The sequence below is a fragment of the Pseudomonas sp. JL3 genome (genome assembly GCF_031570575.1).
GTDB classification, from domain to species: domain Bacteria; phylum Pseudomonadota; class Gammaproteobacteria; order Pseudomonadales; family Pseudomonadaceae; genus Aquipseudomonas; species Aquipseudomonas cucumis.
The window spans coordinates 513981-569619 of record NZ_JAKWJK010000003.1 but is presented as its reverse complement, the minus strand read 5'-3'; the positions used below and the strand labels follow the sequence as shown (position 1 = coordinate 569619).

Genomic DNA, 55639 nt, shown 5'->3' with positions numbered 1-55639 from the left:
TCAATGCAAGGCGCTCGGCAACCAGTGCCTCGGCAAGTGTGCGGTTGCCAAGATGAATAGCGGCTTCGGTCAGCGTCCATGAGAAGACATCACGCTGCGCGTGACTACCGCCGAAGCGGTTGGCTTTGGCTCGTAGCGGCATCAACGACGCTATAGCCTGGGCATAATCCCCACGACCAAACGCCACCAACCCTTCGCACGCCGGCACACCAATCTCTCTACTCATCATGGCGTTGGTACCAGTGCCAGCAGCGGCCCGCTTCAGAGTATCCAGTTGCTGAGTTTGTGCACGGCTGTTTCCAGAACCCACGAATGACATCATCGCGTTCACGTCGTTAAAGGCGTAGAAGCCGTCTTCACAACGGGACTCCCATCTTTCGGCCAGTCCTTTCCACCGATCTCCAACGTCATGACCGAGCAGAGAGAGTCTCCAGAGCAGCGCTGATCCATCAAGTAGCTCAAGCGCTTGACCAAATCCACCCGCTGAAATGTCCTCATCAAAGAGACGAAGCGCGCCAGCCACGTCATTAGCCTCAAGGAGGAATAGCGCTTGGTGCCACCACAAATGGAAGGCAAACATGCTATTGGGAGCCCAGGCATTGGCGCTGGATGAAAGGTACTTGGCCCCCTCTTCGCTACGGCCCTGCATTTCCATGACATGGGTGACGGCATGCACTGCCCAACCATCCTGCGGGTTCAAGGCAACAGCCTCGCGCCCCTGCTCTTCGGCCTGCCGATAATCCCCTGCCTCTTCCAGGCCAAAGGCATACATCCCTTTCACAAAGCCAAAGCCAGGAATCTGGTTATCCCAGCGCGGCATCACACGAGCCACGCGATCACGTAGCATGTGCGAGTAACCTAGATAGAAGTCGCCCAAATGGGCGAATTGCAATGCCAGCAGATCGCGGGGGTGCTCCATCGAAACACGCCCCCAGGTTTCGATTGCCCGCTCCCAGTCGCCGTCGAACCAAGCGCGTACGGCATGGATATGCTGCCGCTCGCGATCATTCGCTTTCGGTGCCAACCGCTCTGCCGCGTCCAAACTTTTGAACAGCTCTGAGTCAAATGCTTTGTCGGTCGCAGTCGCAATCGCGCCAGCACGAAAGGCGTAGGCCAGCGCAAAATCCGGGTGCTCCGCGATAATTTTGTCAGCCGCAGCCAGAGGATCGGCCTGGTAGGCATGCAGCAAGTCGCAAGCTCTATCCAGAGCATCGATTGTCTCCTGCGAGCCATAGGAAACAGGATTGCCACGCTTGTCGTGTTTGCTCATGGTTTCCTCCTGACCACGCCCTAAGGGCTTAAATGATCGAGATATGAAGGTCGCTCTCGATTGTCTCCCCCGAATTTGGCTCAGAGACACTTTTCCGACGAAACGTGAATGGCTGCTTCTGGCCGATTTCTGCCTGTCGCTACCGGCAGCTATAGGTCGAAACGGGCCAATCCACGGTGGAGAAATCAAGCCAGGCTTCAGCGAAGCCTTCCGCCACGTTTGCATTTTTTGAGCGTAATTTCTGGGCAAGGTCTTCGGAAGTTTCCTTCAAGTTGTGGCGGTTTTCGTGAACTGGTGCGCAGTGAGTTCAATCGAGGCTTTAGTGGTCACTGAATATCAGTGAGGGGGTGTAGGAACCCTTTAAGCATCGGTATGCGTTAGCAATCGAAGTCAGATTTGCGGCCGTCTATGTGCGTCCGTAATATTTGTCGCGGCGGCTATGCGCGGGCACGCTTCGGCGTGGTCGAGTTTCCGATGCTCGGTATTCCTACCCCGCGTATAGCTGCCACCCAAGCCTGTAGGAAGGCTTTTGGCAGCTCCCATTTTCATCGGAAGGTCTCAAATGCCAACACTTCATCCTGATCCACCCTACGAAAAACCAATACCCCACCCCAAAAACCGCTTTATGGCGTTGACCAGCAACTGCACCGATATGCCCACCCTGTTTGTCGAGCGCCGCTGGATATTCTGACTGAAGCCGCCAGCTATCGAATTCGCGCCGTCACCCAAGTGCTTGAGAACCTGTCCATGCGCGGCTCGGTCGAGTGCGATTCGATAATTCTCAGCGATTTTGCCTTGCTCTGTGCCATTCCTCTGCGCGATGGCGTCCGATCAACTACCGCTGTCCTACGAGCAATTCGCTACTTGGCACCGCGAGACTATCAATCACATGCACGCTATACCCCGGCACATTCTTCGCGTGATGCTTGGCCTGCGAAGCCATTTCCGCCAACTGGCTCGCATCGAGTTGTCCACAAACCTGTGGATGCAAATGCACCACGCCGATGGACAGGGACAGCAGCGGAAACTCCTGTCTCACTCCCTGGCGATTGGGGGCGATGAAGCAGCCGGCTTCCAGGTGTTCGCTGCGGTAGAAGCGTCGGCATTGGCTGTGGAAGTCGTCCAGCAGTTGGTTCAGGCGTTTGCGCCACTCTTCCGGGCCGAGCACCAGCAGGAAGTCGTCGCCGCCGATATGGCCGACGAAGTCGCGGGATGGGTCGACGCGGTCGTTCAGGCATTGCGCCAAACACAGTAGGACTTCATCCCCGCGACCGTAGCCGTAGATGTCGTTGAAGGGTTTGAAGCTGTCGATGTCCACGTAGCAGATCACCGATTCCCGTTCCTGTTGCAGCAGCCGTGTCAGGCATTGCTGGATCGGCACGTTGCCCGGTAGCAGGGTCAGCGGGTTGGCGTAGCGGGCTTGCTGGATTTTCAGTTCGGTAATCAGTTTGAGCACGTCGATCACTCGGCCCAAGCCCAGATAGCCGCCGTTGAGGGTGATGATGAAGTCTTCTTCGATGCGTTGGCGGGCGCGGCTGGTGATCAGGCGGCTGACCTGTTGCAGCGATTGGCTCAGTTCCACGGCGAGGAAGTCGTCGCTCATCAAGCGGCTGATGGGTTTGCGGGCGAACAGGTCGGTGGCAAAGGGCTTGAGCAGTGCGTCCGAGAGCGAATGACGATGGACGATGCCGCACGGCTGGCCCTGCTTGTCGAGCACCGCCAGGGAGTTCAGGTTGGCCTGGCGGCGAAAGGCTTCCAGTACGGTGGCGGTCGGGGTGTCGCTGGTCACCGCCGGTTGATCGTTGAGCAGGGCGCCGAGGTCACTGGCTTCCTCGTTCAGCAACGCTGCGGTGGTGTTGGGTTTGGGCATCAAGGTTCGGGTATCGCGGGGCGGATGCTCCTGGGGCCGACAGAGCAGATAGCCTTGCACAAGATCGACGCCCATTTCGGTCAACACGGCGAGTTCTTCTGGCAATTCGATGCCTTCGGCGATCACTTTTGCCCGTGAAGCCTTGGCGATCTGCAGGATCGAGCCGACGAATTCACGCTTGAGCGCGTCCTGATGAATGCCGTCGATAAAGTGCCGATCGATCTTGACGTAATCGGGGCGCAATTCAGACCAGAGCCGCAAGCTCGAATAACCCGCACCCAGATCATCCAGTGCAATGGAAAAACCCATTGCCCGATAGTGATGCAGGGCGGTTTGCAGCAACTGGAAATCGTCGGTCGGGGTCTGTTCGGTGAGTTCGATCACCACTTGGCTCGGTGGTATGCCGAAATCCTGCAGCAGTTGCAAAGTGCGTCCGGGTTGGTGGGCGGCTTCGAGCAGGGATTCCGGGGATACGTTGAGGAAGAGTTTGCCGGGCAGTTGCTGTTCATTGAAACGTCGGCAAGCACTTTGGCGGCAAGCGATTTCCAGTTCGCTGAGGCGACCGGCCTGGCGAGCGACCGCGAACAGGGCGATGGGGGAGTGCAGCGGACTGTTGGAGGGGCCACGGCTGAGGGCTTCGTAGCCGATGATGCTTCGTTCAGAGAGGGAAATGATCGGCTGGAACAGGCTGTGCAAACCGCTTTGAGTCAGTATTGAACTCAAGGCACTCAGCTGTTCGGTCGTGGTCATGGCGTTCTCTGGCGATAAAAAAAGGACTGGGCGTGGTCTCGTTAAAGAGCACGCCCAGTCCTGTATTTCACGACAGAATGATGACTATTTGATGACGCTCCGGGGAGCGTCAGCATTAAATTGCCATCATCTTGATGGTAACAACTTAGTGCTTGGCAACCGCCGTGTTGAGTTTCAAGTAATCCAGCAAAATCCGCCCTGTCTCGCTCAGATAAGCATCGTCTTCTGGCTTGGTCTTGTCCTGCTCGGCCGCGATGGCATCTTCGTCTTCTTTCTTCAGCTCTTTGAGCGGCTCTTCGCCTTTGGCCTTGCGACGGATGTTTTCCATGGCCAGTTGCTTGGCTTCGATATCGGCGTGTTGTGCACGACGGTCGGCTTCATTGAGGCTGACGGTTTTTTCGCTCATCAACTTCTGCGCCAGGGCCAGTTTGTCGCGGATGAACACGAACTCCGCGTCTTTGGCCGTGCGCACGTCATGCTCGGACTTGAGCTGCGTGATGTACGGTTTGAACGGGTCAAGCGCAGGCTTGATGGCCGCACGAATGGTGTCCCATGGCATGGCTTCCGGCAGGGCGCTTTCGCCGATTTCCTTAGTGTCGATGATCGACGGGTAATCGATGTCCGGCAGCACGCCCTGATGCTGGGTGCTCTGGCCGGAAACCCGGTAGAACTTGGCCAGGGTCAGTTTCAGTTCGCCATGGTTCAGCGGCTGAATGGTCTGCACGGTGCCTTTACCGAAGGTCTGGCCGCCTATGATCAGTGCGCGATGGTAGTCCTGCATGGCGCCGGCGAAAATCTCCGAAGCCGAGGCGGACAAACGGTTGACCAGCAACGCCAACGGGCCTTTGTAGAATGCGCCCGGGTTTTCATCTTCCAGTACATCGACCCGGCCATCGGCGTTACGCACCAGTACGGTCGGACCTTTGTCGATAAACAGACTGGTCAGCTCGGTGGCTTCCTGCAGGGAACCGCCGCCGTTGTTGCGCAGGTCGATGACCACGCCGTCGACCTTGTCTTTTTGTAGCTCGGTCAGCAGCTTCTTGACGTCGCGGGTGGTGCTCTTGTAGTCCGGATCGCCGGCACGGAAAGCTTTGAAGTCCAGGTAGAAGGCCGGGATCTCGATGATGCCGAGCTTGTAGTCCTTGCCATCCTGCTTGAGGTTGAGGACCGACTTCTTCACCGCCTGGTCTTCAAGCTTCACCGCTTCGCGGGTGATCGGCACGATCTTGGTGGTCTGGTCGTTCGGTGCATTGCTGGCCGGAATCACTTCCAGGCGCACCACGGTGCCTTTCGGACCACGAATCAGCTTGACCACTTCGTCCAGGCGCCAGCCGACTACGTCGACCATTTCTTTGTTGCCCTGGGCCACGCCGATGATCTTGTCGGCCGGTGCAACCTGCTTGGTCTTGTCGGCCGGACCGGCAGGCACCAGACGAACGACTTTCACTTGATCGTTATCGCTCTGCAACACGGCGCCGATGCCCTCCAGGGACAGGCTCATGTTGATGTCGAAGTTTTCCGCGTTATCCGGCGACAGATAGTTGGTGTGCGGGTCGTAGGACATGGCGAAGGTGTTGATGTACGCCTGGAAGATGTCTTCCGCACGGGTCTGGTCCAGACGCGCCAGCTGATTCTTGTAACGCTTGGTCAGGGTTTCCTGAATCTGCTTGGACTCTTTGCCGGAGATCTTCATCCGCAGCACTTCGTCCTTGACGCGTTTGCGCCACAGGTCGTCCAGTTCTGCGTTGGTCTTGAGCCAAGGGGCATCCTTGCGATCGACCAGCAAGGTTTCCTTGGCGGTGAAGTCGATCTTGTCGACACCTTTGTTCAGCTCGGCAAGGGCAAAGTCCAGACGCGACTTGACGCGGTCCAGGTAGCGCTTGTAGATGGTGAACCCGGCGTTCAGGTCGCCGCTTTTGAGGAAGTCGTCAAACTGGGTTTTCCATTTGTCGAATTCGGCAATATCGCTGGCCATGAAGTAGCTGCGCGATGGATCCAGCAGCTTGATATAGCTGTCGTAGATGATCACGGAGCGTGCATCGTCGAGCGGTGGCTTGCTGTAATGGTGACGCTTGAGCAATTCGACGACGTTCAGACTGGCGATTACTTCGTCACGATCGGGCTGAAGCTTGTCCCAGCTGTTGGCTGCGAACGAATTGCTCGACATCGGCAAAAGACCGAGACCAAGGACAAGAGCGAGGGCGGTGCTGGGGAGCAGATGCTTCATGCTGATTCGACGCGGGGACAATTGATAACGCATATTAGGCCGTCTTTGAAGTCGCCGGATCCACAAGGACCGGTCGCATAATGCAAAAAGCCCGGCGCTACAGCTTCGGGCTCAGTCCAGACTCACTATGGAGGCACTGTGAAAGCATTGCAAGGCGTTGAGGGGCGAGTGGAGTGGGTTGAAGAGCCGAGTCCTACGTGCGATGTAGGACAAGTTCGCATCCGTGTGGCGGCAGCAGGACTCAATCGCGCCGATTTGTTACAGAAAGCAGGACTTTACCCGCCACCGCCGGGAGCCAGTCAAGTACTGGGTCTTGAGTGTTCGGGGGTGATCAGCGAGGTCGGCCCGGGCTCTTCCTGGCAGGTCGGTGATCGGGTTTGCGCCTTGCTGGCCGGGGGTGGGATGGCCGAGGAGGTAGTTGTCGACGGACGGCATGTGTTGCCGGTTCCCGAAGGTTTGTCCCTGGCCGAGGCGGCAGGGTTGCCGGAAGTGTATGCGACCGTTTGGCTGAATTTGTTTCAGCTGGCTGCGCTCAAACCGGGTGAGAAAGTTCTTCTGCACGCCGGGGCCAGTGGAATCGGTTCAGCTGCCATTCAGCTATGCAAGGCGTTTGGTAATCCGTGCTGGGTCAGCGTCGGTTCTGCCGAGCGTCTGGCCTACTGTGAAGCGTTGGGCGCGCAGGGTGGAGTGGTGCGCAACGACGATCTGGAAAGCTTGAACGATCTCGGGCCGTTCGACGTGATTCTCGACCCGGTGGGTGGCAATTACGCGGCGTTGAACCTCAAGCTGCTGGCTCGCGATGGGCGGTGGGTGCTGATCGGCTTGATGGGCGGTCGTGAGGCGCAGCTGGATCTGGCGCAGGTATTGGCCAAGCGTGTGCAACTGCTGGGTTCAACCTTGCGTAGTCGAGACGAGCAGTTCAAGGCCGATTTGTTCAGTGATCTCGGCCAGCATGTCTGGCCGCTGTTTGCCGAAGGGCGTTTGAGCCCGCAACTGGCCAGGACATTTGCGATCAAGGATGCCGAAGCCGCGTTTGCGGAACTGGCAACCAATAAGGTGTCCGGCAAACTGGTATTGGTGATCGACGAAAGCCTGGTTTAGGGATGATCGTTCCCACGCTCTGCGTGGGAATGCCTCAATGGACGCTCTGCGTCCGCTTCTGGGACGCGGAGCGTCCCGGGCTGCATTCCCACGCGGAGCGTGGGAACGATCAGTGGGGGCGGGGTTACTTCCAGATATGAATTGGCCAGCCGGCCTTTTCGGCGTGTTCGAGCAGCACCGGATCCGGGTTCACCACATGGGGGAAATCCACCTTCAGCAACAGCGGCAAATCGTTGCGTGAATCCGAGTAGAAACTCGCGCCTTCAAGATTTTCCTCTTCGGCATCCAGCCATTCCAGCAATCGGGTGATCTTGCCTTCGCGGTAGGTCAGGGTGCCAACCGTGTTGCCGCTGTAGACCCCGTGTGCCACTTCCAGCTCAATGGCGAGAATCTCGTCGATGCCCAGACGGTCAGCAATCGGCTTGACCAAATGCGTGCCCGAGGCCGAGATCACCAGAATCCGGTCGCCGGCCTTGCGGTGGGCGGCGATGGCTTTGGTGGCGTCGCTGAAGATGATCGGCTCGATGAAATCTTCCACCCAGGGCGCCACCAAATGCTCGAGTTCTTCCGGGGTACGACCGATCATCGGCTCGAGGCTGAAGGCCATGTAGTCTTCCATGGCCAGGTGGCCCCTGCCGTACGCATCCATTAATTCCTTGTCGCGACGCAGGAAGGATTCGCCATCGACCCAGCCGAGGCGGGCCATCTGCTCGCTCCACAGCGAGGCGCAGTCGCCGTGGATCAGGGTTTCGTCCAGATCAAAAATTGCCAGGGCCATCAGTGCAGTTCTCTCTTCAACATCAGCAAGGCCATCAGGCTACCTCACACAGGGCTGTCGGATCGATGGAAAGCGCCAGGCGCTGACCATCGGGATGCAGGTCGGCCGCCGAGCGGTTCAGTACATCCACCACCAATTCCACGCCCCGGGCCTCGACCCGGTAGCGAATCACGTTGCCCAACAGGCTGTGGCTGCGAACCTGCGCGTCGAGTTCGCCGTTGAGGCTCAGTTCAATGGCTTCCGGGCGAATGGCGAGGCGATGGGTGATCGGTCGCTGCAATAGTTTCGACGCGCTGTCGGCGTCCAGCAGGTTGTAGTTGCCAATGAAGCCTGCGGCAAAAACATCGACTGGCGCGGTGTAAAGGGTTTCGGCATCGCCGCTCTGTACGATCTTTCCCTCATTCATCAGGAATATTCGGTCAGACATGGTCAGGGCTTCTTCCTGATCGTGAGTGACGAAGATCGTGGTCAGGCCCAGTTCGCGCTGGATCTGTCGGATCTGTTCGCGCAGGTGCTTGCGAATTCGCGCATCCAATGCCGACAGCGGCTCATCCAGCAACAACAACCGAGGCCGGGTCACCAGCGAGCGAGCGAGGGCGACACGCTGGCACTGGCCACCGGACAGTTGATGCGGGTAACGGGCGGCGAAGTCTTTGAGCTCTACCAGTGCCAGCACTTCGGCGACGCGCTTGTGGCTGTCGTCGGCGTTGACCTTCTGCATGCGTAAACCAAAGGCGACGTTCTGCTCCACGGTCATGTTCGGGAACAGCGCATAACTCTGGAACACCATGCCGATCCCGCGTTTTTGCGGGCTCAGTGGAACGAGGTCCTGATCCTCCAGCAGAATCTTGCCGCCGTCCACCGAGGTCAGGCCGGCGATGCAACGCAGCAGGGTGGACTTGCCGCAACCGGATGGGCCGAGAAGGGTGACAAATTCACCTTTCTTGATTTCGCAGTTGATGTCGGTAAATACAGGTGTGCCCGCGTAGCTTTTTTGAAGATGTTGGACGCTGACATAGCTCATTCGCTTTTGTCCTTGTTCAAGATATTGGCCGCCCAGGTCAGAACCAGCACAAAGAAGAAGTAGGAGATCACCACCGCGCTGGTGAAGTGGCCGCTGCTGTTGCGCATGTTGTTGAGGTAGACCTGCAGGGTTTCATAGCGGGTGCCGACGAGGATGTTGGCGAACACGAACTCGCCGAACAGGAACGAGAACGACAGCAGCAACGCCACCATCAGACCCTTGCGCAGGTTTGGCAGCACCACCAGGAATGCAGCTTGCCAAGTGCTGGCACCGAGCAGTTGTGCGGCATCCATCAGGTCGCGCAGGTTGATGGCTTGCAGGTTGTTGGTGATCGCCCGGTACATGAACGGCAGCGCCACGGTGAAGTAGCAACCGATCAGAATCCACGGCGTCCCGACCATCGCGAACGGCCCGGAACCGTAGAGCTGCAACAGCCCCACCGACGACACCACCGGCGGCACCGCGAAGGGCAGCAGGATCAGGATATTCATCAACGCGTCGAGTTTCGGGAAGTGGTAATGCACCACGAACAACAGCGGCAGAATCAGCACCACCGACAGAATCAGCGAGCCGACACAGACCAGCAGTGACTGGCCGAACGCGTTGAGAAAGCGCGGATCGCTCCACAGCTGGATGTACCACTTGAAGGTAAAACCGCTGGGCATGATCGTCGCGGACCAACTACTGGAGATCGAGTAAATCAGTGTTCCGAGCAGCGGCAACAGCAGAATGGCAAACAGCAAATACACCACGACGCGGTGATAGACACCGACGGGGCCCAGTTCAGCGCGAGACATGGTAGCTCCTCTTCAACAGCAACTGATGCACGATGGTCACAACGGTCATCAACGCAACCAGCACCACAGCCAGGGCACTGGCCAGGTTCGGGTCGAGGGAAATGTCGCCGGAGACCATCGCCGCAATGCGGATCGGCAACACGTTGAAGTTGCCGGTGGTCAGGGCGTAGACCGTGGCATACGCGCCGAGGGCGTTGGCCAACAGGATGACGAATGTGCCCAGCAGCGCCGGGGTCAATACCGGCAAACCGATGTGCCGCCAAAATTGCCAGCCGTTGGCGCCGAGCAATTCGGCGGACTCACGCCAGTCTTCGCGCAAGGCGTCGAAAGCCGGGTAGAGCAGCAGCACGCCCAGGGGAATCTGGAAGTAGGTGTAGAGAATGATCAGCCCGGTTTTCGAGTACAGGTTGAAGTCCTGAATGATCCCGGCCTGTTTGAGCATGATGGTGAAGGTGCCGTTGAACCCCAGCAAAATGATGAACGCAAAGGCCAGGGGCACGCCGGCGAAGTTGCTGGTCATGTTGGCGAAGGCGTTGACGAAGTTGCGCAGTTTCGAATCGACCCGACGCAAGGAGTAGGCGCCGAGTACGGCGATGATGATGCCGAACACGCTGGACCAGAAACTGATCTCGAGGCTGTGCTGGATCGCCTGCAAATAGAATTTCGAATTGAAGATTTTGCTGAAGTTGGCCAGGCCCCAGCCAAACTCTTCCGATTGCAGGCTGTTGATCATCACCCAAAGCAGCGGGGCGATCTGGAACACGAAGAAGAAAATCGCGAAGGGCACCAGGCACAGAACGGCCAGCCATTTACCGCGGGTCATGGCGTTCACTTGAACAGCTCCCGGCACACAGGTTTGTCGTGGGGCACGCCCAGCAGTTCGCAGACGGTGCCGCAGATGTCGGTCTGTTTCGGTGCGGCGTTCTGGTTGAAGCTGAAGGCATCGCCGAGGACGAACAGCGGCACTTCGCGTTCTTCGGGCAGCAGGCCGTTGTGCGAGCGGTCGTTGTTCATGCCGTGGTCGGCTGTCACCAACACCTGATACCCGGCATCGAGCCAGCCTTGCAGGTAATCGGCGAGGATGATGTCGGCTGAGCGAGCGCTGTTGCGGTATTGCGGGGTGTCGAGGCCGTGCTTGTGCCCGGCGTCGTCGATGTTCATGGGGTGGACCAATAAAAAATTCGGCGCATGGCGCAGACGCAGGTTTTCCGCGTCGGCGAACAGGTGCGAGTCGGGGTAGTGGTCGTTCCAGTAGAAGTGACCCTGCTGGATCGGCAGTTTGGGGTCGTCGGTGTGACGATCCCGGGCGGCCACGAACGGCGAACGGTTATATAACTCGCTGACCCAGTGATAGGCCGCGGCGGCGGTTTTAAGGCCCGCATCGGTGGCGTAATGGTAGATGCTGCGCTGGTTGGACAGGCGCGAGACATTGTTGTGAACGATGCCGCTGTCGATCGGCGTAACGCCGGTCAGGATGCATTCATAAAGCGGTCGGGACAGGGCCGGCAGTTCGCACTCCAGTTTGTAGAGTGCCGCGCGTCCTGCGCCAACGTAAGCCTGCAGATGCCCCATGGCGTGGCGCGCGACTTCGTAATTGAGGCCGTCGAGCACGACAAGGATAACGTTGTGCTTCATAGGGCTGGGACTCCGCAAAACAGTGAATATCGTCAAACCTGTAGGAGCGAAGCTTGCTCGCGAAGGCGGACTGTCAGCCAACATCAATGTTGAATGTCAGTCCCTATTCGCGGGCAAGTCTCGCTCCTACAATGGATCTCCATCAGATCCCCGAATGGGGATCTACCGCCTTACGGCATATTGATAATGACTTCTTCCTGCCACTTCTGCGGCAGGGACTTGGAGGTCTTTTCCCATGCATCGGCGTCTTTGATCGGCGTGACCTTTTTGTACTGCTCGTTAGGCAGCAGTTTGGCCTTGACCTCTTCCGGCAGCTTCAGATGCTCGGCGCGGATTGGACGGGCGTTGCCTTTCGCCAGGTTGATTTGGCCGGCATCGCTGAAGATGTATTCACGGGTCAGCTTGGCGGCGTTCGGGTTCTTCGCGTATTTGTTGATGATGGTGGTGTAACCGGAAATCACCGAGCCGTCGGACGGAATCAGCACGACGTAGTCATCCGGATTCGCCATCTTGGCTTTGTAGCTCAAGCCGTTGAAGTCCCAGACCACGCCGACTTCGATTTCACCCTTTTCCATGGTGGCGATCGTCGGGTTGGCCATGGACAGGCGGCCTTGCTTGGCGATGTCAGCGAACAGCAACAGGGCTGGCTGAATGTTTTTCTCGTCACCACCGTTGGCGAGGGCGGCGGCCAGTACACCGTTGGCAGCCTGGGCCGCGGTGCTGACGTCACCGATAGAGACTTTGTACTTGCCAGTCTTGAGGTCGGCCCATTTGGTCGGTACTTCAGAACCGTGCAGCAGTTTTTTGTTGACGATAAACGCGATGGTGCCGGTGTAGGCCAGCGCCCAGTTACCGTCCTTGTCCTTGGCCCAATCCGGAATCTGTTCCCAGGTCGTTGGTTTATAAGGTTGCACCACGCCCTGCTTGACCGCGATCGGGCCGAAGGCGGCACCGACGTCGCCGATGTCGGCGCTGGCGTTGTCTTTTTCGGCGGCAAACTTGGCGATTTCCTGGGCCGAGCTCATGTCGGTGTCGATGTGTTTCAGGCCATATTTCTTGGCCAGGTCTTCCCAGGTGCCTTTCCAGTTGGCCCAGTCATCGGGCATGCCGACGCTGTTGACTGCGCCTTCCGCTCTCGCAGCGGCTTCCAGGGTTTTCAGATCATCCGCCGCCATGGCGGAGGTGCACAGGGCAATGGTCGAGCCTAACAGTGATGCCAGGAAAAACTGTTTCATCCGAAGCTCCTTTGGGCGTTTTCAACGCTGCGATTGCGGTTGTGTTGGTCTAGGTCAGCAATACCTGAGCCAATTTAGGCGTCCTCGATGACATTTTGATGTCGACGATCGGTAGGCCTGAATTTTCTGCGCTCCGATACGCGGGGTGCGAGATAAGCGTAGACCATGGCTAAAGGGCTGATATGAAAGGGACTTGGCCATAAAATTGCAGGTGTCTGGCGCAACCGTTCGGCGGCTTTGTCATCTGTCAGTCATGTGCAGTGCCTAGGCTTGCAGGCAGTTGAAGGAACCGATGAGAATCACGGTTCTGCCCTGAATCAGTGCTGGTCTAGTCCAGATAGGTAACGTTAATGCGCATCGAGACAACCAAAGCGGTGACAGCCATCGGGCAGGTTCTGCAAGAACAGCTCGACCATGGCCTGTTGGCGCCCGGGAGCAAGTTGCCGGCAGAGCGCAAGCTCAGTGAGTTGTTCGGTACCACGCGGATCACCGTGCGTGAGGCGTTATTGCAGCTGGAGGCCCAGGGCCAGATTTATCGCGAGGAGCGGCGCGGCTGGTTCGTGTCACCACCACGACTGGCTTATAACCTGATGCAGCGCAGCCACTTTCACGCGATGGTCAGTGCGCAGGGGCGGGTGCCGTCCACCGAGGTCATTTCGGCACGGTTGCAACCGGCGTCGGCGGCGGTGTGTGCCTGGTTGCAGTTGCCGGCGCTGTCGAGCGTGATCCAGATCTGCCGCTCGCGACGGATTGACGGGCGATTGGTGCTGTATGTGGAGCACTACCTGAACCCGCAGTTTTTCCCGGGGATTCTGGACTTCGATCTGAATCAGTCGATGACCGAACTGTATGCGCGGCATTACGACTTGCATTACGGGCGGGTGCGCTTCGAGATTGTGCCGACGGCGCTGTCGGTGGACGCGGCGGCGGCGTTACGGGTGTCGGTGGGCAGCCCGGGGTTGCGGATTGCCCGGGTCAACTACGATCAGCATCAGCGGCTGATCGATTGTGACCTGGAGTTTTGGCGCCATGATGCGATTCATGTCGGGGTGGATGTGGTCTGAACCTGCACACACGATATTTCTCACCTACGCAGATTGTTCGCCACCGGGTGTGATCACCTGAATGCTCATCCGCGGTGTCGCCAGATCCAGCCCGGCCTCATCCAGATGCCGCTTGAGCGACAGGTTGAACGCCCGGGAAACTTCCCACTGTTTGATCGGCGCGGTCTTGAAGCGTGCGCGAAGAATCGCGTTGCCGGATTCGAAACTTTCGACCCCTTGAATCTCCAGCGGCGACCAGATGTTGCGCCGTTGCAGCGGGTCGGTGCGCATTTTCTGGCCGACGTCGCGCATCAGTTTGATCGCCTCGTCGATGTCCATGTTGGAGGGCACCGCCACCCGGAAGATCGCGTAGCCGAATTCCCGGGAGTAGTTCTTGATGCTTTTGATTTCGCTGAACGGAATGGTGTGGACGATGCCGTCGATGTCCCGCAGGCGTACGGTGCGGATGGTCAAGCCTTCGACCGTGCCCAAGTGGCCGCCGACGTCCACGTAGTCGTCAATGGCCAGGGAGTCTTCGATGATGATGAACAGCCCGGTGATCAGGTCGGCCACCAGTGATTGCGCGCCGAAACCAATGGCCAGACCGATCACGCCGGCACCGGCCAGCAACGGCGTGACGTTCATGCCCATGTTCGCCAGGGCGACGATCAGCGCAATGATGAAAATCGCCACGAACAGCACGTTGCGGATCAGCGGCATCATCGTCTGCGCACGGGCATTGGCCAGGCCTTTGCGCGAGCGGGTCAGGGCGTGGTGCACGGCAGTGTCGCTGAGGATCCAGATCAGCCAGGCAAAAATCAGCGTGCCACCGAGGCTGAACAGTTTGACGCTGACTTCATGGCCTTCGCCTTCGGTGAAGCGGATCAGCGACATGCCCCAGACGCGCAGGCCGAGTTCGATGAATGCCAGCCACACCAGCAGATGGGCGAGGGTGTAGAAGAAGCTTTTCAGGCGATCCGAATACAGCGCATGGCGCTTCACGCTGCGTTGCGGTTTGAGTGAATGGCGGCGCACCAGACCATTGATGACCATGCACAACACCAGCAGCACGGTGCAGATCAGCGATTGACGCAAGGCTGTGCTGGTGTCGCCGGCGGAGACGAAGGTGGCGAACAGCGAGATGCCCACCAGCACCAGCGCTGGCAGATACCAGAAGGTGCCGAGGATTTCGATTGTGTCACTCAAGGCCCGGCGAGTCAGGCGCCGGGATAACGGTTGGTTGCGAATCAAGTGTGCAATAGGCCGACGGAAGCGCAGAACGAAGAAACCGGTGGAGATCGCCGCCAGCACATTGGCGAATGTCGCCGCAGTATGGGCCAGGTGGCTGCCGAGGCTGGCGATCAGGCGCGGGTCGTTCAGGGTTTCACCGAAGGCGGCGAAACTGCCGATCAGCCACAACGGGCGGAAGGCCTGATGCCGCAGGATGTACAGGGCGCGATGGCGATGCGGGCCATCCAGCACGGAAAACGCGATGACGCAGATCGCCGAGAAACAGGTGCCGACGACCAGCGCATAGGCCAGCACCATGGCCAGGCTTTTGCCCAATGACGAAGGCAGAGCGTAGGTCATGTAAACCGTCATGACCAAGGCAATCAACCATGGCCCGAGTTTGCGCAAGGCGAAGCGCAGCATGTCCAGCGCCTTGGGGTGTTGCGGCAGTTCTTCGGTCAGGCCGAAGCGCATGCGCACCCGGTGCCCAAGCCAGATCAGAGCGGCGGCCAGCAGGCTCCAGACCATCAGGATTACCGCGAAAGCGAAGATGATCGGCAGCCATTCATTGGCCGGCAGCATCAGCGCCACCAGTTCATCCTTGGCCAGATCGACCTCTTCGGACCAGCGATTGAGCGGACTGTCGGCACCGGAAAATTGCTTTTCGAAACCGGCCAGCGTGCCGCCGATCAGCCCGAGTACGCCTTCTTCAGTGGCCGGCTGAGCTTTTTGGGTGACGTCGCGAAGCTTTTTCAGGTCCGTCAGTAGCTGGGTCCGCTGCTGATCGTTTTCCAGAGACTTGATGACTTCGTCCAGCGACTGCCCCAGCGGCTCTTGTGCTTGCGGCTGGGTTTTCGCCGAGCCGAGTAGCCCCGGCAAACCGACCGCGTGGGCAGGTGCCATAGGCAGCAGTGTCATCAGGCAGACAAGGAACAAACACGGCAGGGCAAAAAGACGAGCGAACACGGTCAACCTCGGATGAACGAATCGGCCGAGTGTACGAGCCCGTCAAAATCAATGCGAGCCAGGCGCGAGGATTTATTCGTTGAGTTTGGCGAGGATCTTGTAGATCACGGTGGCGAGGATCATCAGCATGCCAACCCACATCGCGAACACACCAACGTTCTTGTCGCGAAAGTTGAAGCCGATGGCCAGCATGATCATCCCGGAAAGAATCGGGATCAGCATGGAGTGGAAGGATGACATCGAGATCATGGCGACAGCCTTGTCGTAGAGGGGTATTGCAAGTTTAGGCGGCTTTAGGAGGAGCGGAGGTGATGTGGGTCAGAAGTGAGTCAGAGGCAGCGCAATCCGTGTGGAGCGAGCAAGCCCGCTCCCACAGGGTGCGATTCGCTCGAACTACGGCAATTCACGGCAGGCGTAGAACGCGCTCAGCACTTTGACCAGGTGCGCCAGGTCATGGCTGCCGCACAGCTCGCGGATCGAGTGCATGGCGAACGTCGGCAAACCGATGTCCACGGTGCGCACGCCCAAGTGGCTGGCGGTGATCGGGCCGATGGTCGAACCGCAGCCCATGTCGCTGCGCACCACGAAGCTCTGCACCGGTACTTCTTCGGCCATGCACAAATGGCGGAAGAAGCCGGCGGTTTCGCTGTTGGTGGCGTAGCGCTGGTTGCTGTTGACCTTGATCACCGGGCCGGCGTTGAGTTTCGGGCCGTGGTTGGCATCGTGCTTGTCCGCATAGTTTGGATGCACGCCGTGGGCGTTGTCGGCCGAGACCAGCAGGGATTTCTGAATGGTCCGTACGAATTCATCGCCTTCGGGCAACAGACGACGCAGGGTTTGCTCGAGCATCGGACCGTCGGCACCACAGGCCGAGCAGGAACCGACTTCTTCGTGATCGTTGCAGACCAGCACGCAGGTTTCATCGGTTTCGGTCGTCAGCAATGCTTGCAGACCGGCGTAGCACGACAGCAAATTATCCAGGCGCGCACCCGCAATGAAATCACCGTGCAGGCCAATGACCGCAGCGCTTTGTGTGTCGTAGAAGCTCAGCTCGTAATCGAGCACCACGTCGGCGTTCAGGCCATGTTCGCGGGCCAGTTGATCGGTGAGCACGGCGCGGAAGTCCACGCGCTCGTCACCGGCGAATTGCGCGAGGATCGGCGGCAGTTCGGTCTGGGCGTTGATCGCCCAGCCCATGTTGGCTTCGCGGTTGAGGTGAATGGCCAGGTTCGGAATGATCGCGATCGGTGACTTGAAGTCGATCAACTGGCTCTCGACCTTGCCATCACGGCGGAAGGTTACGCGGCCGGCCAGGGACAAATCACGGTCAAACCACGGTGCCAGCAATGCACCACCATAGACTTCGACGCCCAATTGCCAGAAGCCCTGGCGTTGCAGTTCTGGTTGGGGTTTGACCCGCAGGCATGGGCTATCGGTGTGCGCGCCGACCAGACGAATGCCGCCGTGCAGGGGCGAATGACGGCCCATTTTGAACGCAACGATCGAAGAGTCGTTACGGGTGACGTAGTAACGACCGTTGGCTTCGGTGATCCATGGCTCGCGCTCGTCGAGGCGCATGAAACCGGCCGCTTCCAGACGCTGAACAAGACTGGCGGTGGCATGGAACGGGGTAGGGGAGGCCTTGAGGAAGTCGATCAGGCCTTGGTTCAACTCTTCGCGCATAAGAAACTCCAGACAGCAGTGGGCAGGAGTTTAACGTATTGGCTGAGGGCTTTGGGCCTGACGTTCGCAGGTTACGTCAGCGAGCGGCGGCTATCCGTTTTCTCAGGTACTTCATGATGATCTGTTCATCTTCAGGCTTTTCTGGCTTGGGCAGTTGTTGGGGCCAGTCAGTTTGATGAGTGCTCAGAAGCTGTTTCTGACGGGTGTGGTTCCAGCGAAGAATCTCCCGGGAGGCAGATTCCCACCACTCGTGTCGGCACACCGTGTAGTACGGATGATCGGGTGCTGCACTGCCATACAGCAGATCGCGACCGACTTTTCTCATGGCGCCGCTCTGTTTACGCAATTTCCATTTGATTTTCAGCCGTTGCCAGGCCGATGGAACGGGTTTGACTCGCGGCACATCGCGGCACAGTTCCACCAGATTCTGGCTGAACTGCTCGCCATGCTGGGAGAAGAAGTACGCCTGCATCGCATGGAAGAAGCGTTTTTCCGCGAAGTAGTGATAGACGTATTTTTTTGCTTCACGCACCGGTTTGTCGCGCATCGCGAACGACAGGGCGATTTGCTCGATGGTGTGAATGTCGAAGCTGCCGAGGGTCCATTCGTCGATCAACTGGATCGACGTTTCGAATAGCGGTGCATCGCGCTCGGTCACGCCGCAGAGCCCGCTGTTGTACAGCTTGAAACCGTTGTCTGGCGTAATGCCGTGAGGGCGTAGCTGTTCGCCGAGTTTCAGGTAGTCGTGGCGCTCACAGACATCCCGCCAGTTGTATTCGAGGCGATCCATCAAATAGTGCCCGGGCTCAATCTGATTGAAGATCAGGCTCGGGTCGCTGAGGAACAGGGTGTCGGTATCGACGAACAGGGTCTTTTCAGCAAGCGCAAGGCCAGCGGCCATGGCGCAGGCCTTGCGGCGATGGTGATAGCCGTTTCCACCCTGCCACAGGGTCAGGGTTTCCTCGGTCAGGAGCACGGTTTCAACCGGCCAGCCGGCGTAGTCCTGCGGGCGATCCGTCAGGACTCTGATGCACGGAGGCTCGCCTTTCTTGACGTGGGAAAGCGCAGTTAAAATGCTGAACTTGGCTTCGCGCCGATAAACGTCCTGATTGCCGTAGATCAGATAAAGCAGCTGATTTCTGGTTTTCTTGACGGGCGTGGCCAAGGAGTCAGTACAACTCATTCTGTTCAATCCTCGTTTTGAAGCGGTGACGCCATGTGGCCGATTTAGAACGGTGCCGGGCATTCGAAACGCAAGCGGTCGCCCGTTTGGGGGTGGGTAAAACTCAGCATACTCGCATGCAGGCACAAGCGCGGCCAGGCAGCCAAGGCTTGCGGGTGGGCGTAGAGCCCATCACCCAACAGCGGGTGACCTATCGACAGCATGTGCACGCGCAACTGGTGAGAACGGCCGGTGATCGGCGTCAGCTCCACGCGGCACCAGTCGCCACAACGCTCCAGCACACGCCAGAAGGTCAAGGCGTGTTTGCCAAATTCGTGGTCCACCACATGGCGTGGCTTGGTCGGCGGGTCGTAGCGCAACGGCAGGTCGATGCTGCCGCTGTCCAGTTCCGGTTGTCCCCAGCACAGGGCGGTGTAGGCCTTTTCGGTTTCGCGATCGTGAAATTGCCGAGACAGCTCGCGATGAGTGTCCGGGTCACGGGCCAACAGAATGATGCCGGAAGTTTCCCAGTCCAGCCGATGGACAATTCGCGCTTCCGGGTAGCCGTTTTCTTGCAGACGCGTAATCAGGCAGTCCTTGTTGTCATCGGCCCGGCCGGGCACGGAGAGCAACAGGGTCGGTTTGTCCACCACCAGTACGGCGGTGTCCTGATGGATGATGTGGATGTTGGACAACGGCATTAAAACAGCCTCGTAACAAACGCCAACGGCGGCTCAGGCCCCGCCCCCCTGTTGGAGCGAAGCTTGCTCGCGAATGCGTCACCTCGGTCTATCTGATTAAACCGAGTTGCCTGTGTTCGCGAGCAAGCTTCGCTCCTACGGAGTGCGTAAGAGCCTGAGCCGCCGTGGCTCCTGTCGGATCGACTCAGCGATCTGGCAGGGTGATATTGAGTTCCAGAATTGAGCAGCTGCCCTGGTTTTCCAGAGCGACGTGCACGTCATCGGACCCGATATTGACGTACTTGCGGATCACTTCCACCAGTTCCTTCTGCAAGGCTGGCAGGTAATCCGGCGTACTGCGCTGGCCGCGTTCATGCGCCACGATGATCTGTAGACGCTCTTTCGCTACCGAGGCGGTATTAGGCTTTTTGTTGGCACGAAAGAAGTCAAAAAGGTTCATTACCTACCTCCAAAAAGTCGCTCGAAGAATCCCTTCTTCTCGACATCGAGGAAACGATGGTCCACGGTTTTGCCCAGCAGACGATCGACGGCATCGCTGTACGCCTGACCGGCGTCGCTCTGGTCGTCGAGAATCACTGGCACGCCCTGGTTGGAGGCTTTGAGGACCGCCTGCGATTCCGGAATCACGCCCAGCAGAGTCACCGCCAGGATGTCCTTGACGTCTTCGACGCCGAGCATTTCGCCGTTGCTCACGCGTGTAGGGTTGTAGCGGGTCAGCAGCAGGTGTTCCTTGATCGGCTCTTCGCCGTTCTCGGCGCGACGGGACTTGCTGGCCAGCAGGCCCAGCATGCGGTCCGAGTCACGTACGGAGGAGACTTCCGGGTTGGTCACGACAATCGCTTCGTCAGCGAAGTACATGGCCAGGTGGGCGCCTTTCTCGATGCCCGCCGGGGAGTCGCAGACCACGAATTCGAAGTCTTCTTTCAGTGCCATCAGCACTTTTTCCACGCCTTCCAGGGTCAGCGCGTCTTTGTCGCGGGTCTGACTGGCGGCCAGTACGTAGAGATTTTCCAGACGCTTGTCTTTGATCAGCGCCTGTTGCAGGTTGGCTTCGCCATTTACCACGTTGACGAAGTCATACACCACGCGGCGCTCGCAACCCATGATCAGGTCGAGGTTACGCAGGCCGACGTCGAAGTCGACGATGACTGTTTTGTGACCGCGCAGAGCGAGGCCGGTACCGATAGCGGCGCTGGTGGTGGTCTTACCCACACCACCCTTGCCGGATGTAACCACGAGAATCTTGGCCAAGGTGTTTTACCCCTAAGGAAAAAGGACGTTTAGCCCCTGAAAAACATCTCTTGAAAAACTACTGCAGTCGGACAGCCTTGGCTGGAATCCGGTTCTGAGCGGCGCTTACCCCCGGTAAACACTGCTTTTGGCCTTTTTCCTACTTCGTTTGAGCCGTTTTCGCTACGTTTTAGAGATGCTTGGAAAATGCGGCAGTATCCGTTAAAGCCGAATGATGTTCAACACGTCGCCCGACAGGCTGACTTGTACGCCGGCGCCCCACAATGGATCGCGACGCAGATCCTCGGAAACCTTGTAGTGGCCAGCGATGGAGACCAGTTCAGCGGTCATCTGCTGACAGAAAATCCTGGCTTTCGTGTCACCTTTGACGCCGGCCAAGACACGACCGCGCATCGCGCCGTATACATGGATGTTCCCATCGGCGAGAAGTTCCGCCCCCGGGCTGACCGATGAAATCACCACCAAATCGCACCCCTGGGCATAAATCTGCTGGCCACCGCGAACGGGTGAAGTGATGATTTTGGTCGGTTTGATGGTCGGTTCCGGTGGTTTTTCCGGTTTTTTCGCAACTATGCTTTCGTGCGGGTCGAGTGGTCGCTCACGGGCACCTGACGGCGGCAGCACCGGTAGATCGACCGCGATGGCGGCGGCAATGTCTTCGATGCGGCTGGCACGAATCGCCAGAGTGCGCAGGCCATGCTGGCGGCAAATGCGCATCAGCCCCGGCAGATCTACCGAGCCTTCGCTGGGCGGAAGTTTGTCCAGGGCCAGGACCAGCGGCGCATTGCTGAAGAAGTTGGGTGCTTGGGCGACTTTGGCGGCCAGTTGCCGATCAAGGTTCTCAAGGTCGTTACGGGCCAGTTCCAGCACCGTAATGGCGAGCATGCTGCCCTTCAACTGGAACACGGGATCTTGGTCTAGCGGTTCGGTTTGGCTCATGGTCGGCATACAACGGCTTGTCACTAAAAGTGCCGAGACTTATAACGAGAACGCCCGCAGGCCGCAAGCCGGGTCGAACGATGTAGAATGCGCGGCCACTGTCTTGACGGAACCTTTAATGGATCGCCCGCGTTTTCAAACAGCATTTCTTTCTCCACGTTTCTGGCCGCTGTGGTGTGGCTTGGGGCTGTTGTGGCTGATTGTGCAGCTGCCGTATCCGGTGTTGCTGTCGGTCGGCCGCGTCTTGGGTGCATTGATGTATCGAGTGGCCGGCGACCGACGGCGCATTGCCAAGCGCAATCTTGAGCTGTGTTTCCCTGAGAAGTCCGCTGCCGAGCGCAAGCGTCTGCTAAAGGAAAACTTCGCCTCCACCGGCATCGCCTTCTTCGAGATGGCCATGAGCTGGTGGTGGTCGCGCAAGCGTCTGGCGAAACTGGCTCATGTCGAAGGCCTGGAGCATTTGAAGCAGGCCCAGACGGAGGGCAAGGGCGTGATTCTGATGGCCGTGCATTTCACCACGCTGGAAATCGGCGCGGCGCTGCTCGGTCAGCAGCACACCATCGATGGCATGTACCGCGAACACAAGAATCCGCTGTTCGACTACATCCAGCGTCGTGGCCGCGAGCGGCACAACCTCGACTCGCTGGCGGTGGAGCGTGACGACGTGCGTGGCATGCTCAAACTGCTGCGGGCAGGCCGAGCGATCTGGTACGCACCGGATCAGGACTACGGCGCCAAGCAAAGTATCTTCGTGCCGCTGTTCGGGATCCAGGCGGCGACCGTCACCGCTACGAGTAAATTCGCGCGACTGGGCAAGGCGCTGGTCGTGCCGTTCACTCAGCAACGCCTGGCCGACGGCAGCGGTTATCGGTTGGTGATTCATGCGCCGCTCGAGGGCTTTCCCGGCGAGACGGAAGAGGCTGACTGCATCCGGATCAACCAGTGGGTCGAAAGCGCGCTGCGCGAATGTCCGGAGCAATACCTCTGGGCACATCGCCGCTTCAAGAGCCGTCCACCGGGCGAACCGAAGCTGTACGCCAAAAGCAGTTGAGTCACCGATCCCTTTAAGCGCCATGGAGTGTTGCGATGAGTTCTGCTGAACCGGTTACAGGGTTGATACTTTCCGGCGGCGGGGCTCGGGCGGCTTATCAGGTGGGCGTGCTGGCGGCGATTGCCGAGCTGCTTCCGGTGGGAGCGGCTAATCCGTTCCCGGTGATCGTCGGCACCTCGGCCGGCGCGATCAACGCGGTCAGCCTGGCCAGTGGGGCGACGGACTTTCGTGGCGCGATTCAGCGCCTGACCGCTTTTTGGCAAGGTTTTCGCAGCCATCTGGTGTTGCGCAGCGACTGGCCGGGGGTGATCCATCAAGCCACTCGTTTTGTCAGTCATAATCTGATGGGCATTGGCGCTCCGGTACCAGTGGCCCTGCTCAACAGCTCGCCGTTGCGCGGTTTGCTCAACGACAAACTGCACATGCCCGGAATTGCCGAGGCCATTGCGCAAAAGCAATTGAAGGCGGTGGCGATCACGGCGTTTGGCTATGAGTCCGGTCAGGCCGTCACGTTTTATCAGGGCGGCGGCACCATTGAGTCCTGGTTGCGTCATCGGCGAATCGGCGTGCCGACCCAATTGACGGTCGAACACTTGCTCGCCAGTTCGGCGATTCCGTTGCTGTTTGCGCCGGTGAAAATCGGCGAAGAATATTTCGGCGATGGCGCGGTGCGTCAATCAGCACCGATCAGTCCAGCCCTGCACCTAGGTGCCAGCCGCGTGCTGGTGGTGGGTGTCAGCGGCAACCCGCGCGGGGTCGACCCGCAACAGCCGCTGCAACGCGCCTACACCGGTCAACAGCCGACCCTGGCGCAAATCGGTGGGCACATGCTCAACAGTACGTTCATTGACAGCCTGGAAAGCGACATCGAGTTGTTGCAGCGTCTGAATCAGTTCAGCCATCTGCTGCCCGACGGCGCGTCGAGCCGTGCATTGGGAGCCGCACCGGTGGAAGTGCTGGTGATTTCGCCGAGTCAGCCGATCGATGAAATTGCAGCGCGGCATCGCCAGGAATTACCGGCGGCCTTGCGTCTGTTTTTGCGCGGGCCGGGGGCGACCAAGACCAGCGGGGCGGGGGTGCTGAGTTATTTGCTGTTCGAGGCGGGGTATTGCAGCGAATTGATCGATCTGGGGCGGCGCGATGCGTTGGCCAAGCGGGAGGAGTTGTGCCGGTTTCTGGGGTTGGTGGAGCCTGCGGTTCCGGCTTGAATCGGCGGTGCGGCTATCGCGGGCAAGCCACGCTCCCACAGGTTTTGTGTCGTTCACCGATGATGTGAACGACACAAAACCTGTGGGAGCGTGGCTTGCCCGCGATGCTTTTTGCGATTAGAAGTGGAACTTCACCAGGAAGCTCGTGTTGCTCTGATCGGTCTTGAAGTACTGGCTGTCCTTGATCCCGTACTTGTCTGACCAGTAGTCGTACTCGACCCCGACGTACAACTGCTTCTCGCCGATGTTCAGCGCTTTACCCAAGTCGTATTTGATCTGGGGGTTGAAGTGCAGGTTGGCGTGGTAACTGCCTTTGCTGTTCTTGTCGTTATCGACCACCCAGTCCATGAAGCCATCGATCAGGATGTTCGAATCGCCCACAGGAATGGTGTAGGACCAGACCGGGGTGATCTGCCAGACGTTGTCACCCGGGCGGCTGCCCTCGGTGTGACGCTGGTAGAAGTTCAGCTGGAAGTAATCGAACCCGGGAATCGCCAGGTCGAAACCAGGACCGATCAGGTAGGACTCTGTATCGCCCTCACCGAACTCGTACGTCATGGCCAACAGCACGTCTTTGACCGGACCGAACTCCAGTTTCTGGTCGAAGATCTTGCCAAACGACAAGCGCGGGCTGATTTCGCCGTAATAGGTGTTCGAGCCGACGCCGCTGTCTTCCTTGCCGTTGTAGAAAATCTTGTCGACGAACACGAAGTTGTCGCCGTATTTCCAGGCATCGGCGTGCTCGAAGGTGACGGTTTGCTGAATGCGCGGGTTGACCTGGAAGTCCTTGCCATAGAGGTAGGTCAGGCTGTTGTTCTGCCATTGCAGCAAGTCGCCGGCCATTGCCTGGCCCCCTGCGAGCAAGGATCCCGCAAGCATCAGGCTGGTGCACGTACGTTTCATTCGGTTGCTCCCAAAAAGTAGGTGGTTCCACGTTTTTTTTCTAAGGTCGGCGCTCTGGTGTGGCGCCTTTTCTTGCTGCTGTAAAAATCATCCATCCGGTCAGCTTTAGTGCTGTTAGCAAGAGCTGAGCCAAGGCTTTAAAAAAGTCAAAAAACGCCCGTTCGGCTGTTCTAAAACAGTCGATCGAGCGTTATTTGGGAATGCCTTGGTACTGTCCAGAGCCGGGATAAGTTGGCTTTCTGGTCAGGAATTAAAATCGCGCTTTTTTTTAGAGCGGATTCGGGCGGGCGCGGAGAATACTGACTCCCGTGCCACGGCTCAAGTGCCCCGCAACAGAGCACCGGTGACAGGTGTGGGGCACGGTTGCGGGCCATCTTAGAAGTGCACCTTTACCAGCAGGCTGGCGGTGTTTTGATGAGTGTCCAGGCCGGCGCTGTTTTTGATTCCGTACTTGTTTTTCCAATAGCTGTATTCGGTGCCGACGTAGACGAATTTCTCGCCCCAGCCCAAGGCTTTGCCCAGGTCGTATTTGATCTGTGGATTGATGTGCAAGTTGGCGTGGTAAGTGCCGCGTGCATTGCGATCGTTGTCCACCACCCAGTCCAGATAGCCATCGATCAACAGGTTCGAATTACCGAGCGCAACGCTGTAGGACCAGGATGGCGTGATCTGCCAGACACCATCACCGGGGCGTGGGCCCTCGGTCTGGCGACGATAGAAGTTCAAGGTGAAGTAGTTGAAACCCGGCACTGCCAGATCAAAGCCCGGGCCGATCAGATACGCTTCGCTGTCGCCTTCGCCGTACTCGTAGGTCATGGCCAGCAGCACGTCCTTGACCGGGCCAAATTCGAAACGACGGTCGAGCATCTTGCCAAAGGACAGCCGCGGACTGAATTCGCCATAAAAGGCGTGGGGGCCTTTATTGCGGTCTTCTTCGCCGTTGTAGAAGATCTTGTCGACAAACAGGAAATTATCGCCGTACTTCCATTTGTCGGCGTGCTCGAATGTCACCGTCTGCTGGATCGACGGGTTGATCACGAAATTTTTGCCGTACAGGTAGCTCAGGCTGTTGGTCTGCCACAGCAGTAAATCGCTGGCCATGGCCTGGCTCGCGGCCAACAGGCCAGAGCCCAACAGCACGCTGGTTTTTGTCCGAATCATCTGTTGCTCCCTCTTGTTTTTATTGTTTGAGGCGCAGGCAGCCACCCCTGTGGGAGCGAGCAGGCTCGCACAGGTTTCTTTATCTAATGGGTCAATGCGGGTGGGCGTGGCAGTCGTTGACGGTTGCGCGTTCGTGACCGCCAAGAATGTTGAACAACAGGTTCAACGCCAGGGCGCTCAGCGTGGCCATGGCGATGCCGCTGTGGGTGATCGGGCTCATCCACATTGGCAGGTGCGCGAAAAATTCCGGGCGCACCACCGGGATCAGCCCCATGCCGATGCTCACCGCCACCAGCAATTGATTGCGACGGTCACCGATGTCGGCTTCCTGAAGAATCTTGATCCCGGTCGCGGCGACCATGCCGAACATCGCAATCGCCGCGCCGCCCAGTACCGCAGGTGGAATGGACGCCACCAGGAACGCCGCTTTCGGCAGCAGGCTCAGCACCACCAGTAAGCCACCAGCGACGATGGTCACCGAACGGCAACGCACGCCGGTCATCTGCACCAGGCCTATGTTCTGGGCGAAAGAGGAGTGGGTGAAGGTGTTGAAGAAGCCGGCGAAAAACGAAGCGCCGGCATCACAGAGCAAGCCGCGACGCAGCATCCGTGGCGTGACGTCCTGCCCCGTGATTTTGCCCAGCGCCAGGAACATCCCGGTGGACTCGACGAAGATGATCACCACCACCAGGCACATCGAAAGGATCGGCGCCAAGTGGAATTGCGGCATGCCGAAATGCAGTGGCGTAACGATCTGCAACCACGGAGCCTGGGCCATGCCGCTGAGGTCGACCATGCCGATCACACCGCAGATGACATAGCCCAGGCTCATGCCGATCAGCACCGAGATGTTGACCCAGAAACCGCGCATGAAACGATGGACCAACAGAATCGTGGCCAGTACCAATGCAGCGATGGCCAGGTAAACAGGCGAACCGAATTGAGCCGCGTCAGCACCGCCACCGGCCCAATTCACGGCCACGGGGAACAGCGACAAACCGATCGAGGTGATGACGGTGCCGGTCACCAGCGGCGGGAAGAAGCGCACGACTTTGGACATGAACGGCGCGATGAGCATGCCGAAGAAACCGGCGGCGATGGTCGCGCCGAAGATCCCTTGCAGGCCGATGCCAGGCATCCCGGCCATGGCTACCATGCTGCCGACCGCGGCGAAACTGGCGCCCATCATCACCGGCATGCGAATGCCCATCGGGCCGATGCCCAGCGACTGGACGATGGTGGCGATGCCAGCCACCAGCAGGTCGGCGTTGATCAGGAAGGCGATTTCTTCACGGCTCAGGCCCGCGGCCTGCCCGATGATCAGCGGCACCGCGATGGCTCCGCCGTACATCAGTAGAACGTGTTGCAGACCGACCAGGATCAGTTGCAAAAGGGGTAAACGCTGAATGGCGGGTGCGTCGGGGATGCGGGCTTCGGATAGCTCGGACATGCAACACCTCGGATCTTTTTTATTCTTGTGATTTACAGCCGCAGTGCTGCTGGCAGCTGTTTTCTAATCAGGTGAACCGCGTTGCGGCCAATCGCAGGCAAGCCAGCTCCCACACAGGCAATGCAAACCCTGTGGGAGCGGGCTTGCCCGCGATGCTTTTGCTACTTATTGGGTTTGGGCCCCCTGAACAATCCACGCACCAATCAAGTCACGCTCCTGCTGGGTCATCTGGGTGATGTTGCCCAGTGGCATGATCTGGCTGGCAACAGCCTGGGCCTGGATGCGCGGGGCCTGGAGCTTGATCTGCTCGGGGGTATCGAACATCACGCCCGCCGGCGCCGCGCTAAACAGCGGGCTGGTAGGTTTGGCCGAATGGCAGACCGTGCAGCGTTCCTGGATCACGTCGTGCACCTTGTCGAAGGCAGGACCGGCATTTGATGCCTGGGCGGGTGCAGTTTCAGGGGCCGCCGCCGGTGCAGCTTCAGCCGGTTTCTTGCCGCCGCCGAGTGCGGTTTCCGGCAGCGGCTGGTACTCGATGGTCCCAGGCGCCTTGGCCACTTCAGGGGCGCTGGACATCGGCGCCGGCCCGGTCACGTAGGCCAGGCAGATCATGCCGACCGCCGCAGCGGGCAGGGTCCAGGCAAACTTGTGGCTGTCATGACGGGTGTTGAAGTAGTGACGCACCAACACCGCCAGCACCGCGATCCCGGCCAGGATCAGCCAGTTGTATTGGCTGCCATAGGTGCTCGGGAAGTGGTTGCTGATCATGATGAACAGCACCGGCAAGGTGAAGTAGTTGTTGTGACGCGAACGCAGCAAGCCTTTGGCCGGCAGCGCCGGATCGGGCGTGCGGTTCTCGGCGATCGCTGCCACCAAGGCGCGTTGCGCCGGCATGATGATGCGGAACACGTTGCCGACCATGATGGTGCCGATGATCGCGCCGACATGCAGGTACGCACCACGACCGCTGAACACTTTGCTGAAGCCGTAAGCGGCGCCAATGATCAGCACGAACAGGATTGCGCCTAGCAGGGCAGGGCGTTTACCCAGGGCCGAGTCGCAGAGGAAGGAGTAGACAAACCAGCCGACGAACAGCGACCCGATGCCCAGCAGAACACCTTCAGGGCCGGTCAGGCTGCTGCCTGGAGCGAGCAGGTACAGCGTCGGGTTGGAGTAGAACACCACGCACAGCAGCGCGACCCCCGACAGCCAGGTGAAGTAGGCTTCCCATTTGAACCAGTGCAGGTTGTCCGGCATGGTCGGTGGAGCCAGTTTGTATTTTTCCAGGTGGTAGATACCGCCGCCGTGGATCGCCCACAAATCGCCCGCCAGCCCGCTTTTCGGGTTAACCCGGTTGAGGTTGTTTTCCAGCCAGACGAAATAGAACGACGCGCCGATCCAGGCCACGCCAGTAATCATGTGAACCCAGCGCACGCTCAGGTTCAGCCATTCCAACAGATGTGCTTCCACAGTCTTTACCTCTCGCCTGTCACTCTGTTGTCGAGTGATCAGACCTTCTCTTATTGGTGGGGGGCGAGGATCAAACGCTCATCCTCTTTGAAAAAATGCTCATCGCAGTTATTGCCTGTGCCACTGCGATCAACCACCAGGAAGTCATCCCGCTTTTCGATCGTCAGCACCGGATGGTGCCAAACGCCGCGATGGTAATTAATGCCCTGCCTGCCGTTGGTGACGAAGGCGCGGACCAAGCCTGATACAGGTTCATCGCCAAGTGGCGCGACCACGATCAGAAAGGGGTTGCCGAGCAGCGGAATGAAAGCCTGGCTGCCCAGCGGGTGACGCTCCAGCATGCAGATGGTCAGCGGCATGTCCTGCGCGTCGGCGCGGAAGATGCTGATGATCGCCTTGTCCTCTGGCGTGGCGGTTTCGACCACAGCCAGTTTGTGAAAGCGCATGGTCGAACCGTTGTTGATCATGAAGTGATCGCTGCCCTCGGTTTCAATCACGTCACCGAAAGGGGCGAAGGCTTCTTTGGTCAGCGGTTCAATCGTCAATGTGCGCATGCTGGTCTTCTTAATCTTTTGAATTTGATCGTTCCCACGCTCTGCGTGGGAACGCCGCCATGGACGCTCCGCGTCCACTGTGACGCGGAGCGTCACGGTATGCATTCCCACGCAGGGCATGGGAACGATCGGGTGTTACTTTGCGACCTTGCCCAAAACGCGCAGGCGGCTCACACCACCATCCGGGAACACGTTCAGGCGGATGTGGGTGATCGGGCCCAGCGCCTTGATCTGTTCGGCGAAGGTGTGTTCGGCGTGCATTTCCAGCTTCTGGCTTGGCAGCAATTCGCGCCAGAACAGCGACTGGGTTTCGATCTGGCTGTCGGTGCCGCCCTTCACGAACGCGCCCTGGATCGAGCAGCTGTCCGGGTAGTTGCCTTTGAAGTGCAGGGTGTCGACGATGACTTTTTCGATCTCGCCCGCATGACCCAGCGCGACGATCACCCAGTCATTGCCCGGCGTGCGACGGCGTGCAGTTTCCCAGCCGTCGCCCATGTTGATGCCACGGCCCGGGTTGAGGATGTTGCTCATGCGGCCGAAGTGTTCATCGGAGCAGGCCAGCGCACGGCCACCGTTCAGGGCAGCAGCCAGGTCGACCTGTTCGTTGTCGCCCACAGCGGACCAGTCGCGGTACGGAATGCCGTAAACACGCAGACGGGCCACGCCACCATCCGGGTAGATGTTGAAGCGCAGATGGCTGAACGCCTGGTCGTTACTGATTTCATGGTAGTGGTGGCTGTTGCCTTGCAGCTCGACGGCGGACAGCACTTCAGTCCACTGGGTGTTGTCGTCCGGCTCGCCCGAAGCCAGGAAGCACGCTTCCAGCGAAGCAGACGGCGGGAAGTTGCCGGTGAAGAATGAAGTGTCGATGTCCACGCCTTTGATCGAGCCCGGTACGCCCAGGCGGATCACCGCGCTGTCGTAGCCTTCGAAGCGCTTGCGGCGCGACTCCCAGCCGTCCATCCACTTGCCGTTGTCATCGAACACGCCCTCCTTCCACACGGCCGGGGTCGGTTGGAACAGACGATTGGCGTCTGCGAACCAGTCATCGGTGACCGAGATGATTTTGGTGCCCAAACGGGCGTCGGCCAGGTTGACGAACTTCTCGAAAGGTACGGCGTAAGCTTTCATTCTTCTTGTCTGCCTTTAAATAAGTGGCTTGGGATGCTCGCAGGAGCCCTGGGTGCTTTTCGCGTTTAAGAACACTCGGGGCTTTTCACAAGGGCTGCTCGCTAAAGGGTCAGTAATCGGAACAACGCGATCTTGTTGATCTCCGCCAGCGCGCATTTGAATTCGGTGTCGACCGAGTTGTGAATGCGCGTTTCGAACGCTGCGAGGATCTGATGCCGGTTGCTGCCTTTTACCGCCATGATGAAGGGAAACTTGAACTTGGCTTTGTAGGCGTCGTTCAGCTCGGTGAAGCGTTCAAACTCATCGCTCGAGCATTGGTGGATACCGGCGCCAGCCTGTTCATTCGTGCTGGCTTCGGTGAGTTGGCCCTGGACGGCGGCTTTGCCGGCCAGGTCCGGGTGAGCATTGATCAGGGCCAGCTGGCTGGCGTGATCAGCGCTCAACAAGATGTCGCTCATGCGCTGGTGCAGGGTTTCGATCTCGTCGATCGAAGCGTCCTGGCCCAGGTCGAAGGCCTTTTCGGCCACCCATGGCGAATGTTCGTAGATGTCGGCGAAGGCGGCGACAAACGCGTCGCGGCTCAGGGTCGATGGTTTGATGGTTTGAAAGGTGCTCATTTCACGGCCCCTTGGAACGGGTGGGTTTCGTGCCAGTGGCGAGCGATGTCGACGCGACGGCTGAACCACACCTGTTCATGACTTTTAGCGTATTCGATAAAGCGTTTGAGCGAGGCCAGGCGCGCCGGACGGCCGATCAGGCGGCAGTGCAGGCCGATCGACAACATCTTCGGTGCTTGCGCGCCTTCGGCGTACAGCACATCGAACGCGTCTTTGAGGTACTCAAAGAAATCGTCGCCCTTGTTGAAACCCTGAACCTGGGTGAAGCGCATGTCGTTGGTGTCCAGGGTGTACGGGATCACCAAATGCGCCTTGCCGGTCGGGTTGTTCGGTTCCCAGTAGGGCAGGTCGTCGTCGTAGGTGTCGCAGTCGTAAAGGAAACCGCCTTCTTCCATCACCAGCCGACGTGTGTTCGGGCCGGTGCGGCCGGTGTACCAGCCCAGTGGGCGCTCGCCGGTGATTTCGGTGAGGATGCGGATCGCTTCGAGCATGTGCTCGCGTTCCTGCGCTTCGTCCATGTACTGGTAGTCGATCCAGCGGTAGCCGTGACTGCAGATTTCATGGCCAGCCTCGACCATGGCGCGGATCACGTCCGGGTGGCGCTGGGCGGCCATGGCCACGGCGAAGATGGTCAGCGGGATGTCGAATTCCTTGAACAGTTTCAGAATCCGCCAGACGCCGGCACGGCTGCCATACTCGTAAAGGGATTCCATGCTCATGTTGCGCTCGCCTTGCAGCGGCTGCGCCGAGACCATCTCCGAGAGGAAAGCTTCGGACTCTTTATCGCCGTGCAGGATATTGCGCTCGCCACCTTCCTCGTAATTGAGCACGAAGGACAGCGCGATGCGGGCATTGCCCGGCCAGTGTGGGTGAGGAGGGTTACTGCCGTAACCGATCAGGTCGCGTGGATAGTCAGCGCTCACTGCAGTCTTCCTTCTTGTTCGTGTCGACTTGGTCAAAGTCAGGGTGTGTGGCGGCCTGGCGATGAGAGGGCAGGCTGGCGTCACAGCGATGGAGTGATTGTATACAACTTTATATTCACTTTGTAAGCCTGATTTTTTACCTTTTTCACTGACTGCCCTCTTTGGAGAATACTGCAAGAAACCTGCCTGACTGGTCAGCTAATGGATAAGAGGTCCTTTGATCTTATGGTTTGGCGCAAGATTCGTTGGTAAACCCTGAATGACGGTGTTGGTGGTAAAAATGTCGTTTTTATTGTGTACAATTTTTTTGAAAAATGTCTTAATCAGTCGCTCGCCGCAGCTTTTCGTGCTCCGAAACGGTGCGGTCTCCTTTTCACCTGACTTCGGGAGGCGCGAGGTCTGACTGCTCCACGCAGGCAGGCGCGCAGAATCAATGGGACGTTTGACTACACACGTTTTGGACGCTGCACACGGTTGCCCGGGCAGTTCGATCAAGGTCGAGTTGTACCGCGTTGAAGGTTCGCAGCTGGAATTGGTCGCCACTGCACTCACCAACAGCGATGGCCGTGTCGATTCGCCGCTGTTGCAAGGCGATGACTATCGGTCCGGGGTTTATCAGCTTCAGTTTCATGCGGGTGATTACTACCGCGCCCGTGGGGTTCAGCTGCCTGAGCCTGCGTTCCTGGATGTGGTGGTGCTGCGTTTCGGCATCTCTGCGGAACAGGATCACTACCATGTGCCGCTGCTGATTTCGCCGTACAGCTATTCCACGTATCGAGGCAGTTGATCCCCCAAGCAGCTGCCTCCTCCGAGAAGCGACTGCGCATATAGCTTCTTTGGTCTTTCGCCCGCTCACACTGCGGGCTTTTTTTTGCCTTTAGAAATGTGCTGACGGGTCTGGCGCCATCGCGGGCAAGCCCGCTCCCACAGTGAACTGTGGCGTTCACAGGACCTGTGGGAGCGGGCTTGCCCGCGATGCTTTTGCTCTTAACGACTCAACAACGACGCCGCCCCAGCCCCGCTAAACAACCCCGCACTCACCCGATTAAACCAGCTCTGCCCCTTGCCGCTACGCAAATACCGCGAAGCGCCGTGAGCCCCGAGCCCATAAGCCAGCTTGCACAGCAGATCGAGCACAGTCCAGGTCACGATCATCACCAGCAATTGCGGCAGGAACGGTTGCTCGGCACTCAAAAACTGCGGCAGGAAAGCGGCGAAGAACAAAATGTCTTTCGGATTGCTCGCGCCGAGCATGAACGCGCGCCCGAACAGTGCACGAAAGCGCGGCACTGGCGCAGCCTGGGGCACTTCAGCGCCTTGGGTTGGCAGGCGCGATTGCTGCCAGCTCTGCCAGGCGAGATAAAACAGGTACAGCGCACCGACGATTTTCAGGGCGCTGAACAGCTGTTCCGACGCCAGTAACAATGCGCCCAGACCCAAAGCCGAAGCACTGAGCAGGCAGATCGACGCAATCACGCCACCCAGAAATGCCGGATAAGAACGGCGCAAACCGTAATTTAGACTGTTGCTGATCATCAGCAACGACAGTGGCCCCGGGATCAGGATCACCACCAGCGCAGCGCCGCTGAACAGCAGCCAGGTTTCCAGACTCATCACTTTCCTCCATTTGCACAAAAGCCTCACCCGATGGGGTGAGGCTGTTTTGAAACACTGTTTTTGAAACGTAGACGGCTTACAAGAAAATGAACTTGGCGATGAAGATCGCGCAAAGCACCCACAGGCTGACGGAAATTTCCTTGTACTTACCGGTGCCGGCCTTCAGTGCCACATAAGTGATGAAGCCCAGCGCGATACCGTCGGCGACCGAGAAGGTCAGCGGCATCATGATCGCGGTAACGATCGCCGGAATGCTGTCGGTCGCTTCGTCCCATTCGATGTGCGCCATGCCGCCCATCATCAGCATCGCCACATAAATCAGCGCACCGGCGGTTGCGTAAGCGGGGATCATGCCAGCCAGCGGTGCAAAAAACATTGCGGCAATAAATAGCACACCTACGGTCACGGCGGTAAGACCAGTCCGACCACCCGCCGCTACTCCAGCAGCACTTTCCACGTAGCTGGTCACCGGCGGAACGCCGACCACCGCACCGAACACGCTGGAGGCACTGTCGGCTTTGAGGGCGCGGGAAAGGTTTTCGATCTTGCCGTCGGCGTTCACCAGGCCGGCGCGCTGTGCGACACCCATCAAGGTGCCGGCCGTGTCGAACATGTGCACGAAGAGGAAGGCCAGCACCACGCTGATCATGCTGATGTTGAACACGCCGGCGACGTCCATGGCCATCCAGGTCGGCGCCAGGCTCGGCGGGGCGGACATGATGCCCCCATAGTTCACCAGGCCCAGGCCCCAACCGGCCAGGGTCACGGTAATAATGCTGATGAGAATTGCGCCGAATACTTTGTGGTAGCTCAGGACCGCAATCATCAGGAAGCAGATGGCCGCCAGCAGCGGGCCTGGCTCTCGCAGGGAGCCGAGCTTGATCAGGGTGGCCGGGCTATCGACAACGATGCCGGCGGTTTTCAAGCCGATCAGCCCCAGAAACAGGCCCACACCGGCGCCCATGGCAAAGCGCAAACTCACTGGAATGCTATTGAGCAGCCATTCGCGAATCCGGGAAAAGGTCAGGAACATGAACAACACACCGGAAACGAACACCGCGCCAAGGGCGGTTTCCCAGTTGTAGCCCATGGTGCCGACCACGGTGTAGGTGAAGAACGCGTTCAGGCCCATGCCCGGCGCCAGGCCGACCGGCCAGTTGGCGTACAGGCCCATCAACAGGCAGCCCAGCGCGGCGGCGATGCAGGTGGCGACGAACGCCGCCCCGTGATCGATGCCGGCATCGGCCATGATGTTCGGATTGACGAAGATGATGTAAGCCATGGTGATGAAGGTCGTCAGACCGGCGATCAGCTCGGTCTTCACCGTGGTGCCGTGCAAGCTGAGTTTGAAGATGCGCTCCAGCCAGCCATTGCGTAATGGCGGCGAGAGTTCCAGCGTCGAGGCTTCGGATTTGCGGCTTTCCACAGCGAGTACTCCTCAAGAGTTTTATTGTTATTTCCAGGGCCGGACCCATGAGGGTGGCAGCGACCCTTTGAGGTGCTTGCGAATTTGTTGACTTGTTGGTCAGGAACTCGCACGAAGCGAATTATGCTTTTGTATACAAATAAAGCAAATAATGTTTTTGATTTTGTAGACGAAAAGTTTGTTGATCAGGATATATCGGCTATAGACGATCGTTCCCACGCTCTGCGTGGGAACGCCGCCATGGACGCTCTGCGTCCGCCGTTGATGTGACGCAGAGCGTCACGGGATGCATTCCCACGCAGAGCGTGGGAACGATCAGTTTGGAAAGACCTGGGCTTTACCCAGCGCGAGATTCACCGCCAGCCACCCATTCACCGCCGTCTCCCCAGCCTCGGCAAACACGCGCTCGAGTAATTTCACCTGCTCGCGCCGTAGCGACTGCTCGAACCGCGCACCTTCCGCAGTCAGTTCCAGCAGCCGCTTACGCTTATCGGTTTCGGACGCGACGCTGTTCACCAAATGCATTTCCACCAACTGACGTAACGGAATGTTCAGCGCCTGCTTGCTCACGCCCAGCAACGCCAGCAACTCCTTGACGCTGAGGGCAGGGTAGCGGGCGATGAAAAACACGATGCGTTGATGCACCCGGCTCAAGCCGCGACGCTCGAGCATTTCATCAGCCTTGGCGGTGAACGCCTGGTAACCGAAGAAAAACGCTTCCATGGCTTGTTGCTGAGTGCTGGGGTTTTTAAGGTCAATCATGTTGACGTATCTGCTTGGTCTGTCGTAATTTCGGTCAACCAGTTTGACTCATTTTCCTCAGGCCTCGCTACCGGTGACCCCCATGGCTTTTTCCGAACGTGTCTCGCGCCTTAAAAGTTCTTTGATCCGTGAAATCCTCGCCGCCGCCCAGCGCCCGGAAGTGATGTCGTTCGCCGGCGGCTTGCCAGCTGAAGCCATGTTGCCAAAAGTCGAGTGGACGGACATGCCGCTGTCCGTGGGGCAATACGGCATGAGTGAAGGCGAGCCGGCACTGCGTGAGGCGCTGGCGGCCGAAGCCCGGGCGTTGGGTGTGCCGTGCGAAGCGAGTCAGGTGCTGGTGGTCAGCGGTTCCCAGCAAACCCTCGATCTGGTGGCCAAGCTTTACATCGATAAAGACACCGAGATCTTGCTTGAAGCGCCCACTTACCTGGCAGCGTTGCAGATCTTCCAATTGTTCGGCGCCAACTGCATCACCGTCCCACAGGAAGCCGATGGCCCGAACCTGGTGCAATTGCGCAGCCGTCTGGAAAAACACAAACCCGCTTTCATCTACCTGATTCCGACATTTCAGAACCCGTCGGCGGTGCGCTACAGCGAGGCCAAGCGCGATGCAGTGGCGGCGTTGCTCGACGAGTTCGGCGTGACCCTGATCGAAGACGAACCCTACCGCGAGCTGACCTTCGACGGCGGCAGTGCCACGCCGATCGTCAGTCGCTTGAACAAGGCCAGTTGGATCTACACGGGTACCGTGTCGAAAACCCTGTTGCCGGGCCTGCGGGTCGGTTACCTGATCGCCAGCCCGGACCTGTTTCCGCACTTGCTGCGGCTCAAGCAATCGGCCGATCTGCACACCAACCGCATCGGGCAATGGCAAGCGCTGCAATGGATCGGCACCGAAAAATACCAGCAGCACCTGGGTGAGTTGCGTGACTTCTATCGGGTTCGTCGGGATGCATTCCAGTCAGCACTTGAAAAGCATTTTGGCGACCTGGCGCAGTGGAACGTGCCACAGGGTGGGCTGTTTTTCTGGTTGACGCTCAAGCAGCCACTGGATACTCGCACGCTGCTCAAAGCCGCGCTGGCGGCGGATGTGGCGTTTATGCCGGGCGAGCCATTTTTCCCCGAGCCGGACAAAAACCCCGGTCACCTGCGGCTGAACTTCAGCCACATCGACCCGGCGCGGCTGGACGAAGGGCTCAAGCGATTGGCAACGGTGGTGCATCAGGCACAGACGGCAGAAGCTGCCTGAGGGGAGGGTATAAACAAATAAACCGGCCAATCCAGACTGTGTGAAAACGCCCTGATGAAGGCAAAAACAAACTGAGCATTTTCTTGAATCGCCGCGCAGATTGCTAGGTTTTCACACAGTCTGAATCGGCCGGTTTATTTTTGTCTGAAGTTTGTGGTGGCTGGTCTGGCCTCATCGCTGGAGTCAGAGCACCACAAAACCATCAGGCTGCAGCAAATCGCTTATCCAGATAATCAATGATCACTTTGGATTCATACATCCAGGTGGTCTGGCCATTTTCTTCGATGCGCAGGCACGGCACCTTGATCTTGCCACCTTGCTCCAGCAGGGTCTGGCGATCCTGTTCGTTGTTCTTCGCATCGCGCAACGCCACCGGAACGTTCAGGCGACGCAGGGTACGGCGGGTTTTCACGCAGAACGGGCAGGCGTGGAACTGATACAGGGTCAGGTCCTTGGCGGCCGCTTCGACCTGAGCCTGAGCGGCGGCGGGGCGCTGCTTCTTGCCTGGACGAGTAATGAAATCGATGAAGATGATCAGTTGGCCGAGGCCGACACGAAGCGCTTTTACGAACACGGATAAGCCTCACAGGGGTAAACAGAAAGGCGCGCAGCTTACCTGATTTTTGGCAGGCGAAAAAAAACCGGCGATCAGTGCCGGTTTTCTTCGTGCTGCGAGTTACTTGATCAGGCTGAGAAACTCGCTGCGGGTGGCCGCATTTTCGCGGAATTCGCCGAGCATCACCGAGGTGATCATCGTCGAATTCTGTTTCTCCACACCGCGCATCATCATGCACATGTGCTTGGCCTCGATCACCACCGCAACGCCCAGGGCGCCGGTGACTTGCTGGACCGCATCGGCGATCTGGCGGCTGAGGTTTTCCTGGATCTGCAGGCGGCGGGCGTACATATCGACGATGCGCGCGACTTTCGACAGCCCCAGGACCTTGCCGCTCGGGATGTAGGCAACATGGGCCTTGCCGATGAACGGCAGCATGTGGTGCTCGCACAACGAGTAGAGCTCGATGTCCTTGACCAGCACCATCTCGCTGTTGTCGGAGCTGAACAAGGCACCGTTGGTGACCTCTTCCAGTGTCTGTTCATAACCGCGGCAGAGGTACTGCATGGCTTTGGCGGCACGTTTTGGCGTGTCGAGCAGGCCCTCGCGGGAGGCGTCCTCGCCCAATTGGCCGAGAATCTCGGTGTAATTCTGTTCCAGGGACATGAAACTACCTGTGGGATTTTACGCAAAGGGCAAGGGTACGGTGACGGACACGGCGCTGCAAGCGTGAAGCGACGGCATCACTCGTCGCGACCTTCCATCATAGTGCGTTTGAGCATCACATAAACCGCTCCGGCGCCACCGTGTTTCGGTTGGCACGAGGTGAAGCCGAGCACCTGTGAATGCTGACGTAGCCACGTGTTGACGTGGCTCTTGATCATCGGCCGCTTGCCGTCCAGGCGCACCGCTTTGCCGTGGGTGACACGTACGCAGCGAATTTCGAATTTGGTCGCTTCGGCCAGAAAGGCCCACAGGGTTTCACGGGCCTTTTCCACGTTCATGCCATGCAGATCGAGGCTGCCTTCGAACGGAATCTGTCCGATCTTGAGCTTGCGTATCTGGCTTTCCTGGACACCGTCGCGGGCCCACATCAGCTCATCTTCGGGGCCGACATCGATGACGAATTGATCCGACAACCCGTCAACGGTGGTGGCATCGGTGCGCACGGTGGCGGCCTGGCGCAGCTTGGCGATTTGCGCGCGGTCGGCCTTGGGTTTGCCGGTTTCGGCGCGATCGTGCTTGATCGGCTTGACGCCTTGGATCGCGCTTTTGAACAGGGAAAAATCGTCGTCTTGCATGTCAGCCTCCGCGAAGGGCGGCCAGTTTACCCAAGTCGGGACGAATCGGGCGCGACAAAACGTCCGGCTTTGGGCTTAGTCGTGTTTTTTCATCAGGTGCGGTGCCATGTTCAGCTCTTGCGACTGGCGCGAGCGGCGACGGCAGCGGCGCCACAACCACACGCCGATGTACAGCACGAACAGACCCACGGCCAGAATGATCGCCGAGCCCAACGGGCTGGCATTCAACTCGCCCAGCGCCGGTGGCCGGCCCAGCAGGCTGGCCGCGCCGGCCATCGCCAGTAACACACCGCACGTCGCCAGCAAGGCAGCGAACGCTGCGCCGAAGCGAAAACGCCAGTTGCTTTGGCCTTTGGGCCGCAAGCGGCGTGCATCAAAACCATCGGATAACTTCATTCCGACCTTCCTCAATGGGTATCGGCCCTTCGACCGGGAGTTGACCGGGATGTTCCTGAGGCTAGGGCAATTACAGCAAATGAGAGGCTTTTGCGGATGAGCGGCGGCATGGACCGCTCATCGAAGGGTTGATCAGATCAGTTCGCGGGTCTGGGCGAGGGTGGCGAAATTGTCCGCCATGATCGCCATCTCGGTGTGCTGAACGTGCTCGGCGCTCAGGACGCCACCCTTGTAGGGCAGGTCGCGAGTCGCACAGGCGTCTTCAACCAATGTGCAACGAAAGCCCAGGTTCTTCGCGGCGCGCACGGTAGTGCTGACGCTGGAATGGCTCATGAAACCGCAGACGATAAGGTCCAGCGAGCCGAGATTCTGCAGGTGCTCCAGCAGTTCAGTGCCATGAAACGCACTCGGCAGCAATTTGCCGATGATGGTTTCGTCGCCCTGTGGTTCCAGGCCCGGGATGAACTCACCGCGCTCGCCTTGCGGGTCGAACAGCCCGCCGACGGTGCCGAGGTGGCGCACGTGCACGATCGGCCGACCGGCTGCACGGGCAGCGGCTACCAATTGCTTGATGTTTGCGACAGCAGCATCCATGCCGCTCAGTGCCAAGGGGCCGCTGAGGTATTCTTTCTGGGCATCGATGATGACAAGGGTCGCATGACCCAGATTGGCCGCCGCATAACCACGGCCGCTGAGTTGAAACATCGTTTTTGGAACGGACATTCTGGGGCTCCTTCGAGTGGGGCTTTTGCGACATTGTCCTCTGGCTGAGCGCTTCTGTGAATCGCTACCATCGTAGGCACCGCCGTTGTTGGGTCGCAGCCTTGTCAAGATACTCGTTCTGTTCAATGGCTTGCTGAAAAAATAGAAGAGTCCTACATCTGATCCGGTGTTTTTCCTGCGTCGTCGCGGCGTCTTTTGGCTGTTAGAATCGTCAGTCGTTTTTTCTGGAGTTTGCCCCGTGATCACTTCCCGACTTCGTACCCTGCGTGACCATATCCGTTGGGCCGTCAGCCGCTTCCATGGGGAGGATCTGTTTTTCGGCCATGGGACCGACAACGCCTGGGACGAAGCCCGTCAACTGGTGTTGGGTGCGCTGCACTTGCCGTGGGAAATCGCCGACAGCTATCTGGACTGCCGTCTGGAAGACGACGAACTGGTCAATCTGCAACGCTTGCTCAAGCGCCGCATCGAAGAGCGCATTCCGACCGCTTACCTGCTGGGCGAAGCCTGGTTCTGTGGTATGTCGTTCATTGTCGACGAACGCGTGCTGATCCCGCGCTCACCGATTGGAGAGCTGATCGAAAAGCGTTTCGAGCCGTGGTTGGGCGCCGAACCTGCGCGTATTCTCGACCTGTGCACCGGTTCCGGTTGCATCGGCATCGCCTGTGCTTACGAGTTCCAGAACGCCGAAGTGGTACTGGCCGATCTGTCGTTCGAAGCGCTGGAAGTGGCGAACCAGAACATCGAGCGCCACGGTGTCGATGAGCGGGTGTTCACCGTTCAGGGTGATGGGTTCGATGGCTTGCCGGGTCAACGTTTCGACCTGATCGTGTCGAATCCGCCTTACGTCGATGCGGAAGATTTCGCCGACATGCCGGATGAGTATCAGCACGAACCGGAGCTGGGCCTGGCCTGTGGCGACGACGGTTTGAACCTGGTGCGCCGCATGCTCGCCGAGGCGGCGGATCATCTGACTGAGAAGGGGTTGTTGATTGTTGAGGTGGGTAACAGTCAGGTTCATGTCGAGGCGCTGTACCCGGAAGTCGACTTTGCCTGGCTGGAATTCGAGCGCGGTGGGCATGGTGTGTTTATGCTGACAGCGGAGCAATGCCGCGATCATCAGGCGTTGTTCGCTTCTCGCGTCTGACCAGTAGATCGTTCCCACGCTCCGCGTGGGAATGCCTCAACGGACGCTCCGCGTTCGGCTTCTGGGGACGCGGAGCGTTCCGGGCTGCATTCCCACGCAGAGCGTGGGAACGATCGACTACCGGTGCGTAGCAATCCAGATCAACAACCCCGCCTGAAACACTGCAAACGCCACCAGACAGGTAATGGTAAAACGCAGCCCGGCGTCTTCGCGTTTGTACTTGCTGACCTTTTCTTCGTGCTTCTTCAGTTTGACTTCCTGTTCCGCCAGGTTCTGCTCGGCTTGCTGGAGCATCTGCGCGGCTTCGAGGATTTCCACCTGCTGCAACTTTTCGCTGTTCCAGTCGCCGAGCAAATCACCGACCGACACCTCTTTAACGCTGCCCTTCAAATGCTGGGCGTCGGCGTAGACCACATCAAAACCGTGCACCCGCAGAAAGTGATCGCGGCGCAGGCGAGTGTCTTCGTTCAGCGCATCCTTGTTGTTCAGGTCAGTGCCATCGACGGTGTAGGCGGGCCATCTCTTCTTCGCCCACGTAATGCCCTGAGCTGCCAAATAGCGCCCGATGCCGCGGTTCATCGGCTCGATCTGCAAGCCGCTTTCCGGCTCGAAATGCACGCGTTTGGCGGTGTGATCGACCCACACGTCCAGATGGTTCTGTTCTTTGCGCACGCGCTGGCCCGGCAGCTTGATGGCCATGCGCATCAGGCTGTGTTCCTTGCTATTACGTTCGGCATAACCGAATTCGACAAAGCGCAACGGCCGTCCACCGGTGTTGCGGTCGGTTTGCAGCGGCGCCAGGCGGAGCATTTTGTGGTGCTCGACTTGGACGTCCGCCCACGGCAGCTCGACCGCTGGCTGTGCGTCTTTTTCAGCGGTGGTGTCGGGTGAAGTCTGGGTATCAGTCATAACGGCGAGGTCCTGTCCAAGCGCTGCTTGCCGCCAGTCATAGCGCTGGCGACAAAGGCTTATCGGCCGTTTTTTTCAGGACTGGAGGGGCAACAGCGCTTAAAACAGCGCTTAACGGGTGCGAAGTCCGTCAATAAACCCGAGGATTCGCGCGCCGAGTTCGGCGGCTAGCGGCAATTGCGGATCTTTGTAGGAGGCCAATTGCCGCTTCACGTCGTTGGGCACGATGCGCATCACGTGGTTCATGCCTTCGATCAGCGCCAGTTCTGCGTCCGGTTTGGCGGCCTTGAGTGCCTTGGCATCACCCACGCCGACTTGAATGTCGTTGCTGCCCTGGATGATCAGCGCCGGCATTTTCAGTTTGGCGAAGGCCGCGGCCGGGTCTTGGCGAAACAGCGAAATCAGATACGGCTGCACGCTGGGGCGGAAAATCACCTGCAATTGCGGTGGCACGTTGTCGTCGGTGTGGCCGGCCTTGAGGCTGTCGAGCAGTTCATTGCTGCGCAGCATCAACGACGGTGGCAGGCGATTGCTCAACTGCTGACGCAGGACCTGATCGATCGGTCGGGCGCTGCCGGACATGGAAATCACCGCCGCGGCATCGACGTTTGGCGCCGCCAGGCTGGCGATCAAGGCACCTTCGCTGTGGCCCAGCAAAATCAGTTTGCCAAAGCGCGGATCGGCGTTGAGCTTCTGGCCCCAGGCTTCGGCGTCGGCCACATAGGCCTCCACCGACAGATTGCGCTCATCGGGCGTGGCCGCCAGGCTCGCCGCCACGCCGCGCTTGTCGTAGCGCACGCTGGCGATGTTGTGTTTGGCCAGCACCCAGGCCAGCCGTTTGAGGCTATCGTTGCGTCCGCCGTCGGGGTTGTTTCCGTCACGATCCGTAGGACCGGAGCCGGAAATGATCAGGACAACCGGTACAGGCGTGTCGGATTTGGGCAGCAACAGCGAGCCGAAAAGCTCGCCGCTGCCCGTGTCCAATGTGATCGGGCGTTGCAGGACAGTGGCCTGTGCAAAGCCGGTAAACAAGGTAAGGCTCAAGGCTAGAACTCGCAGCATCATCACGCCATCATCAACAAGGTGCCGGTTGGACTCGCAGGCACCCATAAGGTTCGAGGATGAACTAGTCGGGTAGCCTGCGTATACTGGCGCGCATTACGTATTTTAGTTTCGATTTCACGGAGCGTCCCGCATGTCCGGCAATACCTACGGCAAGCTGTTCACTGTCACCACCGCGGGCGAAAGCCATGGTCCGGCGTTGGTCGCCATTGTCGATGGCTGCCCGCCGGGCCTGGAGATTTCCCTTGAGGATCTGCAGCGTGACCTGGACCGCCGCAAGCCCGGCACCAGCCGCCACACCACCCAGCGCCAGGAAGCCGACGAAGTTGAAATCCTCAGCGGCGTGTTCGAAGGCCGCACCACCGGTTGCGCCATCGGCTTGTTGATCCGCAACACCGACCAGAAGTCCAAGGACTACTCGGCGATCAAGGACCTGTTCCGCCCGGCCCATGCCGACTACACCTATCACCACAAATATGGCGAACGCGATTACCGCGGTGGCGGCCGCAGCTCCGCCCGTGAAACCGCCATGCGCGTGGCGGCCGGTGCAATTGCCAAGAAATACCTGGCCACCCAGGGCATCATCATTCGCGGCTACATGAGCCAGCTCGGTCCGATTGAAATCCCGTTCAAGACCTGGGATTCGGTGGAAGAGAACGCGTTCTTCAGCCCTGACCCGGACAAGGTCCCGGAACTGGAAGCCTATATGGACCAGTTGCGCCGTGACCAGGACTCGGTCGGCGCGAAGATCACCGTGGTCGCCGAAGGCGTGATGCCGGGCCTCGGCGAGCCGATCTTCGACCGCCTCGACGCCGAACTGGCCCACGCGCTGATGAGCATCAACGCGGTCAAGGGCGTGGAAATCGGCGCCGGGTTTGCCAGCATCGCCCAGCGCGGCACCGAGCACCGTGATGAAATGACCCCGGAAGGTTTCCTCAGCAACAATGCCGGCGGCATTCTCGGTGGTATTTCGTCCGGTCAGCCGATTGTTGCGCACCTGGCGCTCAAGCCCACATCGAGCATCACCACGCCGGGCCGTTCCATCGACATCCATGGCAACCCGGTTGAGGTCGTCACCAAGGGCCGTCACGATCCGTGCGTGGGCATCCGCGCCACGCCGATTGCCGAAGCGATGATGGCCATCGTATTGATGGATCACCTGCTGCGTCATCGCGGGCAGAACATCGATGTGCGCGTGAGCACTCCGGTGCTGGGTCAGCTTTAATGGCTGACCTCACAGCCGCTGCGGTCTGACGACGGTGGCGGTGCTCCCTTACTGGCGGCTCTCCAGTTTCTATCTGTTCTATTTCGCCTTGCTCGGTTCGACAGCGCCATTTCTGGCGCTGTACTTCGATCACCTGGGCTTTTCCAGTGCGCGTATTGGCGAACTGGTGGCGATCCCGATGCTGATGCGCTGCGTGGCGCCGAATATTTGGGGCTGGCTCGGTGACTACACCGGGCGACGTCTGGCCATCGTGCGGTTCGGCGCGGTCTGTACGCTGCTGACCTTCTCACTGATTTTCGTCAACCAAAGCTACGCGTGGCTGGCGATGGTCATGGCCTTGCACGCGTTCTTCTGGCACGCGGTATTGCCGCAGTTCGAAGTCATCACCCTGGCGCACTTGAAGGACCAGACCTCGAGCTACAGTCAGATCCGCCTGTGGGGATCCATCGGTTTCATCATTACCGTGGTAGCGCTGGGCCGATTGTTCGAGTGGCTCAGCCTGGACATTTACCCGGTGGCGCTGGTGCTGATCATGGCCGGGATCGTCGTCAGCAGTTTATGGGTGCCTAACGCGCAACCCATTCAGAGCGAACGGTTGGCGGGGGAGGGATTCCTCCAGCAATTGCGCAACCCCGGGGTGTTGGCGTTCTACGGTTGCGTGGCGCTGATGCAGATGAGTCACGGGCCGTATTACACCTTTCTGACCCTGCACCTTGAGCGACTCGGTTACAGCCGCGGGCTGATCGGCATGCTCTGGGCGGTCGGCGTGGTCGCCGAAGTCTTGATGTTTTTGGTCATGAGCAAGATCCTTGCACGTTTCTCGGTGCGCCGGGTGCTGCTGGCGAGTTTCCTGCTGGCGGCTTTGCGTTGGTTGTTGCTCGGTTCGTTTGCTGAATTCCTCTGGGTGCTGCTGTTTGCCCAGGTGCTGCACGCCGCAACCTTCGGTAGCTTTCACGCGGCTGCCATCCAGTTCGTGCAACGTAGCTTCGGCGCGCGTCAGCAAGGGCAGGGCCAGGCGTTGTATGCCGCGCTGGCCGGCACTGGCGGTGCACTGGGCGCGCTGTATTCCGGCTACAGCTGGAATGCCCTCGGCGCCACATTGACCTTTAGTATTGCCAGTCTCGCAGCCTTCGCCGCGGCCGTTATCATTGCCACACGTATGCAAGAGGACAGGCCATGAGCCTTACCCGTGAACACCTCGCCAAGGAAATTATCGACGCCGGGCGTTTTCTGTATGGCCGCGGCTGGTCGCCGGCCACCAGCAGCAATTACTCGACCCGCCTGTCGCCGACCGAAGCCTTGCTGACGGTGTCTGGCAAGCACAAAGGCCAGCTGGGCATCGACGATGTGCTGGCCACCGATCTTTCGGGCAATAGCCTGGAACCGGGCAAAAAACCGTCCGCCGAAACCCTGCTGCATACTCAGCTCTATAGCTGGCGCCCGGAGATCGGCGCGGTGCTGCACACCCATTCGGTGAACGCCACGGTGCTGTCGCGCCTGACGCCGGAAGACTTCATCGAGTTCGAAGACTATGAACTGCAAAAAGCCTTCAGCGGCGTTTCGACTCATGAGTCTCGCGTGCGCGTGCCGATTTTCGACAACGATCAGGACATTGCACGGCTGGCCGCCAAGGTGCAGCCTTGGCTCGACGCCCATCCTGATTGCGTCGGCTATCTGATTCGTGGCCACGGCCTCTACACGTGGGGTGCGCGCATGAGCGACGCGCTGCGACAGATCGAAGCCTTTGAATTTTTGTTCGAGTGCGAGTTGAAGACGCGCTCGCTCTCGAACCATAAAGCATGAACCGTTAAGGAGTTGCCCAGATGAGCAGCCTGTCCGTTTATCACGTCTCCAGCCCCGAAATACCGAACAAAGTCCTGACCCACCTCGAAGACATCGCCTCGACCCTGGCCGAACAGGGCGTGCGCTTCGACCGTTGGCAAGCCACGGCGAAAATCCAGCCCGGCGCCAGCCAGGAAGAAGTGATCGCCGCGTATCAGGAGCAAATCGACAAATTGATGACCGAGCGCGGTTACATCACCGTAGATGTGATCAGCCTGAGCAGCGATCACCCGCAAAAAGCCGAACTGCGCGCCAAGTTCCTCGATGAACATCGCCATGACGAAGACGAAGTACGATTTTTCGTCGCCGGCCGAGGCTTGTTCACCCTGCACATCGGCGATTACGTCTACGCCGTGCTCTGCGAAAAAAACGACCTGATCTCGGTGCCTGCCGGTACGCCGCATTGGTTCGACATGGGCGAAAACCCGCATTTCGTCGCGATCCGCCTGTTCAACAACCCCGAAGGCTGGGTGGCCAATTTCACCGGCGATGACATCGCCAGCCGCTTCCCGCGTCTCGAGGACTGAGTCGATGCCGATCAAAGCGATTCTCACCGACATCGAGGGCACTACCAGCGCGGTGAGTTTTGTGTTTGACGTGCTGTTTCCCTACGCAACTAAACACCTGCCGGATTTCGTTCGCCAAAATGCCGGTCGCGCGGATGTCGCCGAGCAGCTCGCCGCTGTTCGGCATGACTGCGGTGAGCCGCAAGCCGACGTCGAACGGGTCATCGAAATCCTCTTGGCCTGGATCGGCGAAGACCGCAAGGCCACGCCGCTCAAAGCGTTGCAAGGCATGGTCTGGGAGCAGGGTTATCAGGCCGGGCAGTTGAAAGGCCACGTGTACCCGGACGCCGTTGAAGCGCTCAAGCGCTGGCATCAGGAAGGCTATCAACTGTTTGTGTACTCTTCGGGCTCGATTCAGGCGCAAAAACTGATCTTCGGCTGCTCGGACGCGGGGGATTTGTCGCCACTGTTCAGCGGCTATTTCGACACTACCTCAGGGCCCAAGCGCGAAGCGCAGTCCTACGAGCGCATCACCCAGGCGATTGGCGTCGAGGCTTCGCAGATTCTGTTTCTGTCCGACGTCGTTCAAGAGCTGGATGCCGCGCGTGCGGCCGGGATGGCAACCTGTGGCCTGGCCCGTGAGGGCGGGGAACTGGCAGGGCATGTGACCGTCGACAGCTTTGCGCGGATCGATCCTTCAGCCCTGTAAACCCCATAACAGGGATTGCGTAACCGCAGAAACAACTCAGGCCGTGAAGCGAAAGCGCTCACGGCCTGTTTGTTTGTAGCGCGTTTATTTATACAACCGCAGGATTTAAACCGAGTGATAGGTCGGCAAGGCGAACCGTTGCTGGCTTTGCAGCATGGAGATCTGCGGCAGTTCGCTGGCCTGTTCGGCGACGTCACGACGAATCGCGCTGATCACCCACGACAGCTGGTCGCCGGCATGCAATTGCTGGTAGGAAATCGAACGCTTGAAGACTTTGCCGTCCGTACTGCGCAGGGTCAGCAGAATGCCGCCGTCAGGCCGTGGCTGGGTGGTCACTTCGAAGTTGGAGAACAGCGACGAAAATTTTTCCTGGATCAGGCTCATGTCTATCAGCTCCGTTTGTGCTTGAAGGGCAACATGGAGAGGTAGTTGCAGTGATTGTGCCAGTGCCTGACTTTTTAAAAAATCATATAAATCAACAAGTTAACCTTTAAGCGTTTTTGTGCTTTCGTGCAATCTGCATGAATTGCCATCGTGCATCCTGCATTTTGCGTGGTCGGCCTGTGATTAGATGGAACCAATCACAACGCCAGGGTTCCGCTTTGCGATGCCTGGTCCGAACGCTTCAGGCGCAGATACAAAACATTTCAAAAACCGCGTGTACAGCGCAAGAACCGCTGACGTATTTTCGGCCTCAATCAACGCCACCCGACAATAAGAAGATCGAACGGGAGCACCATGAGCCGCACGCTGAACGACACGATTACCTGGGGCATGATGCTCCGCAAGCTGCCTTCCATTGCCAAAGCCATTCCCCGGGTGGTGAAGGGCATGAAAGCCGCCAACGTCAAGGACCCGACCCAACCGTGTGGTCTCGGCTGGAGCTTCGAGCAGGCGACATTGCGCAATCCCGATGGCCCGGCCTTGCTGCAGGGTGAGGTGAGACTCACTTATGCACAGGTCAATCAGTGGGCCAATCGTATCGCCCATCATCTGATTGCCCAAGGCATCGGCAAGGGCGATGTGGTGGCGATCTTTATCGAAAACCGTCCGGAGCTGCTGGCGACGATATTGGCGGTGGCCAAAGTCGGTGCGATCAGCGCCTTGCTCAATACCTCCCAGACCCGCGATACCCTGGCCCATAGCCTGAACCTGGTGGCGCCCGTGGCGATCGTGGTCGGAGAAGAGCTGGTGCCGGCCTTCAATGCGGTCCGCGAGCGGGTGGACATCGAAGCTGCGCGCATCTGGTTTGTCGCCGATCAAGACACTTATCGCCATCCGGGCAATTCGCCCGATGGCTTCACCAACCTGATGACGGCCAGCTGCGACGCGTGCAGCGATAACCCCGTCAGCAGCCAGCAGGTTTTTCTCGACGATCCTTGTTTCTACATTTACACCTCGGGCACCACCGGGTTACCCAAGGCCGGGGTGTTCAAGCACGGCCGCTGGATGCGCAGCTCCGCCAGCTTCGGGTTGATTGCCCTGGACATGCAGCCGCAGGACGTCGTCTATTGCACCTTGCCGCTGTACCACGCCACCGGGCTCTGCGTGTGCTGGGGCTCGGCAATCAGTGGGGCGTCGGGGTTTGCCATCCGCCGCAAGTTCAGCGCCAGCCAATTCTGGAGCGACGTGCACAAATACCGGGCGACCACCCTCGGTTATGTCGGCGAATTGTGCCGCTACCTGGTGGATCAACCGCGCAGCGTCGACGACAGTCGGCACAGCGTGACGAAGATGATAGGCAATGGGCTGCGCCCCGGCGCGTGGAGTGAGTTCAAGACGCGTTTTGCCGTTGACCATATCTGTGAGCTGTACGCCGCCAGCGACGGCAATATCGGCTTCACCAACATCCTCAATTTCGACAACACCATCGGTTTTTCCCTGATGTCCTGGGAACTGGTGGCTTACGACCACGACAGCGGCGCACCCACCCGTGATGCCAAGGGCTTCATGCGCAAAGTGGCCAAGGGCGAGCAGGGGTTGCTGCTGGCCAGGATCGACGATAAGGCGCCGCTGGACGGCTACACCGATCCACAGAAGACCGCAAAAGTCGTGCTCCATGACGTGTTCAAGAAGGGCGACCGTTATTTCAATACCGGTGACCTGCTGCGCAACATCGGTTTTGGCCACGCGCAGTTTGTCGATCGCTTGGGCGACACCTACCGCTGGAAGGGTGAAAACGTCTCGACCACCGAGGTCGAAAACATTCTCTTGCAACACCCACACATCGCCGAAGCCGTGGCCTATGGCGTGGAAATCCACAACACCAACGGGCGTGCCGGGATGGCGGCAATCACGCCGGCTGAATCCCTGGCGACCCTGGATTTCAGCGAGTTGCTGGCTTTCGCCAGGCAGCAAATGCCTGCCTATGCGGTGCCACTTTTCCTGCGGGTGAAAGTGAAAATGGAGACCACCGGAACCTTCAAATACCAGAAGACCCGGCTCAAGGACGAAGCCTTCGACCCGAACAAAACCGGCGACGACCCGATCTACGCCTGGTTGCCGGATACCCAGACTTACGTGCAAGTCACCGAGCAGGTGCTGGCGGATATCCAGGGCGGCAAGTACCGTTATTGAATGTGGCTATAGCCACCCATGAGAAAAAAGAAGTGACAGGTTCCGGACCGCTCGGGAAACTATCGGCTTTCCGATTGACCGAATGTGGAGTCCCCAATGTCAGACAAAAGCCGCCAGATGACCCCCGAAGAGGCTGCTGAATTTGCCGAACAGGTGTTCAACAAAGCGCGCGAGGGCGATGCGGCCATGATGGCTGCGCTGCTGACCAAGGGCTTGCCGCCGAACCTGCGCAATCACAAGGGCGACACCTTGCTGATGCTCGCCGCGTACCACGGTCATGTCGAAACGGTAAAAGTCCTGCTCGAGCACAAGGCCGATCCTGAAATCCGCAACGACAACGGCCAGAGCCCGATTGCCGGCGCGGCATTCAAAGGTGATCTGGCTGTGGTCAAGGCGTTGGTGGAAGGTGGCGCTCAAGTGGAAGGTTCGTCCTTCGACGGTCGCACTGCGCTGATGATGGCCGCGATGTTCAACCGCGTCGAAATCGTCGACTACCTGATCAGCAAAGGCGCCGATCCGAAAGCCAAGGATGCCAACGGTGTGTCCGCGCTGGACGCGGCCAAAACCATGGGCGCGGCGGATACCACCGCACAATTGCAGAAACTCCTGGCCTGACCTCTGCGGCTGCGGGGCTTCTGTGGCGAGGGGGCAAGCTCCTTCGCCACAGGTTTATGCCAGGTCCCGCAATCCGTTTCCGAATGCGCTATCCTTCGCGCCCTCCAATATCCCTCGCTACAGGATCCACCTCATGAAAGCCGCACTCGTCGAACTCATCAGCAAAATCAGCTCCGGGTGCATGAGCGATGACGAAATTCTGAAAGTCGCTGATGAAGCGGCTCAGGCCTACGCCGATCCCGAGGCTTTTCTGACGGCCAATCCGGACATCAACTACGACGATACCTTTCCGATCCCGTTGGGCGAGTGGGTGGTCGTCGGCAGCTTGCCGGAAACCGTGCTGTTCCAGGCCGACACCTACATGGACCTGTTTGCGCAGATCGTCGCCTCGTTCGGCCCCAGCGTGGCTTTCAACATCAAACCCAAGCAACTGGCCAAGACCGAAGCCCTGACGGCGCTCAATCGTATTCAAGTGCAGATGAGCAGCATGAATAAAGAAAACGGCGGTTACACGCTGATGAACTTCAGCCAGTTGCTCGACGACGAACTGCAAGTGGTGCTGGTCTACGGTAACGACGTGCCACGGGTATTGGAGTTGTGCGCGGAAGTTGGTATTGCCGCCGCGCCGTCCCTGGAAGCCCTGAAAGTGGCGATCCACGTCTGAAGCTGTCTAGCACGGTAATAAAACGGAACCCTCGCAACACCCGACTATCCTAAGAGTGCATATCACTCTTCGGGAGCGTCACCATGGGTTCCACGTTCAACAGCCTGGTTGGCCTGATTATTCTTGCCCTGGATATCTGGGCCATCATCAACGTGCTTAAAAGTGGCGCCGAAACCGGGATGAAAGTCCTTTGGGTGCTGTTGATCCTCCTGCTGCCGGTCCTGGGCCTGATCATCTGGGCCATCGCCGGGCCGCGAGGCAATGTGCGGATCTGATCGGTTTCCCGCAAACAACACTGAACCCTGTGGGAGCGGGCCTTTGAGAATAATGCTCGCTCGGGGAAGGTTCGACCTGTCATGGCTTGCCGTCGCTGCCTGAACGAAGGCGGCATTCTGGTGATGCAGAACGGCACGCCGTTCATGCAAATCGAACAAGTCATAACCACCGCCGGTCGCCTGCGCAGCCTGTTTCCGGACTGGCACTTCTGCGGCCGTGCCGACCTACATCGCCGGCGCGGTGAACAAACCCAGCAACGACTAAAATGAACACAGGTATCTGTGTTTTTTCTGCTGGCGCGCGGTAATCCGTTTGAACGATCACTCAGGGTAAAAGTCCAGATTGTTGTAAACCCATTTGCGGGTTTTATCGAGGAGGCACCGATGCAAAAGTGGAAAATCACTTTCGTGGATGATCACGGTGAAACAGTGGACGAACTCTTCGAGTGCGAGGAATGCCCGAATAGCGAGCAAGCCGCCAAACTCATTCGCGCCCGGCGCCTGCCTGTCGCTGCCGAACTGGATCTCAATGATCTGGAGGGGCGTACCGATGATCCGACCGTCAAAAGTCTGAAATCCCAGAACAGCATTGAAATCCTCAGTATTACCCCGATCTGATACACCTCTTGTCACATTCACAACCAGACCTTGGCAGCAGCTCTATCTTGGGGCTACTCTGCAATCGAGATCAGCGAATGACTCGCTAAGGTCTGGTCTTGTCAGCTACATGCTTGTTTCCCGTCGGTAACCTCTGTTGCCGTATCGCTCTCACCAATCGGTTGAAAGTGCAGGGAATACGGAAAGTCTATCCATCAGTCTGAGGGGGACGTTTCATGAGCACAGCCTATCAAGAAGACATCAGCAGCAGCGTGCTGCGCCGCATGAAAGAAGGCGGTTTCGACTTTTCACGATTCCACCCCATCGAGTTCTACGCCATTTTCCCGGACGAGGAGCGGGCACGCAGGGCGGCAGGTCATTTCAGTGGTGAATCCTTGAATGCCCAGATCAGCGTGCGCGACGACGGCGCGTGGCATTTGGAACTGAGCAAAGTGATGTACGCCACCTACGACGGGATCGGCGACTTTGAACAGGACTTCGAGGCGGTGGTCGAGCCTCTGGGCGGTATCATCGAGGGATGGGGCGTCAAGCAGGAGGTACGAGGGCTACTCGCATAACTTTATGAACAGTGACAACACTCAGCAACGGCTGACCTTTGGGTTGGCCGTTTTCGTTTTTGCTATATGGAAAGCAAGATCAAATGGACAAAAAAAAGCCACCTGAACAGGCGGCTAAAAGGGAAGAACGATAAGTTTTCCAGCGAATGCGTGGATTATCCGCATCGCCCCCCGGGCAGTGAAATCAACTCTGGCTATGCTGCTGATAGGCGACAGCATTGCTTCGCCATGAAGCGGGGGCGATCAGGTTGGGGCATTTACCGCACAGGATTGGTGCGGTGGGTGCGGCGCCATTATCCAACTGATTGATATCAAAGCGTTTATGCCGATGGCACGGGCCTTGCGAAGGCCTGGATGTCCGGGTGACAAGGAGTACGGCATGATCCGCACCTATTTTGATGAGATGTACGATGCCGGCGGCCAGGTCCGCCCGCATTATCGGGAGTTTGCCCGTTGGCTGGCCGAAACGCCTGACGAGCTTTTGGCACAACGGCGACGCGAGGCCGATCTGTTATTTCATCGTGCCGGGATTACATTCACGCTCTATGGTGATGAGCAGGGGACAGAGCGCCTGATTCCCTTCGACACCATTCCCCGCAGTATCCCCGCCAGTGAATGGCGGGTCGTCGAGCGCGGCTGCATTCAGCGGGTCAAGGCATTGAACATGTTCCTTGCCGACCTCTATCACGAGCAGCGCATCATCAAGGCCGGCATCATCCCGGCCGAGCAAGTGCTGGCCAACGAGCAATACCAGTTGGCGATGCAGGGGCTGGATCTGCACCGCGATATCTATTCGCACATTTCCGGCGTCGACCTGGTGCGCGATGGCGACGGCACGTACTACGTGCTCGAAGACAATCTACGTACACCCAGCGGCGTGAGCTACATGCTCGAAGACCGCAAGATGATGATGCGCCTGTTCCCCGAGTTGTTCGCGGCCCAGCGCATCGCACCGATCGACCACTATCCGAACCTGTTGCTCGATACCCTGAAAAGCTCCAGCCCGATCGACAACCCGAGCGTGGTGGTGCTGACGCCGGGGCGTTTCAACAGCGCGTTTTTCGAGCATGCGTTTCTGGCCCGGGAAATGGGGGTTGAACTGGTGGAAGGCGCGGACCTGTTCGTACGCGATGACAAGGTGTTCATGCGCACCACCGATGGGCCGAAAGCCGTCGACGTGATCTACCGCCGCCTCGACGATGCTTTCCTCGATCCTCTGGCGTTCAACCCGGATTCGATGCTCGGCGTTCCAGGACTGCTGTCGTCCTACCGCTCCGGCAACGTGGTGCTGGCGAATGCCATCGGTACCGGGGTCGCGGACGACAAGTCGGTGTACCCCTTCGTCACGGACATGATTCGTTTCTACCTGGATGAAGAGCCGATCCTGAAGAACGTGCCGACGTGGCAGTGTCGCAATCCCTCGGAACTGTCCCACGTGCTGGCCAATCTTCCAGAGCTGGTGGTCAAGGAAACCCAAGGTTCCGGCGGTTACGGGATGCTGGTGGGGCCGGCGGCGACGGCGGCGGAAATCGAATCTTTCCGTGAGCGGATCAAAGCCAAGCCCCACGCGTATATCGCCCAACCGACGTTGTCTTTATCGACCTGTCCGACCTTTGTCGAAAACGGCATCGCTCCACGCCACATCGACCTGCGTCCGTTTGTATTGTCTGGCCGCGAAACCCGGGTTGTGCCCGGCGGTTTGACCCGTGTCGCCTTGCGCGAAGGCTCCCTGGTGGTGAATTCCTCCCAGGGCGGCGGAACCAAGGACACCTGGGTGGTCGAGGATTGAAGGAAGCCTGCCATGTTAAGTAGAACTGCCTCGGATCTGTATTGGATGTCGCGTTACCTGGAGCGGGCCGAAAACCTCGCACGGATGCTCGACATCAGTTATTCGCTGTCACTGATGCCTCAGGACGGTCGTGGCGATGGCTTGCACGAACTCGCCATGCCGCTGCTGATCACCGGCACTCTGGACGATTACCTGGAGCGTCACGGCGATCTGCATGCCGAACGGCTGCTGCACTTTTTCGCTTTGGATGCGGCCAACCCGGCGAGCATCTACAGCTGCCTCGGTGCCGCGCGCGCCAGCGCCCATGCGGTGCGTGGGCGAATCACCGCCGACATGTGGGAAAACATCAATTCTACCTGGCTGGAAATTCGCGGGATCGCCGAACAGGGCTTGAGTCGCTACGGCATGAGCCGTTTCTGTGAGTGGATCAAGGAACGTTCCCACCTGTTCCGGGGTGCGTCCTACGGCACCATCATGCGTAACGACGCGTTCCGCTTCATTCGTCTGGGCACTTTTATCGAAAGGGCTGACAACACCTTGCGCCTGCTCGACGCCCGTTACGAAATGGCCGGCGATCAGGCCGAAGCAGTCAGCGACGGCACGGCTCACGCCTATTACCAGTGGAGTGCCTTGCTACGGGCCTTGTCGTCGTTCGAGGCTTATACCGAGATCTATCGCGACGCCCCAGGCGCCCGGCATGTGGCCGAGTTGTTGCTGCTGCGCGCCGACGTGCCGCGATCCCTACGGGCCTGCACCGAAGAAATCGACCAGATCCTCGCCCAATTGCCAGGGGCCAACGGCCGTCCCGCACAACGGCTGGCCGCGGAAATGGACGCGCGCCTGCGCTACACCGGCATCACCGAAATCCTCGACGAAGGCCTGCACGCCTGGCTGACCGAGTTCATCCCGCTGGTGCGCCAGTTGGGCAACGCCATACACAGTTCCTACCTGGAGGCTGCATGAGACTTTCCATTAGCCACGAGA

57 protein-coding genes and 2 pseudogenes (2 of these 59 only partly in view) are annotated in these 55639 nt (G+C 58.8%); 23 read left to right on the top strand and 36 right to left on the bottom strand.

The window, feature by feature from the left end:
- On the bottom strand, positions 1-1270 hold the 5' portion of the coding sequence (locus MMG91_RS08985) for a tetratricopeptide repeat protein (RefSeq protein ID WP_310659371.1). 98 nt of this gene lie to the left of the window's left edge; 1270 of the gene's 1368 nt are visible here — the first part of the coding sequence; its start codon is at positions 1268-1270; its stop codon lies off the left edge, out of view.
- Positions 1271-1832: 562 nt separating this feature from the next.
- On the opposite strand from MMG91_RS08985, the pseudogene MMG91_RS08980 reads away from it, so the two are divergent.
- Positions 1833-2131, top strand: a pseudogene (locus MMG91_RS08980) (hypothetical protein); the annotation flags it as partial.
- On the opposite strand, the gene MMG91_RS08975 reads toward MMG91_RS08980, so the two are convergent.
- Positions 2106-3890: a bifunctional diguanylate cyclase/phosphodiesterase gene (locus MMG91_RS08975; protein ID WP_310659370.1), complete on the bottom strand. Its 1785-nt coding sequence runs from the start codon at positions 3888-3890 to the stop codon at positions 2106-2108. The pseudogene MMG91_RS08980 and the gene MMG91_RS08975 overlap by 26 nt on opposite strands.
- Positions 3891-4035: 145 nt before the next feature.
- Positions 4036-6117 carry a carboxy terminal-processing peptidase gene (locus tag MMG91_RS08970; protein ID WP_310659369.1) on the bottom strand — a complete coding sequence of 694 codons (2082 nt, stop codon included), beginning with the start codon at positions 6115-6117 and terminating at the stop codon, positions 4036-4038.
- Between the two features lie 138 nt (positions 6118-6255).
- Here MMG91_RS08970 and MMG91_RS08965 point away from each other — a divergent pair, with 138 nt between their 5' ends.
- A complete protein-coding gene (locus MMG91_RS08965; RefSeq protein ID WP_310659368.1) occupies positions 6256-7218 on the top strand; it encodes a zinc-binding dehydrogenase in 963 nt (320 codons plus the stop codon).
- A 124-nt stretch (positions 7219-7342) separates the two neighbouring features.
- Here the strand turns inward: MMG91_RS08965 and MMG91_RS08960 are convergent, their stop codons facing one another.
- The 6 genes from MMG91_RS08960 to MMG91_RS08935 all read right to left on the bottom strand — a co-directional run bounded on the left by MMG91_RS08960 (position 7343) and on the right by MMG91_RS08935 (position 12687).
- Positions 7343-7996 (bottom strand): HAD family phosphatase, encoded by a 654-nt coding sequence (locus MMG91_RS08960; RefSeq protein WP_305425929.1) that lies wholly within the window; start codon positions 7994-7996, stop codon positions 7343-7345.
- Positions 7997-8030: 34 nt separating this feature from the next.
- Positions 8031-9020 carry an ABC transporter ATP-binding protein gene (locus tag MMG91_RS08955; RefSeq protein WP_310659367.1) on the bottom strand — a complete coding sequence of 330 codons (990 nt, stop codon included), beginning with the start codon at positions 9018-9020 and terminating at the stop codon, positions 8031-8033.
- On the bottom strand, positions 9017-9817 hold the full coding sequence (locus MMG91_RS08950) for an ABC transporter permease (protein WP_310659366.1): 801 nt from the start codon (positions 9815-9817) through the stop codon (positions 9017-9019). Before MMG91_RS08950 ends, MMG91_RS08955 begins: the two co-directional genes overlap by 4 nt.
- Positions 9804-10640 carry an ABC transporter permease subunit gene (locus tag MMG91_RS08945; protein ID WP_305449763.1) on the bottom strand — a complete coding sequence of 279 codons (837 nt, stop codon included), beginning with the start codon at positions 10638-10640 and terminating at the stop codon, positions 9804-9806. The genes MMG91_RS08950 and MMG91_RS08945 overlap by 14 nt, the downstream gene beginning before the upstream one ends.
- A 5-nt stretch (positions 10641-10645) precedes the next feature.
- Positions 10646-11452 carry an alkaline phosphatase family protein gene (locus MMG91_RS08940; RefSeq protein ID WP_305448864.1) on the bottom strand — a complete coding sequence of 269 codons (807 nt, stop codon included), beginning with the start codon at positions 11450-11452 and terminating at the stop codon, positions 10646-10648.
- Positions 11453-11622: 170 nt separating this feature from the next.
- Positions 11623-12687, bottom strand: coding sequence for an ABC transporter substrate-binding protein (locus MMG91_RS08935; RefSeq protein ID WP_310659365.1), 1065 nt, complete (start codon positions 12685-12687; stop codon positions 11623-11625).
- A 350-nt stretch (positions 12688-13037) separates the two neighbouring features.
- On the opposite strand from MMG91_RS08935, the gene MMG91_RS08930 reads away from it, so the two are divergent.
- On the top strand, positions 13038-13751 hold the full coding sequence (locus MMG91_RS08930; RefSeq protein ID WP_123360108.1) for a UTRA domain-containing protein: 714 nt from the start codon (positions 13038-13040) through the stop codon (positions 13749-13751).
- A 24-nt stretch (positions 13752-13775) separates the two neighbouring features.
- Here the strand turns inward: MMG91_RS08930 and MMG91_RS08925 are convergent, their stop codons facing one another.
- From MMG91_RS08925 to minC, 8 genes are all read right to left on the bottom strand, one after another.
- Positions 13776-15926: a mechanosensitive ion channel family protein gene (locus MMG91_RS08925; RefSeq protein ID WP_310659364.1), complete on the bottom strand. Its 2151-nt coding sequence runs from the start codon at positions 15924-15926 to the stop codon at positions 13776-13778.
- Between the two features lie 72 nt (positions 15927-15998).
- Complete coding sequence (locus tag MMG91_RS08920; protein WP_167344810.1) at positions 15999-16175, bottom strand: hypothetical protein; 177 nt, start codon at positions 16173-16175, stop codon at positions 15999-16001.
- A gap of 144 nt (positions 16176-16319) precedes the next feature.
- The gene (locus MMG91_RS08915; protein WP_305448867.1) at positions 16320-17609 is read right to left on the bottom strand and encodes a M18 family aminopeptidase; all 1290 of its coding nucleotides are present in this window, start codon (positions 17607-17609) and stop codon (positions 16320-16322) included.
- Between the two features lie 76 nt (positions 17610-17685).
- Entirely contained in the window at positions 17686-18792 is a 1107-nt protein-coding gene (locus tag MMG91_RS08910) for a hypothetical protein (protein WP_310659363.1), read from the bottom strand.
- Between the two features lie 44 nt (positions 18793-18836).
- Positions 18837-19472 (bottom strand): RluA family pseudouridine synthase, encoded by a 636-nt coding sequence (locus MMG91_RS08905; protein ID WP_310659362.1) that lies wholly within the window; start codon positions 19470-19472, stop codon positions 18837-18839.
- Positions 19473-19656: 184 nt separating this feature from the next.
- On the bottom strand, positions 19657-19911 hold the full coding sequence (minE, locus tag MMG91_RS08900; protein WP_048394400.1) for a cell division topological specificity factor MinE: 255 nt from the start codon (positions 19909-19911) through the stop codon (positions 19657-19659).
- A complete protein-coding gene (gene minD / locus MMG91_RS08895) occupies positions 19911-20723 on the bottom strand; it encodes a septum site-determining protein MinD (RefSeq protein ID WP_050681334.1) in 813 nt (270 codons plus the stop codon). Before minD ends, minE begins: the two co-directional genes overlap by 1 nt.
- Positions 20724-20924: 201 nt before the next feature.
- Entirely contained in the window at positions 20925-21662 is a 738-nt protein-coding gene (gene minC / locus MMG91_RS08890) for a septum site-determining protein MinC (protein ID WP_305505460.1), read from the bottom strand.
- Between the two features lie 118 nt (positions 21663-21780).
- Here minC and MMG91_RS08885 point away from each other — a divergent pair, with 118 nt between their 5' ends.
- Positions 21781-22713 carry a lipid A biosynthesis lauroyl acyltransferase gene (locus tag MMG91_RS08885; protein ID WP_310659361.1) on the top strand — a complete coding sequence of 311 codons (933 nt, stop codon included), beginning with the start codon at positions 21781-21783 and terminating at the stop codon, positions 22711-22713.
- Positions 22714-22748: 35 nt separating this feature from the next.
- The gene (locus MMG91_RS08880) at positions 22749-23921 is read left to right on the top strand and encodes a patatin-like phospholipase family protein (protein WP_310659360.1); all 1173 of its coding nucleotides are present in this window, start codon (positions 22749-22751) and stop codon (positions 23919-23921) included.
- A gap of 117 nt (positions 23922-24038) precedes the next feature.
- On the opposite strand, the gene MMG91_RS08875 is transcribed toward MMG91_RS08880, so the two are convergent.
- The 8 genes from MMG91_RS08875 to puuE form a co-directional block, all read right to left on the bottom strand.
- On the bottom strand, positions 24039-24824 hold the full coding sequence (locus tag MMG91_RS08875) for an outer membrane protein OmpK (protein WP_305448873.1): 786 nt from the start codon (positions 24822-24824) through the stop codon (positions 24039-24041).
- Between the two features lie 375 nt (positions 24825-25199).
- Positions 25200-25985 carry an outer membrane protein OmpK gene (locus MMG91_RS08870; protein WP_305448874.1) on the bottom strand — a complete coding sequence of 262 codons (786 nt, stop codon included), beginning with the start codon at positions 25983-25985 and terminating at the stop codon, positions 25200-25202.
- Between the two features lie 91 nt (positions 25986-26076).
- Positions 26077-27435, bottom strand: coding sequence for a nucleobase:cation symporter-2 family protein (locus MMG91_RS08865; protein WP_310659359.1), 1359 nt, complete (start codon positions 27433-27435; stop codon positions 26077-26079).
- Between the two features lie 165 nt (positions 27436-27600).
- Positions 27601-28905 carry a urate hydroxylase PuuD gene (locus tag MMG91_RS08860; RefSeq protein WP_310659358.1) on the bottom strand — a complete coding sequence of 435 codons (1305 nt, stop codon included), beginning with the start codon at positions 28903-28905 and terminating at the stop codon, positions 27601-27603.
- Positions 28906-28955: 50 nt separating this feature from the next.
- Positions 28956-29459, bottom strand: coding sequence for an ureidoglycolate lyase (locus MMG91_RS08855; RefSeq protein ID WP_305506789.1), 504 nt, complete (start codon positions 29457-29459; stop codon positions 28956-28958).
- A gap of 135 nt (positions 29460-29594) precedes the next feature.
- On the bottom strand, positions 29595-30590 hold the full coding sequence (gene alc, locus MMG91_RS08850; protein WP_310659357.1) for an allantoicase: 996 nt from the start codon (positions 30588-30590) through the stop codon (positions 29595-29597).
- A 101-nt stretch (positions 30591-30691) separates the two neighbouring features.
- Positions 30692-31207 (bottom strand): 2-oxo-4-hydroxy-4-carboxy-5-ureidoimidazoline decarboxylase, encoded by a 516-nt coding sequence (gene uraD, locus MMG91_RS08845; protein WP_310659356.1) that lies wholly within the window; start codon positions 31205-31207, stop codon positions 30692-30694.
- The gene (puuE, locus tag MMG91_RS08840; RefSeq protein WP_305448879.1) at positions 31204-32130 is read right to left on the bottom strand and encodes an allantoinase PuuE; all 927 of its coding nucleotides are present in this window, start codon (positions 32128-32130) and stop codon (positions 31204-31206) included. The genes uraD and puuE overlap by 4 nt, the downstream gene beginning before the upstream one ends.
- 433 nt (positions 32131-32563) lie before the next feature.
- On the opposite strand from puuE, the gene uraH reads away from it, so the two are divergent.
- On the top strand, positions 32564-32917 hold the full coding sequence (gene uraH, locus MMG91_RS08835; RefSeq protein WP_007898824.1) for a hydroxyisourate hydrolase: 354 nt from the start codon (positions 32564-32566) through the stop codon (positions 32915-32917).
- A gap of 200 nt (positions 32918-33117) precedes the next feature.
- Here uraH and MMG91_RS08830 read toward each other — a convergent pair whose 3' ends face one another.
- The 3 genes from MMG91_RS08830 to MMG91_RS08820 all read right to left on the bottom strand — a co-directional run bounded on the left by MMG91_RS08830 (position 33118) and on the right by MMG91_RS08820 (position 35935).
- A complete protein-coding gene (locus MMG91_RS08830) occupies positions 33118-33744 on the bottom strand; it encodes a LysE family translocator (RefSeq protein WP_305448880.1) in 627 nt (208 codons plus the stop codon).
- Positions 33745-33823: 79 nt separating this feature from the next.
- The gene (locus tag MMG91_RS08825; RefSeq protein WP_405046524.1) at positions 33824-35173 is read right to left on the bottom strand and encodes an NCS2 family permease; all 1350 of its coding nucleotides are present in this window, start codon (positions 35171-35173) and stop codon (positions 33824-33826) included.
- Between the two features lie 315 nt (positions 35174-35488).
- Positions 35489-35935, bottom strand: a complete 447-nt coding sequence (locus MMG91_RS08820; protein ID WP_310659355.1) for a MarR family transcriptional regulator — start codon at positions 35933-35935, stop codon at positions 35489-35491.
- A gap of 82 nt (positions 35936-36017) precedes the next feature.
- Between MMG91_RS08820 and MMG91_RS08815 the strand changes: the two genes are divergently transcribed.
- Positions 36018-37184: a PLP-dependent aminotransferase family protein gene (locus MMG91_RS08815; RefSeq protein ID WP_310659354.1), complete on the top strand. Its 1167-nt coding sequence runs from the start codon at positions 36018-36020 to the stop codon at positions 37182-37184.
- Between the two features lie 202 nt (positions 37185-37386).
- Here MMG91_RS08815 and MMG91_RS08810 read toward each other — a convergent pair whose 3' ends face one another.
- The 5 genes from MMG91_RS08810 to MMG91_RS08790 all read right to left on the bottom strand — a co-directional run bounded on the left by MMG91_RS08810 (position 37387) and on the right by MMG91_RS08790 (position 40160).
- Complete coding sequence (locus tag MMG91_RS08810; RefSeq protein ID WP_305425952.1) at positions 37387-37758, bottom strand: glutathione S-transferase N-terminal domain-containing protein; 372 nt, start codon at positions 37756-37758, stop codon at positions 37387-37389.
- A gap of 102 nt (positions 37759-37860) precedes the next feature.
- Positions 37861-38406, bottom strand: coding sequence for a GTP cyclohydrolase I FolE (gene folE / locus MMG91_RS08805; RefSeq protein WP_007898818.1), 546 nt, complete (start codon positions 38404-38406; stop codon positions 37861-37863).
- Between the two features lie 77 nt (positions 38407-38483).
- Complete coding sequence (locus tag MMG91_RS08800; protein ID WP_305505490.1) at positions 38484-39041, bottom strand: Smr/MutS family protein; 558 nt, start codon at positions 39039-39041, stop codon at positions 38484-38486.
- Positions 39042-39116: 75 nt separating this feature from the next.
- Positions 39117-39437, bottom strand: coding sequence for a hypothetical protein (locus MMG91_RS08795; RefSeq protein WP_095051890.1), 321 nt, complete (start codon positions 39435-39437; stop codon positions 39117-39119).
- Positions 39438-39569: 132 nt separating this feature from the next.
- Positions 39570-40160, bottom strand: coding sequence for a cysteine hydrolase family protein (locus MMG91_RS08790; protein ID WP_305448893.1), 591 nt, complete (start codon positions 40158-40160; stop codon positions 39570-39572).
- A gap of 238 nt (positions 40161-40398) precedes the next feature.
- On the opposite strand from MMG91_RS08790, the gene prmB reads away from it, so the two are divergent.
- Positions 40399-41307, top strand: a complete 909-nt coding sequence (prmB, locus tag MMG91_RS08785; protein WP_052963689.1) for a 50S ribosomal protein L3 N(5)-glutamine methyltransferase — start codon at positions 40399-40401, stop codon at positions 41305-41307.
- A gap of 117 nt (positions 41308-41424) precedes the next feature.
- Here prmB and MMG91_RS08780 read toward each other — a convergent pair whose 3' ends face one another.
- Positions 41425-42216, bottom strand: coding sequence for a hypothetical protein (locus MMG91_RS08780; protein WP_310659353.1), 792 nt, complete (start codon positions 42214-42216; stop codon positions 41425-41427).
- 111 nt (positions 42217-42327) lie between these two features.
- Positions 42328-43326 carry an alpha/beta hydrolase gene (locus MMG91_RS08775; RefSeq protein WP_305448895.1) on the bottom strand — a complete coding sequence of 333 codons (999 nt, stop codon included), beginning with the start codon at positions 43324-43326 and terminating at the stop codon, positions 42328-42330.
- A gap of 85 nt (positions 43327-43411) precedes the next feature.
- Between MMG91_RS08775 and aroC the strand changes: the two genes are divergently transcribed.
- From aroC to mtnC, 5 genes are read left to right on the top strand one after another with little or no spacing between them, the layout of a single operon-like run.
- Positions 43412-44503, top strand: coding sequence for a chorismate synthase (gene aroC, locus MMG91_RS08770; RefSeq protein WP_310659352.1), 1092 nt, complete (start codon positions 43412-43414; stop codon positions 44501-44503).
- Positions 44504-44537: 34 nt separating this feature from the next.
- Complete coding sequence (locus MMG91_RS08765) at positions 44538-45683, top strand: MFS transporter (RefSeq protein WP_310659351.1); 1146 nt, start codon at positions 44538-44540, stop codon at positions 45681-45683.
- Positions 45680-46306 carry a methylthioribulose 1-phosphate dehydratase gene (locus tag MMG91_RS08760; RefSeq protein WP_305448898.1) on the top strand — a complete coding sequence of 209 codons (627 nt, stop codon included), beginning with the start codon at positions 45680-45682 and terminating at the stop codon, positions 46304-46306. Before MMG91_RS08765 ends, MMG91_RS08760 begins: the two co-directional genes overlap by 4 nt.
- Positions 46307-46326: 20 nt before the next feature.
- On the top strand, positions 46327-46872 hold the full coding sequence (locus tag MMG91_RS08755) for an acireductone dioxygenase (RefSeq protein WP_310659350.1): 546 nt from the start codon (positions 46327-46329) through the stop codon (positions 46870-46872).
- A 4-nt stretch (positions 46873-46876) separates the two neighbouring features.
- Positions 46877-47560 (top strand): acireductone synthase, encoded by a 684-nt coding sequence (gene mtnC / locus MMG91_RS08750; RefSeq protein ID WP_310659349.1) that lies wholly within the window; start codon positions 46877-46879, stop codon positions 47558-47560.
- A gap of 105 nt (positions 47561-47665) precedes the next feature.
- Here mtnC and MMG91_RS08745 read toward each other — a convergent pair whose 3' ends face one another.
- On the bottom strand, positions 47666-47944 hold the full coding sequence (locus tag MMG91_RS08745; protein WP_007898807.1) for a DUF3509 domain-containing protein: 279 nt from the start codon (positions 47942-47944) through the stop codon (positions 47666-47668).
- Positions 47945-48298: 354 nt separating this feature from the next.
- Here MMG91_RS08745 and MMG91_RS08740 point away from each other — a divergent pair, with 354 nt between their 5' ends.
- From MMG91_RS08740 to MMG91_RS08695, 10 genes and pseudogenes are all read left to right on the top strand, one after another.
- Complete coding sequence (locus MMG91_RS08740; RefSeq protein WP_310659348.1) at positions 48299-50137, top strand: long-chain-acyl-CoA synthetase; 1839 nt, start codon at positions 48299-48301, stop codon at positions 50135-50137.
- Between the two features lie 96 nt (positions 50138-50233).
- Complete coding sequence (locus MMG91_RS08735; protein WP_310659347.1) at positions 50234-50752, top strand: ankyrin repeat domain-containing protein; 519 nt, start codon at positions 50234-50236, stop codon at positions 50750-50752.
- A gap of 133 nt (positions 50753-50885) precedes the next feature.
- A complete protein-coding gene (locus tag MMG91_RS08730; RefSeq protein WP_305505502.1) occupies positions 50886-51416 on the top strand; it encodes a hypothetical protein in 531 nt (176 codons plus the stop codon).
- 83 nt (positions 51417-51499) lie between these two features.
- Entirely contained in the window at positions 51500-51691 is a 192-nt protein-coding gene (locus MMG91_RS08725; RefSeq protein ID WP_047531608.1) for a PLDc N-terminal domain-containing protein, read from the top strand.
- A gap of 84 nt (positions 51692-51775) precedes the next feature.
- Positions 51776-51935 (top strand): annotated as a pseudogene (locus tag MMG91_RS08720) (polyamine aminopropyltransferase); the annotation flags it as partial.
- A 140-nt stretch (positions 51936-52075) separates the two neighbouring features.
- Positions 52076-52309 (top strand): hypothetical protein, encoded by a 234-nt coding sequence (locus MMG91_RS08715; RefSeq protein ID WP_310659346.1) that lies wholly within the window; start codon positions 52076-52078, stop codon positions 52307-52309.
- Positions 52310-52524: 215 nt separating this feature from the next.
- A complete protein-coding gene (locus MMG91_RS08710) occupies positions 52525-52866 on the top strand; it encodes a ribonuclease E inhibitor RraB (protein WP_008005633.1) in 342 nt (113 codons plus the stop codon).
- A 379-nt stretch (positions 52867-53245) separates the two neighbouring features.
- Positions 53246-54655 carry a circularly permuted type 2 ATP-grasp protein gene (locus MMG91_RS08705; RefSeq protein ID WP_007902187.1) on the top strand — a complete coding sequence of 470 codons (1410 nt, stop codon included), beginning with the start codon at positions 53246-53248 and terminating at the stop codon, positions 54653-54655.
- A 12-nt stretch (positions 54656-54667) separates the two neighbouring features.
- Positions 54668-55618: an alpha-E domain-containing protein gene (locus tag MMG91_RS08700; protein WP_305448904.1), complete on the top strand. Its 951-nt coding sequence runs from the start codon at positions 54668-54670 to the stop codon at positions 55616-55618.
- Positions 55615-55639 carry the beginning of a transglutaminase family protein gene (locus MMG91_RS08695; RefSeq protein WP_074874856.1) on the top strand. It continues 785 nt past the right edge of the window, so the window shows 25 of its 810 coding nt (coding positions 1-25); its start codon is at positions 55615-55617; its stop codon lies beyond the right edge, outside the window. The genes MMG91_RS08700 and MMG91_RS08695 overlap by 4 nt, the downstream gene beginning before the upstream one ends.

What these genes read in the sequence shown, in the direction of transcription:
- MMG91_RS08975 (WP_310659370.1), bottom strand. Translation starts at nt 3,890, where the DNA reads ATGACCACGACCGAACAGCTGAGTGCCTTGAGTTCAATACTGACTCAA.
- MMG91_RS08970 (WP_310659369.1), bottom strand. Translation starts at nt 6,117, where the DNA reads ATGAAGCATCTGCTCCCCAGCACCGCCCTCGCTCTTGTCCTTGGTCTC.
- MMG91_RS08960 (WP_305425929.1), bottom strand. Translation starts at nt 7,996, where the DNA reads ATGGCCCTGGCAATTTTTGATCTGGACGAAACCCTGATCCACGGCGAC.
- MMG91_RS08955 (WP_310659367.1), bottom strand. Translation starts at nt 9,020, where the DNA reads ATGAGCTATGTCAGCGTCCAACATCTTCAAAAAAGCTACGCGGGCACA.
- MMG91_RS08950 (WP_310659366.1), bottom strand. Translation starts at nt 9,817, where the DNA reads ATGTCTCGCGCTGAACTGGGCCCCGTCGGTGTCTATCACCGCGTCGTG.
- MMG91_RS08945 (WP_305449763.1), bottom strand. Translation starts at nt 10,640, where the DNA reads ATGACCCGCGGTAAATGGCTGGCCGTTCTGTGCCTGGTGCCCTTCGCG.
- MMG91_RS08940 (WP_305448864.1), bottom strand. Translation starts at nt 11,452, where the DNA reads ATGAAGCACAACGTTATCCTTGTCGTGCTCGACGGCCTCAATTACGAA.
- MMG91_RS08935 (WP_310659365.1), bottom strand. Translation starts at nt 12,687, where the DNA reads ATGAAACAGTTTTTCCTGGCATCACTGTTAGGCTCGACCATTGCCCTG.
- MMG91_RS08930 (WP_123360108.1), top strand. Translation starts at nt 13,038, where the DNA reads ATGCGCATCGAGACAACCAAAGCGGTGACAGCCATCGGGCAGGTTCTG.
- MMG91_RS08920 (WP_167344810.1), bottom strand. Translation starts at nt 16,175, where the DNA reads ATGATCTCGATGTCATCCTTCCACTCCATGCTGATCCCGATTCTTTCC.
- MMG91_RS08915 (WP_305448867.1), bottom strand. Translation starts at nt 17,609, where the DNA reads ATGCGCGAAGAGTTGAACCAAGGCCTGATCGACTTCCTCAAGGCCTCC.
- MMG91_RS08910 (WP_310659363.1), bottom strand. Translation starts at nt 18,792, where the DNA reads ATGAGTTGTACTGACTCCTTGGCCACGCCCGTCAAGAAAACCAGAAAT.
- MMG91_RS08905 (WP_310659362.1), bottom strand. Translation starts at nt 19,472, where the DNA reads ATGCCGTTGTCCAACATCCACATCATCCATCAGGACACCGCCGTACTG.
- minE (WP_048394400.1), bottom strand. Translation starts at nt 19,911, where the DNA reads ATGAACCTTTTTGACTTCTTTCGTGCCAACAAAAAGCCTAATACCGCC.
- minC (WP_305505460.1), bottom strand. Translation starts at nt 21,662, where the DNA reads ATGAGCCAAACCGAACCGCTAGACCAAGATCCCGTGTTCCAGTTGAAG.
- MMG91_RS08885 (WP_310659361.1), top strand. Translation starts at nt 21,781, where the DNA reads ATGGATCGCCCGCGTTTTCAAACAGCATTTCTTTCTCCACGTTTCTGG.
- MMG91_RS08880 (WP_310659360.1), top strand. Translation starts at nt 22,749, where the DNA reads ATGAGTTCTGCTGAACCGGTTACAGGGTTGATACTTTCCGGCGGCGGG.
- MMG91_RS08875 (WP_305448873.1), bottom strand. Translation starts at nt 24,824, where the DNA reads ATGAAACGTACGTGCACCAGCCTGATGCTTGCGGGATCCTTGCTCGCA.
- MMG91_RS08870 (WP_305448874.1), bottom strand. Translation starts at nt 25,985, where the DNA reads ATGATTCGGACAAAAACCAGCGTGCTGTTGGGCTCTGGCCTGTTGGCC.
- MMG91_RS08865 (WP_310659359.1), bottom strand. Translation starts at nt 27,435, where the DNA reads ATGTCCGAGCTATCCGAAGCCCGCATCCCCGACGCACCCGCCATTCAG.
- MMG91_RS08855 (WP_305506789.1), bottom strand. Translation starts at nt 29,459, where the DNA reads ATGCGCACATTGACGATTGAACCGCTGACCAAAGAAGCCTTCGCCCCT.
- alc (WP_310659357.1), bottom strand. Translation starts at nt 30,590, where the DNA reads ATGAAAGCTTACGCCGTACCTTTCGAGAAGTTCGTCAACCTGGCCGAC.
- uraD (WP_310659356.1), bottom strand. Translation starts at nt 31,207, where the DNA reads ATGAGCACCTTTCAAACCATCAAACCATCGACCCTGAGCCGCGACGCG.
- uraH (WP_007898824.1), top strand. Translation starts at nt 32,564, where the DNA reads ATGGGACGTTTGACTACACACGTTTTGGACGCTGCACACGGTTGCCCG.
- MMG91_RS08830 (WP_305448880.1), bottom strand. Translation starts at nt 33,744, where the DNA reads ATGAGTCTGGAAACCTGGCTGCTGTTCAGCGGCGCTGCGCTGGTGGTG.
- MMG91_RS08820 (WP_310659355.1), bottom strand. Translation starts at nt 35,935, where the DNA reads ATGATTGACCTTAAAAACCCCAGCACTCAGCAACAAGCCATGGAAGCG.
- MMG91_RS08815 (WP_310659354.1), top strand. Translation starts at nt 36,018, where the DNA reads ATGGCTTTTTCCGAACGTGTCTCGCGCCTTAAAAGTTCTTTGATCCGT.
- folE (WP_007898818.1), bottom strand. Translation starts at nt 38,406, where the DNA reads ATGTCCCTGGAACAGAATTACACCGAGATTCTCGGCCAATTGGGCGAG.
- MMG91_RS08800 (WP_305505490.1), bottom strand. Translation starts at nt 39,041, where the DNA reads ATGCAAGACGACGATTTTTCCCTGTTCAAAAGCGCGATCCAAGGCGTC.
- MMG91_RS08795 (WP_095051890.1), bottom strand. Translation starts at nt 39,437, where the DNA reads ATGAAGTTATCCGATGGTTTTGATGCACGCCGCTTGCGGCCCAAAGGC.
- MMG91_RS08790 (WP_305448893.1), bottom strand. Translation starts at nt 40,160, where the DNA reads ATGTCCGTTCCAAAAACGATGTTTCAACTCAGCGGCCGTGGTTATGCG.
- MMG91_RS08780 (WP_310659353.1), bottom strand. Translation starts at nt 42,216, where the DNA reads ATGACTGATACCCAGACTTCACCCGACACCACCGCTGAAAAAGACGCA.
- MMG91_RS08775 (WP_305448895.1), bottom strand. Translation starts at nt 43,326, where the DNA reads ATGGGTGCCTGCGAGTCCAACCGGCACCTTGTTGATGATGGCGTGATG.
- aroC (WP_310659352.1), top strand. Translation starts at nt 43,412, where the DNA reads ATGTCCGGCAATACCTACGGCAAGCTGTTCACTGTCACCACCGCGGGC.
- MMG91_RS08760 (WP_305448898.1), top strand. Translation starts at nt 45,680, where the DNA reads ATGAGCCTTACCCGTGAACACCTCGCCAAGGAAATTATCGACGCCGGG.
- MMG91_RS08755 (WP_310659350.1), top strand. Translation starts at nt 46,327, where the DNA reads ATGAGCAGCCTGTCCGTTTATCACGTCTCCAGCCCCGAAATACCGAAC.
- mtnC (WP_310659349.1), top strand. Translation starts at nt 46,877, where the DNA reads ATGCCGATCAAAGCGATTCTCACCGACATCGAGGGCACTACCAGCGCG.
- MMG91_RS08745 (WP_007898807.1), bottom strand. Translation starts at nt 47,944, where the DNA reads ATGAGCCTGATCCAGGAAAAATTTTCGTCGCTGTTCTCCAACTTCGAA.
- MMG91_RS08740 (WP_310659348.1), top strand. Translation starts at nt 48,299, where the DNA reads ATGAGCCGCACGCTGAACGACACGATTACCTGGGGCATGATGCTCCGC.
- MMG91_RS08735 (WP_310659347.1), top strand. Translation starts at nt 50,234, where the DNA reads ATGTCAGACAAAAGCCGCCAGATGACCCCCGAAGAGGCTGCTGAATTT.
- MMG91_RS08730 (WP_305505502.1), top strand. Translation starts at nt 50,886, where the DNA reads ATGAAAGCCGCACTCGTCGAACTCATCAGCAAAATCAGCTCCGGGTGC.
- MMG91_RS08725 (WP_047531608.1), top strand. Translation starts at nt 51,500, where the DNA reads ATGGGTTCCACGTTCAACAGCCTGGTTGGCCTGATTATTCTTGCCCTG.
- MMG91_RS08715 (WP_310659346.1), top strand. Translation starts at nt 52,076, where the DNA reads ATGCAAAAGTGGAAAATCACTTTCGTGGATGATCACGGTGAAACAGTG.
- MMG91_RS08710 (WP_008005633.1), top strand. Translation starts at nt 52,525, where the DNA reads ATGAGCACAGCCTATCAAGAAGACATCAGCAGCAGCGTGCTGCGCCGC.
- MMG91_RS08705 (WP_007902187.1), top strand. Translation starts at nt 53,246, where the DNA reads ATGATCCGCACCTATTTTGATGAGATGTACGATGCCGGCGGCCAGGTC.
- MMG91_RS08700 (WP_305448904.1), top strand. Translation starts at nt 54,668, where the DNA reads ATGTTAAGTAGAACTGCCTCGGATCTGTATTGGATGTCGCGTTACCTG.